Source organism: Neotamlana sedimentorum (genome assembly GCF_000943565.1).
Lineage (GTDB): Bacteria > Bacteroidota > Bacteroidia > Flavobacteriales > Flavobacteriaceae > Neotamlana > Neotamlana sedimentorum.
In genome coordinates this window covers 1-57,671 of sequence record NZ_JTDW01000018.1, presented here as the reverse complement: position 1 = coordinate 57,671, position 57,671 = coordinate 1, and the positions used below count along the sequence as shown (strand labels likewise).

The 57,671-nt window shown below is 33.4% G+C and carries 51 protein-coding genes (1 of these 51 running past the window's edge); 28 read left to right on the top strand and 23 right to left on the bottom strand.

What is annotated here, in order from left to right:
- The 3 genes in view from gatB/aspS to PW52_RS15690 are tightly spaced (at most 2 nt apart) and all read right to left on the bottom strand, a layout consistent with a single transcriptional unit that may run on beyond the window.
- Positions 1-668, bottom strand: the 5' portion of a protein-coding gene (gatB/aspS, locus tag PW52_RS15700) for a bifunctional amidotransferase subunit GatB/aspartate--tRNA ligase AspS (protein WP_044633934.1). The gene continues 2,671 nt to the left of window position 1, outside the view; only the first 668 of its 3,339 coding nucleotides appear in the window; the start codon lies at positions 666-668; its stop codon lies beyond the left edge, outside the window.
- Positions 668-2,068, bottom strand: a complete 1,401-nt coding sequence (locus PW52_RS15695) for an amidase family protein (protein WP_044633933.1) — start codon at positions 2,066-2,068, stop codon at positions 668-670. The genes gatB/aspS and PW52_RS15695 overlap by 1 nt, the downstream gene beginning before the upstream one ends.
- A gap of 2 nt (positions 2,069-2,070) precedes the next feature.
- On the bottom strand, positions 2,071-2,337 hold the full coding sequence (locus PW52_RS15690) for a hypothetical protein (protein WP_044633932.1): 267 nt from the start codon (positions 2,335-2,337) through the stop codon (positions 2,071-2,073).
- 605 nt (positions 2,338-2,942) lie between these two features.
- Here PW52_RS15690 and gyrB point away from each other — a divergent pair.
- Entirely contained in the window at positions 2,943-4,895 is a 1,953-nt protein-coding gene (gene gyrB, locus PW52_RS15685; RefSeq protein WP_044633931.1) for a DNA topoisomerase (ATP-hydrolyzing) subunit B, read from the top strand.
- A 124-nt stretch (positions 4,896-5,019) separates the two neighbouring features.
- Here the strand turns inward: gyrB and PW52_RS15680 are convergent, their stop codons facing one another.
- The 4 genes from PW52_RS15680 to PW52_RS15665 form a co-directional block, all read right to left on the bottom strand.
- Entirely contained in the window at positions 5,020-5,484 is a 465-nt protein-coding gene (locus tag PW52_RS15680; RefSeq protein WP_044633930.1) for a hypothetical protein, read from the bottom strand.
- Positions 5,485-5,580: 96 nt separating this feature from the next.
- Complete coding sequence (locus tag PW52_RS15675; protein WP_044633929.1) at positions 5,581-6,171, bottom strand: porin family protein; 591 nt, start codon at positions 6,169-6,171, stop codon at positions 5,581-5,583.
- 33 nt (positions 6,172-6,204) lie between these two features.
- The gene (locus PW52_RS15670; protein WP_044633928.1) at positions 6,205-6,990 is read right to left on the bottom strand and encodes a zinc metalloprotease; all 786 of its coding nucleotides are present in this window, start codon (positions 6,988-6,990) and stop codon (positions 6,205-6,207) included.
- Positions 6,991-7,056: 66 nt separating this feature from the next.
- Entirely contained in the window at positions 7,057-8,115 is a 1,059-nt protein-coding gene (locus PW52_RS15665; protein WP_044633927.1) for a hypothetical protein, read from the bottom strand.
- Between the two features lie 201 nt (positions 8,116-8,316).
- On the opposite strand from PW52_RS15665, the gene PW52_RS15660 reads away from it, so the two are divergent.
- The 10 genes from PW52_RS15660 (at position 8,317) to PW52_RS15615 (ending at position 21,258) form a co-directional block, all read left to right on the top strand.
- Positions 8,317-8,838 carry an RNA polymerase sigma factor gene (locus tag PW52_RS15660; RefSeq protein ID WP_044633926.1) on the top strand — a complete coding sequence of 174 codons (522 nt, stop codon included), beginning with the start codon at positions 8,317-8,319 and terminating at the stop codon, positions 8,836-8,838.
- A 67-nt stretch (positions 8,839-8,905) separates the two neighbouring features.
- Positions 8,906-9,820 carry a FecR family protein gene (locus PW52_RS15655; protein WP_044633925.1) on the top strand — a complete coding sequence of 305 codons (915 nt, stop codon included), beginning with the start codon at positions 8,906-8,908 and terminating at the stop codon, positions 9,818-9,820.
- Positions 9,807-12,356 (top strand): TonB-dependent receptor, encoded by a 2,550-nt coding sequence (locus tag PW52_RS15650; RefSeq protein ID WP_052823531.1) that lies wholly within the window; start codon positions 9,807-9,809, stop codon positions 12,354-12,356. The genes PW52_RS15655 and PW52_RS15650 overlap by 14 nt, the downstream gene beginning before the upstream one ends.
- Positions 12,357-12,470: 114 nt before the next feature.
- Positions 12,471-13,502 carry a DUF6588 family protein gene (locus PW52_RS15645; RefSeq protein ID WP_044633924.1) on the top strand — a complete coding sequence of 344 codons (1,032 nt, stop codon included), beginning with the start codon at positions 12,471-12,473 and terminating at the stop codon, positions 13,500-13,502.
- Positions 13,503-13,681: 179 nt separating this feature from the next.
- Positions 13,682-14,608 (top strand): malate dehydrogenase, encoded by a 927-nt coding sequence (locus tag PW52_RS15640; protein ID WP_044633923.1) that lies wholly within the window; start codon positions 13,682-13,684, stop codon positions 14,606-14,608.
- 75 nt (positions 14,609-14,683) lie between these two features.
- A complete protein-coding gene (locus PW52_RS15635) occupies positions 14,684-15,298 on the top strand; it encodes a hypothetical protein (protein ID WP_044633922.1) in 615 nt (204 codons plus the stop codon).
- Between the two features lie 111 nt (positions 15,299-15,409).
- Positions 15,410-18,406: a protein translocase subunit SecDF gene (gene secDF, locus PW52_RS15630; RefSeq protein WP_044633921.1), complete on the top strand. Its 2,997-nt coding sequence runs from the start codon at positions 15,410-15,412 to the stop codon at positions 18,404-18,406.
- Between the two features lie 351 nt (positions 18,407-18,757).
- The gene (locus PW52_RS15625; RefSeq protein WP_240475199.1) at positions 18,758-19,336 is read left to right on the top strand and encodes an RNA polymerase sigma factor; all 579 of its coding nucleotides are present in this window, start codon (positions 18,758-18,760) and stop codon (positions 19,334-19,336) included.
- Positions 19,323-20,066 (top strand): hypothetical protein, encoded by a 744-nt coding sequence (locus PW52_RS15620; protein WP_044633920.1) that lies wholly within the window; start codon positions 19,323-19,325, stop codon positions 20,064-20,066. Before PW52_RS15625 ends, PW52_RS15620 begins: the two co-directional genes overlap by 14 nt.
- Before the next feature lie 106 nt (positions 20,067-20,172).
- The gene (locus PW52_RS15615; protein ID WP_044633919.1) at positions 20,173-21,258 is read left to right on the top strand and encodes a hypothetical protein; all 1,086 of its coding nucleotides are present in this window, start codon (positions 20,173-20,175) and stop codon (positions 21,256-21,258) included.
- Between the two features lie 71 nt (positions 21,259-21,329).
- On the opposite strand, the gene PW52_RS15610 is transcribed toward PW52_RS15615, so the two are convergent.
- Together PW52_RS15610 and PW52_RS15605 are read right to left on the bottom strand one after the other, a co-directional pair.
- The gene (locus PW52_RS15610; protein WP_044633918.1) at positions 21,330-23,789 is read right to left on the bottom strand and encodes an outer membrane beta-barrel family protein; all 2,460 of its coding nucleotides are present in this window, start codon (positions 23,787-23,789) and stop codon (positions 21,330-21,332) included.
- Positions 23,790-23,865: 76 nt separating this feature from the next.
- A complete protein-coding gene (locus PW52_RS15605) occupies positions 23,866-24,684 on the bottom strand; it encodes an AraC family transcriptional regulator (RefSeq protein ID WP_044633917.1) in 819 nt (272 codons plus the stop codon).
- 162 nt (positions 24,685-24,846) lie between these two features.
- Between PW52_RS15605 and PW52_RS17740 the strand changes: the two genes are divergently transcribed.
- From PW52_RS17740 to PW52_RS15585, 5 genes are all read left to right on the top strand, one after another.
- On the top strand, positions 24,847-25,119 hold the full coding sequence (locus PW52_RS17740) for a hypothetical protein (protein ID WP_240475198.1): 273 nt from the start codon (positions 24,847-24,849) through the stop codon (positions 25,117-25,119).
- Positions 25,076-25,987 carry an MFS transporter gene (locus PW52_RS15600; protein WP_240475197.1) on the top strand — a complete coding sequence of 304 codons (912 nt, stop codon included), beginning with the start codon at positions 25,076-25,078 and terminating at the stop codon, positions 25,985-25,987. The genes PW52_RS17740 and PW52_RS15600 overlap by 44 nt, the downstream gene beginning before the upstream one ends.
- Before the next feature lie 49 nt (positions 25,988-26,036).
- Entirely contained in the window at positions 26,037-26,798 is a 762-nt protein-coding gene (locus PW52_RS15595; RefSeq protein WP_044633916.1) for a helix-turn-helix domain-containing protein, read from the top strand.
- Positions 26,799-27,008: 210 nt separating this feature from the next.
- Positions 27,009-28,316: a ribosome biogenesis GTPase Der gene (gene der, locus PW52_RS15590; RefSeq protein ID WP_044633915.1), complete on the top strand. Its 1,308-nt coding sequence runs from the start codon at positions 27,009-27,011 to the stop codon at positions 28,314-28,316.
- A gap of 88 nt (positions 28,317-28,404) precedes the next feature.
- Positions 28,405-31,185: an outer membrane beta-barrel protein gene (locus PW52_RS15585; protein WP_044633914.1), complete on the top strand. Its 2,781-nt coding sequence runs from the start codon at positions 28,405-28,407 to the stop codon at positions 31,183-31,185.
- 7 nt (positions 31,186-31,192) lie between these two features.
- On the opposite strand, the gene PW52_RS15580 is transcribed toward PW52_RS15585, so the two are convergent.
- The 6 genes from PW52_RS15580 to PW52_RS15555 all read right to left on the bottom strand — a co-directional run bounded on the left by PW52_RS15580 (position 31,193) and on the right by PW52_RS15555 (position 35,424).
- Complete coding sequence (locus tag PW52_RS15580) at positions 31,193-32,104, bottom strand: hypothetical protein (RefSeq protein WP_052823530.1); 912 nt, start codon at positions 32,102-32,104, stop codon at positions 31,193-31,195.
- 48 nt (positions 32,105-32,152) lie between these two features.
- On the bottom strand, positions 32,153-33,019 hold the full coding sequence (locus PW52_RS15575; protein ID WP_044633913.1) for a TPM domain-containing protein: 867 nt from the start codon (positions 33,017-33,019) through the stop codon (positions 32,153-32,155).
- Positions 33,020-33,026: 7 nt separating this feature from the next.
- Positions 33,027-33,464, bottom strand: a complete 438-nt coding sequence (locus PW52_RS15570; RefSeq protein WP_044633912.1) for a TPM domain-containing protein — start codon at positions 33,462-33,464, stop codon at positions 33,027-33,029.
- Positions 33,464-34,051 carry a LemA family protein gene (locus PW52_RS15565; protein WP_044633911.1) on the bottom strand — a complete coding sequence of 196 codons (588 nt, stop codon included), beginning with the start codon at positions 34,049-34,051 and terminating at the stop codon, positions 33,464-33,466. The genes PW52_RS15570 and PW52_RS15565 overlap by 1 nt, the downstream gene beginning before the upstream one ends.
- Before the next feature lie 72 nt (positions 34,052-34,123).
- On the bottom strand, positions 34,124-34,453 hold the full coding sequence (locus PW52_RS15560; RefSeq protein ID WP_044633910.1) for a MerR family transcriptional regulator: 330 nt from the start codon (positions 34,451-34,453) through the stop codon (positions 34,124-34,126).
- Positions 34,453-35,424 (bottom strand): M23 family metallopeptidase, encoded by a 972-nt coding sequence (locus tag PW52_RS15555; protein ID WP_044633909.1) that lies wholly within the window; start codon positions 35,422-35,424, stop codon positions 34,453-34,455. The genes PW52_RS15560 and PW52_RS15555 overlap by 1 nt, the downstream gene beginning before the upstream one ends.
- 154 nt (positions 35,425-35,578) lie before the next feature.
- Between PW52_RS15555 and alaS the strand changes: the two genes are divergently transcribed.
- From alaS to PW52_RS15535, 4 genes are all read left to right on the top strand, one after another.
- Positions 35,579-38,203, top strand: coding sequence for an alanine--tRNA ligase (gene alaS / locus PW52_RS15550; RefSeq protein ID WP_044633908.1), 2,625 nt, complete (start codon positions 35,579-35,581; stop codon positions 38,201-38,203).
- Between the two features lie 80 nt (positions 38,204-38,283).
- Positions 38,284-39,255: a GSCFA domain-containing protein gene (locus PW52_RS15545; RefSeq protein WP_044633907.1), complete on the top strand. Its 972-nt coding sequence runs from the start codon at positions 38,284-38,286 to the stop codon at positions 39,253-39,255.
- Between the two features lie 385 nt (positions 39,256-39,640).
- Positions 39,641-40,255 (top strand): DUF4230 domain-containing protein, encoded by a 615-nt coding sequence (locus PW52_RS15540; protein ID WP_044633906.1) that lies wholly within the window; start codon positions 39,641-39,643, stop codon positions 40,253-40,255.
- Positions 40,256-40,285: 30 nt separating this feature from the next.
- Positions 40,286-41,035: an enoyl-CoA hydratase/isomerase family protein gene (locus PW52_RS15535; protein ID WP_044633905.1), complete on the top strand. Its 750-nt coding sequence runs from the start codon at positions 40,286-40,288 to the stop codon at positions 41,033-41,035.
- Positions 41,036-41,050: 15 nt separating this feature from the next.
- Here the strand turns inward: PW52_RS15535 and PW52_RS15530 are convergent, their stop codons facing one another.
- The 3 genes from PW52_RS15530 to PW52_RS17575 all read right to left on the bottom strand — a co-directional run bounded on the left by PW52_RS15530 (position 41,051) and on the right by PW52_RS17575 (position 43,833).
- Positions 41,051-42,817 (bottom strand): aromatic amino acid hydroxylase, encoded by a 1,767-nt coding sequence (locus PW52_RS15530; RefSeq protein ID WP_044633904.1) that lies wholly within the window; start codon positions 42,815-42,817, stop codon positions 41,051-41,053.
- A gap of 202 nt (positions 42,818-43,019) precedes the next feature.
- Positions 43,020-43,586 carry a DUF4136 domain-containing protein gene (locus PW52_RS15525; protein WP_044633903.1) on the bottom strand — a complete coding sequence of 189 codons (567 nt, stop codon included), beginning with the start codon at positions 43,584-43,586 and terminating at the stop codon, positions 43,020-43,022.
- 88 nt (positions 43,587-43,674) lie between these two features.
- Positions 43,675-43,833 (bottom strand): DUF5522 domain-containing protein, encoded by a 159-nt coding sequence (locus tag PW52_RS17575; protein ID WP_165586785.1) that lies wholly within the window; start codon positions 43,831-43,833, stop codon positions 43,675-43,677.
- Between the two features lie 50 nt (positions 43,834-43,883).
- Between PW52_RS17575 and PW52_RS15520 the strand changes: the two genes are divergently transcribed.
- Genes PW52_RS15520 through hemL form a run of 4 tightly spaced genes read left to right on the top strand, consistent with a single transcriptional unit; the run spans position 43,884 to position 47,229 of the window.
- Positions 43,884-44,222, top strand: coding sequence for a hypothetical protein (locus PW52_RS15520; RefSeq protein WP_044633902.1), 339 nt, complete (start codon positions 43,884-43,886; stop codon positions 44,220-44,222).
- Positions 44,212-45,123 (top strand): 1-aminocyclopropane-1-carboxylate deaminase/D-cysteine desulfhydrase, encoded by a 912-nt coding sequence (locus PW52_RS15515; protein ID WP_044633901.1) that lies wholly within the window; start codon positions 44,212-44,214, stop codon positions 45,121-45,123. Before PW52_RS15520 ends, PW52_RS15515 begins: the two co-directional genes overlap by 11 nt.
- An 8-nt stretch (positions 45,124-45,131) precedes the next feature.
- Positions 45,132-45,920, top strand: coding sequence for a glucosaminidase domain-containing protein (locus PW52_RS15510; protein ID WP_044633900.1), 789 nt, complete (start codon positions 45,132-45,134; stop codon positions 45,918-45,920).
- A gap of 22 nt (positions 45,921-45,942) precedes the next feature.
- Complete coding sequence (gene hemL, locus PW52_RS15505) at positions 45,943-47,229, top strand: glutamate-1-semialdehyde 2,1-aminomutase (RefSeq protein ID WP_044633899.1); 1,287 nt, start codon at positions 45,943-45,945, stop codon at positions 47,227-47,229.
- Positions 47,230-47,301: 72 nt separating this feature from the next.
- Here the strand turns inward: hemL and PW52_RS15500 are convergent, their stop codons facing one another.
- From PW52_RS15500 to lysS, 4 genes are all read right to left on the bottom strand, one after another.
- Positions 47,302-47,769 carry a hypothetical protein gene (locus tag PW52_RS15500; RefSeq protein ID WP_044633898.1) on the bottom strand — a complete coding sequence of 156 codons (468 nt, stop codon included), beginning with the start codon at positions 47,767-47,769 and terminating at the stop codon, positions 47,302-47,304.
- A gap of 119 nt (positions 47,770-47,888) precedes the next feature.
- Positions 47,889-49,100, bottom strand: coding sequence for a hypothetical protein (locus PW52_RS15495; protein WP_044633897.1), 1,212 nt, complete (start codon positions 49,098-49,100; stop codon positions 47,889-47,891).
- A 31-nt stretch (positions 49,101-49,131) separates the two neighbouring features.
- Positions 49,132-51,153, bottom strand: a complete 2,022-nt coding sequence (locus PW52_RS15490; protein WP_165586784.1) for an ATP-binding protein — start codon at positions 51,151-51,153, stop codon at positions 49,132-49,134.
- Between the two features lie 165 nt (positions 51,154-51,318).
- The gene (gene lysS / locus PW52_RS15485) at positions 51,319-53,013 is read right to left on the bottom strand and encodes a lysine--tRNA ligase (protein WP_044633895.1); all 1,695 of its coding nucleotides are present in this window, start codon (positions 53,011-53,013) and stop codon (positions 51,319-51,321) included.
- 240 nt (positions 53,014-53,253) lie between these two features.
- Between lysS and PW52_RS17415 the strand changes: the two genes are divergently transcribed.
- The 4 genes from PW52_RS17415 to PW52_RS15470 all read left to right on the top strand — a co-directional run bounded on the left by PW52_RS17415 (position 53,254) and on the right by PW52_RS15470 (position 57,236).
- Positions 53,254-53,412, top strand: coding sequence for a YqaE/Pmp3 family membrane protein (locus PW52_RS17415; RefSeq protein ID WP_082050933.1), 159 nt, complete (start codon positions 53,254-53,256; stop codon positions 53,410-53,412).
- Positions 53,413-53,522: 110 nt separating this feature from the next.
- Positions 53,523-54,227 carry a lipoyl(octanoyl) transferase LipB gene (gene lipB, locus PW52_RS15480; RefSeq protein ID WP_044633894.1) on the top strand — a complete coding sequence of 235 codons (705 nt, stop codon included), beginning with the start codon at positions 53,523-53,525 and terminating at the stop codon, positions 54,225-54,227.
- Entirely contained in the window at positions 54,224-54,727 is a 504-nt protein-coding gene (locus PW52_RS15475; RefSeq protein WP_044633893.1) for a hypothetical protein, read from the top strand. The genes lipB and PW52_RS15475 overlap by 4 nt, the downstream gene beginning before the upstream one ends.
- A gap of 136 nt (positions 54,728-54,863) precedes the next feature.
- Entirely contained in the window at positions 54,864-57,236 is a 2,373-nt protein-coding gene (locus PW52_RS15470) for an outer membrane beta-barrel family protein (RefSeq protein ID WP_044633892.1), read from the top strand.
- 135 nt (positions 57,237-57,371) lie between these two features.
- Here PW52_RS15470 and PW52_RS15465 read toward each other — a convergent pair.
- Positions 57,372-57,671, bottom strand: a 300-nt coding sequence (locus PW52_RS15465; RefSeq protein WP_044633891.1) for an integrase core domain-containing protein, incomplete at its 5' end; no start/stop codon positions are given.

Below are 57,671 nucleotides of genomic sequence, written 5' to 3'. Positions count from 1 at the left end.
GTACGTGGGTTTAAATCGTTGCTGTTTTTTTTACGAAGTGAAACAGAAACATCCGATTTAAATTCACCTTTTTCTAAGTTAGCTTCCGAAATTTTTAGATTTTGAACAATACGTTGAATGTATTGCGCGTAAGTTGAAGCGTCTTCGATATGGCGAATACATGGATCGGTAACAATTTCAATTAGCGGTACGCCGGCTTTATTAAAATCGACTAACGATACCTTTTTTTCGTGCATTAATTTTGCGGCATCTTCCTCGATATGTACTTGCGTTAAACTTACAGTAAATTGGCTGCCGTCGTTACGAAAACACGATACTTTTCCGTCTGGAATTACCGGGTTGTGATACTGCGTAATTTGTATGTTTTTTGGGTTGTCTGGGTATTCGTAATGTTTTCTGTCCCAAGAAATAACCTCGTTTTTAAACGACGATTCTACAGCTTTTCCAAAATAAATAGCCTTAGTAACAGCATCTTTGTTTATGGCTGGTAAAACACCCATTTGCCCTGTGCAAACCGAGCAAATATTTTGGTTTGGTGTTTCAATTTCTTGGTTCGGACAAGAACAAAATAACTTTGTTTTTGTGTTTAAACGTACGTGAGTTTCTAAACCTATAACAAGTTCTAGCTCGTGTTTATCTAAAAGTTGGTTTAATTGTTCTAGCTCCATTATATCGTGTCTTTTAAGAAGTTAGCAAACTTCAAAACAAGTTCGTCGTTTTGTTTGGCGGCTGTAATTTGTAAGCCGGTTTCTGTGCCTTGTGGCACGGTTAAAGTTGGTAATTGCCCAAGGCTAAACCCAACGGTGTAAGCATCGCTTAAATACATGGCGTGCGGATCTTTTAAGCTATCGCCAATTTTAGGCGGTGTATTTGGTGTAACTGGTGAAAGTATTATGTCTACTTTCTTAAAATCGTCTTCAAAGTTGTTCGCAATGGCATCGCGAAGTGCTAAGCCTTTTAAATAAATAGCATCCGAAAACCCTTGAGAAAGTACTTGGTTGCCACCAACAATTCTGCGTTTTGTTTCTTCAGAAAAATTTTCCGATCGTGTTACAGCGTAAGTTTCTTTTAAATTTTCGGCTTCAATACGGTTGCCGTAGTTGGTGCCATCTAAACGCGATAGGTTAGAGGCGGTTTCGGCCATGGCTAAGGTGTAATATGTCGAAACCAAAGTATTCGATTCGAAGAAATCTAAAGTTTTTACCTCGATGCCTTTGGCTTTTATTTTTTCGATAGCTGAAAGAAAATCGGCTTTAATTTCAGGTGAAATCGCATCACTTTCAATAAAGTTTTTAAAATATCCTACGGTTTTTATGCCTTCGGAAGTTTTTATAGTGTCTGCATCAATTTCCGCGGAAGCGTAAGTGGTTTGGTCTTTTAAATCCTTTCCGCTCATAACGTTAAGCACAATGCGGATATCTTCAACCGATTTTGCGATAGGTCCAACGCAATCTGTAGACGATGCGTAGGCCATAATGCCGTAGCGAGAAATGCGCCCATAAGTTGGTTTTAACCCATAAATATTGTTGTAGCCAGCGGGTTGACGAATTGAGCCACCGGTATCGCCACCAATAGAAAATACAGTGTAATCTTTAGCAACATTTACGGCAGAACCACCACTTGAACCACCGCCAACAAGCTCTGGGTTTACGGCATTTTTTACAGCACCAAAAATGGTGTTTTCGCTAGAAGAACCATGGCCAAAACTATCGCAGTTTTCTTTAACTAAAGGAATGGCGCCGGCATCTAACAGTTTTTGAATGGCTGTTGCCGTGTAAGCCGATTTGTAATTTTTTAGCAAATTAGAACTTGCCGTTGTGGTTGTGCCTTGCACCATGTAAACATCTTTAATGCCAAACGGGATGCCTTCTAAAAGGCCAATGTTTTCGCCTTTGGCAATTTTTTTGTCTACTTTTGCAGCCAATTTTAAGGCTTTATCGCTTAGCAAACTGTTTACAGTATTGTGAGTGTTTTGGCTTAAAAGCTCCAATTTTTCTTGAACCAAATCGGTGCAAGTTATTTCTTTGTTTACCAGTTGTTGGTGTATTTTTAGTATTTGTGAGCTCATTTTTATTCTTCTATAACTTTAGAAACTACTAAATAACCGTTTTTTTCTTTTGGGAAATTTTCAATGATGATTTGCTTTTCTAAAGCAGAACTTTCTATAACAATATCGTCGCGTAAATCTTGAAGCGAAACACTGTTTTTGTTTAAGTTGATGGATGCTTCGCTGTTTATGTCAGCATTTTTAATGTCATCAAACAATTTGTTTACAGCTTCACTTGGTTTTGCACCTTTAATGCTCGATAAAATATCAACCGTCATTAATTTGCTCATGGTAATTCTTTTAGTATTAAAAAAGCCTTCCGTAACCGGAAGGCTTTATATATTTTTTAAACAATAACCTTCCGAACCCTAAAACTTAGGATTATTGAAATTATTATTGTTATTATTGTTTTTCATAGGTTTTAAATCGCCTCAAAGATATGGAGAATTAAATGATTAAGCATCATATTTATAAATATACTAACAGATATTTTTGTTTTTCATAAAAATGGTTTTATTCTTTTAGTTTTTATTACTTATTATGCCTTTTAATAAATGACTCTTTATTATTAGGTGAAAAACTGAAACTTGAAGCTTTCTTGCAATAATAAGGTAAACAGGTGTTTTTTAAAACAACCGATTTAAGCAAATTTTGCAGTAGTTTGATTTTTGAAATTGAAGTGAAAATTAGCCGCGTTTTATTTAAAGTCGTTTTTAAGCGATTTAAGCGACTTTTCTTTTTAATTAACAATTGTTGATAATTTTATGCAAGAGTCGATAAAAAGCTTTTTAAAAGGCCTTTTATTTTGTATATTTGTTTGTCTTACAAGGATGCTCACAAAAGCATCTTTTTTTATGTAAGGTTTACCCAAATAAATAAGAAAATTTTAAATATAATGAGCGAAGAAGCAAAAGACGAGCAGAAAAAAGGACAATATTCTGCCGATAGTATTCAGGCGTTGGAAGGTATGGAGCATGTGCGCATGCGTCCGTCGATGTATATTGGAGATGTAGGTGTTCGTGGTTTACACCACTTGGTTTATGAAGTTGTAGATAACTCTATAGATGAAGCTTTAGCAGGACATTGTAACAATATTACCGTTATTATAAACGAAGATAATTCTATTACCACAGAAGATGATGGGCGTGGAATTCCTGTAGGAATGCATAAAAAAGAAGGCGTTTCTGCACTGCAGGTTGTAATGACAAAAATTGGTGCTGGTGGAAAATTCGATAAAGATTCTTATAAAGTTTCTGGTGGACTGCATGGTGTTGGTGTAAGTTGTGTGAATGCGTTATCCATGCATTTAAAAGCTACTGTACATCGTGAAGGTAAGGTGTGGGAACAAGAATACGAAAGAGGTAAAGCACTTTATCCGGTAAAAACGGTTGGTGAATCTGATAAAACAGGAACCATTGTTACGTTTAAACCAGATCCTCAAATTTTTCAGCAAACACTAGAATATAGTTACGATACTTTAGCAAGTCGTTTACGCGAGTTGGCTTATCTTAATAAAGGAATTACTATTCATTTAATAGATAAAAGATCTACTAAAGAAGATGGTGAGTTTGAAGGAGAAACATTTCATTCTGAAGAAGGCTTAAAGGAATTTATTAAGTTTTTAGATGGTAACCGAGAGCCTTTAATGAAAGATGTAATTGCTTTCGAAGGTGAAAAAAATGGTGTGCCTGTTGAGGTTGCTATGGTTTACAATACATCGTATGCCGAAAATTTACACTCGTACGTAAATAATATTAATACACATGAAGGAGGAACGCACTTATCTGGTTTCCGTCGTGGTTTAACTCATACTTTAAAAAAGTATGCCGATGAATCTGGCATGTTAGATAAGTTAAAGTTCGATATTGCAGGTGACGATTTTCGTGAAGGTTTAACCGCAATTGTATCGGTAAAAGTTGCCGAACCACAATTTGAGGGACAAACAAAAACAAAATTAGGTAACCGTGAAGTATCTGCTTCTGTAAGTCAAGCGGTTTCCGAAATGCTTACCGATTATTTAGAGGAGCATCCAGACGATGCTAAAACCATTGTACAAAAAGTAATTCTTGCCGCACAAGCGCGTCATGCAGCCCAAAAGGCTCGCGAAATGGTGCAGCGTAAAACGGTAATGAGTATTGGTGGTTTACCTGGTAAATTAAGTGACTGTTCAGAACAAGATCCTGCAAAATGTGAAGTATTCCTTGTAGAGGGAGATTCGGCGGGTGGAACAGCGAAGCAAGGTAGAGATAGAAACTTTCAGGCTATTTTACCATTAAGAGGTAAAATTCTTAATGTTGAAAAAGCAATGCAACATAAAGTGTTTGAAAATGAAGAAATAAAAAACATTTTTACAGCACTTGGTGTAACTATTGGAACCGAAGAAGATAGTAAAGCGCTTAACCTTTCAAAATTACGTTATCATAAAATTGTAATTATGTGTGATGCCGATATTGATGGTTCGCATATTGCTACTTTAATATTAACGTTCTTCTTCCGTTATATGAAAGAATTAATTGAAGCAGGACACGTTTACATTGCAACACCACCACTTTACTTAGTTAAAAAAGGAGCTAAAAAGCGTTATGCTTGGAATGATGAAGAACGTGATTCTATTTCTGAAGAATTTGGAGGTAGCGTTAATATACAACGATACAAAGGTCTTGGTGAAATGAATGCGGGACAATTATGGGATACTACAATGGATCCTGAGTTTAGAACGCTTCGCCAAGTGAATATAGATAACGGCACAGAAGCCGACAGAATATTCTCTATGCTTATGGGCGACGAGGTTCCACCTCGTAGAGAATTTATTGAGAAAAATGCTGTTTACGCAAATATTGACGCGTAAATATCATTTTCTTAAGTTTATTTGAGTGTTTTTAAATTAAAAAGAGACTATCTTATTATAAGGTAGTCTCTTTTGCTATTAACCAGTATTAAAAATGAAAATTTGGGACAAAATGTTTAATATTTTAAAATAAACCAACACTTATTCGTGGCGTAGAAACTCTTGTGCTAATGCCAATGGTGCTTCTACGTGGTTGGTTATAATAATAACTATCGTATCTGTAGTAATAAAATGATGCGTGATGGTAATAATGTTCGCTATGGTGGCAATGGTTATTGCAATTTTCGTAGTGTTCTGCATAAGCCGCTTTTTTACCTTTCATGTAAGCGCGATAGGCTTTTTTATCTCTCTTTTTTAAGTCTTTTTCGTAAGCTTCTTGTTCTTCCCAAAATGTTTTTTCTTCATCGTGACTTGATGCTTTAAATTCTTGTTCGAATTTGGCGTCTTGGGCAGCGCGCTGTGCGTAATAATCTTGTTTAGAAATTGTAGTTTCGCTTGCCACTTCTGTTGTAGCTTCTGTTTCTTGTGCAGTTAAACTTGTAGTTATAACAAGGGTTAAAATGCTTACTAATGATTTTATAACTTTCATAATTTGTGATTTTAAAGTTTAAAAATTGCCGTTTTTAGCGGCCTTCATTAGTAAGACACCTTAAAGTTTTTTTACCCTACGCTTTTTTTTAAAATTTTATAAATCGAAAGCTAATGTAAATTGCCAACCTCTATTTTTGGGGTTGTTTTCTTCGTAAATACTTCCCATACCTAAATGGTAACGAACGCCTAAGCTTATACCACTGTTGGTTTTAAAACCACCGCCAAAATTAAAGCCCCAATCGAAGCTTTCTGGTTCAAATTCTTGTGATGTATCAAAAACATTAAAACTGCTATCAAATTCTTCTTTGTGAGAAACAGCATAACCTGCTTGTGGACCTACCTCTAAGAAAAAGTTGTTGTCTGGATAAATTTTAAGCATTAGCGGTACGTTTATATAGTCCAGTTTTTGAGTAAACGTGCCACTACTATCTTCGATTTCGTAACCTTGTTGCGAATATTGAATTTCTATTTGTAAAGCAGCACCTTGAGCAATAAAAGATTCGGCATAAAACCCAGCATTAAAGCCATGACGTTGTCCGGTTTCGGAATCGCTATCAAAACTTACGGCAGCAAGATTGTAACCACCTTTTAAGCCAAAATTACTTTCAGGTATATTGTTATCTTGAGCGTTAACATGAAATATAAGAGAAACTGTTAGTAAAATACTTAATAGAATTGTTTTCATTTTTTATATAAATTTAGGGTTGATATTATAAAATTATTTACCGCCATTAGCTTGTAAATCGGCAATACATTGCGAATCTAACTCTGGTACAGAATTCATATTTGTCATGCTTGAAACTCTAACTGATGATTCTGTAGACCAGTACATTAAACAGCTTTCTACATCGCAATGGTTTGGATGGTCTTGATCTTCATGGTCGCTTTGTAAAGGTGAACCCAAATCGGTTAACCCAAAAATATGTCCGAATTCATGATTAATTACAGTAGCTTCTAAAAACCAAGTGTTTGGTTGAAAAGGGCCGCCGCTTAAATCTTGTACTGTTTCTTCAAAAATAACAAAGGAAGTATTCCAATAGGCAGAACCAAGTACAACGGTATTGTCTTCATCGGAATCGGCATCAGAGCTTCCATCAGAAAAATAGGCCCATACGGCTATTTCATCGTCTGTGTTATAATATTTACGATTTTCGCGTTCTATGTCGGCAATATCATCAATGCTATAAACATCTTGTCCTGGAGAGGATATCGATCGTTTTTCTACAGTTATACCATCGGGTTTATTACTTCTGTTTTCTAAAAACGAAACAAAGTTGTTAATGCCATCATCGGTTGGTTCGAAACCATCAACATATACAATTTCTACAATTAAGCTTTTAAATGTATTATCTGATAGTAAGTCGTTTGCCGAACTTCCTGTGGCTTGCCTGTTTGTTGCAACATTAACGACTGTTTCTTCGGTTTCAGTATTTGTGGAATCATCATTTTGGCAAGAAAACAATACAGCTAACACGGCTAATGCAAAAATTATGTTATGTTTCATTTTTATTTTATTTAAAATGCAGCTACTTAATTAAAGTAGCTGCATGAATTATATTTAGTTGAAGTTTTAAATTTTTTCTAAAACTAAGGTTATAGCAGCATTAGTTGTGCTTTGTAAAGTAATTGAACTTTCTGAAAAACTTGTTACTTCCCAAGTATGGTTTAATAACTCGAAAGAAGCATTTGCCGAAAAAGTTAAGTTTAAATATACTTCTGTGCTTGATGTAACTTCATAAGTTCCTTCAATATCAGCGATTAATGTGTTAACTGTGTTTTCTGCAGTACAAGATAAATCGTTACTAAAATCTATTGTGTATTCAATATAATCGTTTGCTTTATCGATACCTGTTTCTATAAACGATTCAATTTTAAATGTAGTATCTACTAAAATATTTTCTAAAGCTTCAGCATTATCTTCGGCTTCATCTTCAATGTCTTCATTTTCTAAACAATCTGAAATACTAGATTGTAAATCGGCATCGCTTGAAATTTCAATAACGGTATCGCTATCGCCGTTTAAAGTTGCGGTAATTGGGTAGTTTACAGCAAAGAATTCATCTTCATTAATGTTACTCATGTAAGTATAAAGTTCTTGTTCAGATTCTAGAACGACACTTCCGGTTTGTTCAATGTTTATATTGTAAGTTAAAAGCGTAACAGGAAAATCGATGTTTATACAGGAAATGGCATCTTCTGCGTTTTCTTCGGCTGTTTCGCAAGCGTCAATTATAGCATCATATTCCGTTTGGTTTGTTACAACAACCTCGGTATAATTACTTAATTTTACTGATAATGGAAATTGAAGCTCGATGCTGTCGTCGTCTGCAATAAATTCACCTAAAATATTTAATACTAAACTGTAATCGGACTCGCTAACTAAAGTAACTTGAGTGTCATTTACAGTTGCGGTGAATGGGAATAATATTGAAGAACATGATACGCCATCAATAAAATCATCAAAACTACCATCGTACATCGAGGAGCGTTCTAGGTTACTAGCAGTTGGAGATGTTGACGAGTTGGTGTTTGGGTTATCTCCGTTTTCAACGTCAATTTCATCTTGACATGATGTAAGGGTAAAAATTGAGGTTAAAATAATTAAAGTTAAAAATTTTAAATTTTTCATGATTGTCTTTTTTTGGGTTTTTAAAATTATCTTTTTCATAGCAATTTTGCTGTTTCTGTATTTAAGACAATTACATTTAAAATTACCCTACGGTTTTTTTGAAAAAAAAGTAAAAATTTTGGTTTATTGTTGATTTTTAGGTTTTTAGATAATAAAGTTTTTTATCATATTTTTGCGAGGTCGTTAATTTATTAAAAATTTATGAGCAACCCTAAGTCTAATTTATGCGAGGAGGCGCAATTTAATACCTTTTATATAGAACACATACAATCGGTTAATAATTTTGCCTTTTATAAATGTGGCGATAAAGCAGCTGCGTTAGATTATGTACAAGATGCATTTTCTAAAATATGGGAAAACTGTTCTAAAATTGAATTTACTAAAGCCAAAACATACCTGTTTACAACCGTTAATAATTTGTTTTTAAACACCATTAGGCATCAAAAAGTGGTGTTTAATTACGCGAAAGCGGCGCCATACCAGGATATCACAAATCAAAATCCGGAGTATTTATTGGAGGAAGAAGAGTTTAAAACAAAACTAGAGCGGGTTATTTCTAATTTAACGCCCGAACAGCGCGAAGTTTTTTTACTTAATAGAATTGAAGAAAAAAAGTACCGAGAAATAGCAGAATTATTAAATATTTCCCAAAAAACGGTTGAAAAACGAATGTCTGCTGCATTAAAAGTGTTAAGGCAGAATTTGGATGGTGCTTCTTTTTAAAATTAATTATAAAAAAGGGTAGGGTAAACAATTATTAGAGTGTCTAAAAGATGAAAGCCTTAAAAAGATGAATAAAGAACAAGACATATTAAAATGGTTTGAAGGCGAAATTTCTACAGCCGATATAAAAAAACGATATCCAAATGAAGATTTTTCGGTTTTAGAAAAAGCAGGGTTTTATGCTAAACAAATTGAAGCACCAAAAGTTGATGCCCGAGCAGCTTTAGCCGATTTTAAAACGAGAAGTTTTAAAAAGGATGCCCCTAAAGTAATACCATTACAAATAAAACAATTTTTAAGAGTTGCTGCTATTTTAGTTGTGCTTTTAACATCGTCTTATTTCTTGTTTTTTAACAATACCAAAAGTATTAACACCGAAATTGCCGAAACAAAAACATTTAGTTTACCTGATGAAAGCGAGGTGGTTTTAAATGCAAAATCAACACTCGATTACAATAAAAAAACTTGGAAAACCGAACGTAATTTAAATTTAAGTGGAGAGGCCTATTTTAAAGTAACTAAAGGACAAAAATTTACGGTAAAAACTGCGGCAGGAAATGTACAGGTTTTAGGTACGCAATTTAATGTAAAACAACGTGCTAATTATTTTGAGGTAACCTGTTACGAAGGTTCTGTAAGTGTAACTTCAAGTCAAAATAAAGTAGTTTTAAAACCTGGAGAAACGTTTAGAATTGTTGATAACAAAGTAGTTGCTGTGGCAAATGCAAATGAAAATGCGCCGTCGTGGTTGCAGCAAGAATCTAGTTTTAAAAATGTACCGCTTTGGCAAGTAGTTAACGAGCTAGAGAACCAATATAATATTAATGTTTCTTCAAATAACATAAACGTAAACGTTCTGTTTTCTGGAAGTTTTACACACAACAACTTAAATATTGCATTGCAATCGGTAACTATTCCATTAAAGCTTAGTTATAAAATAAACGATAATAACGTGGAGTTTTATAATTATGAAGCTAAATAAAGAGTGTTTTAATATTGTTCTTATTATTAGTTTGCTTTCTTTTAATGCTTTTGCACAAGAAAGGCTGCCACTTATAAGGGTGTTAAATCAACTTGAAGAAAATTTTGATGTTAAGTTTTCGTATTCTGAAAACGATATTGATGCTGTTTTTATTGAAAAACCAAATTCTGAAGCTTCATTGCAAAGTATTATTGATGGTTTAAATGATGAAACACTGCTCAATTTTAAAATTCTTGATGAACGCTACATTACAATTTCTTCAATAAATAAAACCATAAATATTTGTGGTATTGTACTTTCTGAAACAGATAGTTTTCCATTAATAGGAGCAACAGTTCAGGTTGTAAATACTCAAAAAGGAGTGATAACAAATTCTAATGGAGATTTTAAGTTAAAAGATGTTCCTGTAAATTCAATAATTGAAATTTCATATTTAGGTTTTGAAGCTGTTCAAATAAAGGCTATCGATTTACGTAAAACAAATCAATCAGTTTGCTCCAATATTGTATTAGCTGAAAAAGCAGAAGCGCTTAACAAAATATTAATCTCGAAATTTTTAACCACTGGTTTACAAAAACGAGTAGATGGTAGCACGGTGTTAAATACTGAAAAATTTGGTACGCTTCCAGGTTTAACAGAGCCAGATGTTTTACAGTCTATACAAGCGCTTCCAGGAGTTGAAAGTGTTAACGAAAGTATTGCTAATATAAATGTTCGTGGCGGAACCAACGGTCAAAACCTTATGATTTGGGATGGTATTAAAATGTACCATTCAGGACACTTTTTTGGATTAATTTCGGCTTACAATCCTTATTTAACCGAGAAAGTTGAGGTTACTAAAAATGGAACGTCTAGCGAGTTTAGCGATGGTGTGTCGAGCACCATAAATATGTTTACCAAAAATAATATAGATGAAACTGTTTCTGGAGGTTTTGGTGTAAATTTATTGCATGCCGATGGGTATTTGCAAATTCCGTTAAGCAAAAAATTAGCTGTTCATGTATCTGGTCGACGTGCGTTTACCGATGCTTTTAGTTCGCCAACTTATAATCAGTATTTCGAAAAAAGTTTTCAAGATAGCGAGTTAACTACCAATAGTGAAAATATAAGTGATGCTCAGCAATCTTCAGATTTTTTCTTTTATGATTATTCAGGAAAAATAGTATTTGATGTTAATGAAAAACATAAGCTTAGAGCAAATGTTATTGGTATTTATAATAATCTGGACTACACCGAAAGTTTCGAAAATTCAGACGGAGAAACCGAATCGAAAACAAGTAATTTAAAACAAGAAAATTCAGGTTTTGGTGGTAGCTGGAATGCTGATTGGACAAATCGTTTTTCAACCGAAATTTCAGGGTTTTATTCAAAATACAATGTCGATGCTTTAAATTATCGTGTTGAAACCGACCAAAGTTTAACTCAAGCCAACGAAGTTTTAGAAACTGGAATTAAATTAAAAAATACGATTAAACTAAATAAAACGATAAACGTTTTAGCGGGTTATGCTTTTAATGAGATTGGTGTGCTGTATAAAACTACTGTTAGTGCACCATCTTATGATAGAATTACCAAAGATGTATTGTTAAATCATGGGGCCTTTACCGAAATAGAGTATAATAAAAACAATACGTACCTACGATTAGGTGTTCGTGGTAATTATTTCCAGAAATTTAATAGTTTTCTTGTGGAGCCAAGATTAAATCTAAGGCAAAAATTATCAAACCAGTTTGCATTAAAGCTCCAGGGCGAATTTAAAAATCAAACTACAAAGCAAAAAATAGATTTTCAAGATGATTTTTTAGGTGTTGAAAACAGACGGTGGACGCTTGCTAATGAACAGCTCATAAAAATATCTAAAAGCAAACAGGTTTCCTTTGGTTTCGAGTTCAATAAAAATAACTGGCTGTTCGATGTTGAAAGCTTTTACAAAATAGTGGATGGTATTACAGCATCTAACCAAGGATTTTACAATAATTTTCAATACGAAAACGCAAACGGAAATTATAAAGCTAGAGGTTTGGAATTTTTGGTTAACAAAACAGCAACAAAATATAGCACCTGGCTTAGTTATACATTTAGTAAGAATGATTATGAGTTTGAAACGATAACACCATCGGTATTTCCTAATAATTTAGATATTAGGCATTCTGTGTCTTTGGCCTTCAATTATAATATTTTAAAAAACTTAGAAGCATCTGTTGGAGGCATCTGGCGTTCTGGTCAACCTTACACACAACCTGTTGAAGGTAATGAAACAATTCAAGATGGAAATGCAACAGTAGTTAATTACGACACACCAAATCATGAAAATGTTGAAGACTTTATGCGAGTTGATGCTTCCTTAAATTCAAAATTTACACTTTCAAATAAGGTGCAAGGACAATTTAGGTTGGGCGTTTTAAATCTTTTAAATAGGAATAATACTACAAATCGTTATTTTGAATTAAATTCTGAAAACAGCAATGAAACCTTACGTGTTGATAATCAATCTCTAGGAATTACGCCTAATGCTAGCCTAAGAATTACTTTTTAGAAATCAAAGTTCAATATTAAATAATCGTTAAAAAGCATTTTTTTTCGATAAAATGTTGTTTAGTGTTTTTTTTTGATTTATGTTTGTACCACCAATCTATCAGATCTATAATAAATGAAAAATTTAAGGTTATTAATTTTATTTAGTTTAATATCGTTTTACACGCAAGCTCAAGATGTCGATGCTTTATTTGCGGCAGGTGTCGAAAATGCAGAACAATTTACTAACGATTATTTAATGCCTGGAACTAATGGTTTAATGCACAGTATGAATGCGAATTGGTTTAATACTGGAGAGACAAAACCTTTAGGCGGATTTGAAATTTCGATTGTTACTAATGCGGTTGTAATTAATGACGAGCATAAATCATTTACATTAAATATTGCCGATTATAATAGCGATGATTATGATTTTACTGTGGCTTTTGCTGATGATGAAACGCTAGCGTCTAAAGATGTAGCAACCGCATTAGGTGAGAACGATCCAGATGTAGAATTAATAGTGCGATCAAAACAGTTTCCTAATATAAATCCTGAAACTATTACATTGCCTTCAGGTATTGGCGAATCAACAAAAGACTTATTGCCAACAGCTTTTTTACAAGCGGCTCTTGGCTTGAGTAAAGGCATAGAAGTAAAAGCTAGGTTTGTACCAAAAATTAAAACCGACGAACTAGAACTAAGTTTATACGGCGCCGGTTTACAAATGGAATTTACCAAATGGTTACCGGGTAATAAAATATTACCAGTGGCTTTATCTGGTTTGGTTGCTTATACACACATGAATGGTTCTTACGACATTACAGCATCGTCTGGAATAGATGGTGAAAACCAAAAAATAGAAAATAGTACTAGTAGCTGGTTATTTCAATTAATCGGTTCAACTAAATTACCAGTAATAAATTTTTATGGAGGTTTAGGATATATAAAAGGAAGCTCGCAGTCTGATGTTTTAGGAACATATGAAGTAGATAACGGAATACTGAGTTATTCAGAACCCGACCCATTCTCAGTATCGAGCGATGTTGCATCGGTACGCGGAACACTTGGTTTTAAATTGAAATTAGGATTTTTTAGATTAAACGGTGAGTATCACCTGTCAGAATATAATGCTTTTGCCTTAGGTATTAACTTTGGCTTTAGATAAGATATAGTTTTTTTCATTGTGAAATGATTATTTATTTTTAGTTAGTTTTATTTAGTTTTCCAAGAAGTGCGAGATTTTATCTCGCACTTTTTTTATTAACAGGGTTTTAATTCGTAAATTCGCCAAACTTGATTTAAAGTAAATAAACTAATTAATTATAAATTTAAACAAACTAAAAAATGAAAGTAACAGTTGTTGGCGCTGGTGCGGTAGGTGCAAGTTGTGCAGAGTACATTGCCATTAAAAATTTTGCTTCAGAAGTTGTATTATTAGATATTAAAGAAGGTTTTGCCGAAGGTAAAGCAATGGACTTAATGCAAACGGCTTCGTTAAATGGTTTCGATACCAAAATTACAGGAGTAACTAACGATTATAGTAAAACTGCAAATAGTGATATTTGTGTAATTACTTCTGGTATTCCTCGTAAACCTGGAATGACTCGTGAAGAGTTAATTGGTATTAATGCAGGTATTGTAAAAGCGGTTTCGACAAGCTTATTAGAGCATTCTCCAAATATGATTCTTATTGTGGTAAGTAACCCAATGGATACAATGACATATTTAGCTCATAAATCTTTAGACATGCCAAAACATAAAATTATTGGTATGGGTGGTGCTTTAGATTCTGCACGTTTTAAATACAGATTAGCTGAAGCTATGGAAGCTCCAATTAGCGATATCGACGGTATGGTAATTGGTGGACACAGCGATAAAGGTATGGTGCCATTAACAAGTCATGCTACAAGAAATAGTATTAAAGTTTCTGAGTTCTTAAGCGAAGAGCGTTTAGAGCAAGTTGCTGCCGATACTAAAGTAGGTGGTGCAACTTTAACCGGTTTATTAGGAACTTCGGCTTGGTATGCTCCAGGTGCCGCAGTAAGCGGTTTAGTTCAAGCTATTGCTTGCGACCAAAAGAAAATGTTCCCATGTTCTACTTATTTAGAAGGTGAATACGGATTAAGCGATATTTGTATTGGTGTGCCAGTAATTTTAGGTAAAAACGGAATTGAAAAAATAGTTGACGTTCCTTTAAGTGATGCCGAAAAAGCACATATGATAGAAAGTGCCGAAGGTGTTAAGAAAACCAATGGTTTATTAGATGTGTAACATATAATTTAACACATTTTTATATATTTAATAAAGACTGTAGAAATACAGTCTTTATTTTTTTATATTTGCCCGATGTTAAAAAAACACTACATAAGTATTTTAATTGTTATCCTATCTGTTTTGGGTATGGTTTCGCAAAAGCAAAACCTACAGCCAAACCAAGAAATATTGGTGCAATTTTCTAACCATACTTTAGAAAGTGTTGCGGTCGATCAGGTTGTTTCGGCTATTAAACAACAGTTAAGTACTTTAGGAGTTCAAGAGGTTGAAGTCAAAAAAGAAGCTTCAGGGGCTTTACGTATTTCTTATTTTAGTAAAGCTGGCGTTTCTCAAATAAAGGCAAGTTTAGATACCGATGGAGATTTAGAAATAAATTTTAATCGTACTTCAAAATCAAATCCTAATAAAGGTCCTTTAAATACTGATGATTTAGCGTATGATTTTGATGTTTACGAAATTCAAAAATCAAATCAATCGGGTTGGGATTTTAACGCCGTAACAAGTTCAGCTTTCGATTCTAAAAGTAATATTTATACTAATACCAATGGTTTTGCCATTGTTTTTACTCTAAAAAATGAAAACGCGATTACTCAAAAACGCGTAAAGGCAAGTAAATATATAGCGTTTGCTGTACAATATATTCCACATAAAATACCTGAGGTTAGGGCAGGACCTAAAATGGCCTAATCTGCGTAAGAAAAACAAAGCTTTCATCAATTAAAAAGCTGAAAAATCTAAATTAAATTATTACAATTAAATCCACTACCGTGGATAATTAACACCCAAAAAAATATAAAAATGCAAAATAAAGGACTAGTAAGGTTGTTTGCTATTTTATTTGGTTTGGTAAGTATTTACCAGTTGTCTTTCACTTTTAAAGCCAACCAAATAGAAAGCGAAGCCGAAGAAATCGCTATAAATAAAATCTCGGAAACCGAAGAGGATTACCGTGCAAAACGTAGTCAAGAAGAAGCGAACTATTTACAAGAAATCGCCAACGATACTGTATTTAACTTAGGTGTAGCCAAGTTTACTTACAATGAAGTAAAATCGAAGGCCATGAATTTAGGTTTAGATTTAAAAGGTGGTATTAACGTTATTCTTCAAGTTAGCGTAAAAGACATTTTAAAAGGATTGTCTAATAACACGAACGATTCTGTTTTTAATAAAGCTTTAGACGATGCCACCGAGCTTCAAAAAAATAGTCAGAACACCTATTTAGAAGATTTCTTTATTGCTTTTGATGCTATTAAAGGCGATACAAAATTAGCATCTCCAGATATTTTTTACACCAAACAATTAGATGGTGAAATAGATGGTAGCATGAGTGACGATGAAGTAAAAAGCATCATCGAAACTAAAATAGATGAGTCTATTGTTTCTGCATTCGAAGTATTACGTAAGCGTATTGATGAGTTTGGGGTTACCTCTCCAAATATTCAACGTTTAGGTACTTCAGGAAGAATTCTTGTAGAATTACCTGGTGTAAAAGATGTAGAAAGAGCAACAGCTTTATTACAAAGTACAGCCCAATTAGAATTTTGGGATGCTTATAAAGGTGAAACGTTCTATCAATTTATAGATCAAGCAAATAATGTTTTAAAAGACCTTGTTGAAGATGAAACAGCTGTAGCTGAAATTGAGCCTCAAGACGAAGAAGATGCTACCGATGCTCAAATTGATGATTTATTAGGTGATGCCGAAACCGATTCTACGGCTGTGGCAACACAAAACAATCCTTTAGGAAATTTAATTAAAGGTTTAGGATACCCTGGTGGTCCAATTGTAGCGCAATTTTCTATTCAAGATAAAGATAAAGTACTTGAGTATTTAAACATGCCAGAAGTACGTGCCTTACTTCCTGCAGAACGTCGTTATACTAAGTTTGCCTTTGGGAAACCAGAAAAAGGAAGCGAAGTTGTAGGGCTTTACGCTTTAGCGGGTAACCGCGAAAATACGCCACAATTAAGTGGAGCTGTTGTGGTTGATGCTCGTAATGAGTTTGGACCAACAGGAAAACCAGAAGTATCTATGCAAATGAATGCTAAAGGTGCTAAAATCTGGGAAGAAATGACAGGTAATGCTTATTCTAATCAAAGTCAAATTGCCATTGTTTTAGATAACGTGGTGTATTCTGCACCTGGTGTTACTACAGGACCAATTGCTGGTGGAAATTCTTCTATTTCTGGTAGTTTTACACTAAACGAAGCTATCGATTTAGCAAACGTTTTACGTGCTGGTAAATTACCTGCTTCTGCCGATATTATTCAGAGTGAAGTTGTAGGGCCATCACTTGGTAAAGAAGCTATCGAGAGTGGAACAACTTCATTTATGATTGCACTTGTTTTAGTGTTAGTTTGGATGATTTTATACTACGGAAAAGCTGGTGGTTTTGCTGATATCGCTATGTTATTAAACATTTTATTAATCTTCGGGATTTTATCTGGTTTAGGCGCAGTATTAACACTTCCGGGTATTGCTGGTATCGTGTTAACTATTGGTATGTCGGTAGATGCGAACGTACTTATTTTCGAGCGTATTCGTGAAGAATTAACTAAAGGTAAAGGACAAAAAGAAGCTATCGAAGACGGATTTAGTAATGCCTTGTCTTCAATTTTAGATGCTAACATTACTACCGGTCTTACTGCATTAATTCTGTTTATTTTTGGTACAGGTCCTATTAAAGGTTTTGCAACAACCTTATTAATTGGTATTGGAACATCGTTATTTACTGCTATTTTTATTACAAGATTATCTATCGATTGGTACTCTAATAAAGGTGGTAAGTTATTGTTTGCAACAAGTGTTACTAAAAACCTTTTCAGAAACATTAATATTGAATTCTTAAAGAAGCGTAAAGTTGCTTACATTATTTCTGCTGCATTTATTTTAGTAAGTTTAATTTCTTTATTTACTAATAGTTTAGATCAAGGTGTTGACTTTGTTGGAGGTAGAACATACCAAGTGCGTTTTGCACAAGATATTAGCGCTTCAGAAATTACCGATTTATTATCGCAACCAGATGTGTTTAACAGTGCCGATGCCAAAACATTTGGTGAATCTAATCAGTTAAAAATTACAACTAAATTTAAGGTTAACGAAACTGGTGCCGAAGCAGACGAAGCTATTCGTCAAACACTTTATAACGCTTTACAGCCTTATTTAGAAGGCGTAACTTACGAAGACTTTATTAACGAAGCGAGTGAAAAAACTGTTGGTTTAATGAAGTATTACAAAGTAAGTCCTACCATTGCCGATGATATTAAACAAGCATCGTTCTGGGCTATTTTAGGGTCTTTAATTGTGGTGTTCTTATATATTTTAATTCGTTTTAAAAAGTGGCAATATTCGCTTGGTGCAGTGGTAGCAGTATTCCACGATGTATTAATTGTACTAGGTGTATTCTCGTTAACTTACAAGTTTATGCCATTTAGTATGGAAATCGATCAAGCCTTTATTGCGGCCATATTAACCGTAATTGGTTATTCGTTAAACGATACTGTGGTAGTTTTCGATAGAATTCGTGAATTCTTTAACGAACACACAAACTGGAAATTCGAAAAAGTTGTAAACACTTCTTTAAGCAGCACTTTAAGTAGAACCTTAAATACATCGCTTACTACTTTAGTGGTGTTATTGGCCATCTTTATTTTTGGAGGAGATTCTATTAGAGGATTTATGTTTGCATTAATAGTTGGTGTAATCGTTGGTACGTATTCTTCATTATTTATTGCAACTCCAGTTATGTACGATACCGTGCAAAAACTAGAAGATAAAAAGAAGAAAAAAGAATAATTTATTTTTCTATATTGAAAAAAGCCCATCATGAAAATGATGGGCTTTTTTTATTCAAGTATATTTTGGTTTTGAAGCTGTTGCGAGTTGTGTTTGGTGTTAATTGAGGAATACTTCTCGATACAAATTAGCTTCGTTATTCTACGTAAATCCACTCAAAATGACGTTAGTTTCAATTTAAGTTATGGCGTCAGTTTGAGTGATTCTGAGGTACGAGGAATTGTATCGAGAACCAATCAATCTTCAATCTCATATTTCTGCATTTAAAAAAAATAATGAGTAAATTCAAAAAAAAATAAATCCCAAGCAACCTTTTTAAAAAAAATAGCGTCTGTATAAATAGAAAGCGAAATGAAATCTTTTTTGAAAGTTATACAATTACATAAAAACGAAACTCAGCTTATTAGGCGAGCGATTAAAAATAATCGTGAAGCTCAGCATGTGTTGTTCGAATTGTATGCGCCAAAAATGTTAAGCGTTTGTCGTTATTATATAAAGGATGTACAGCATGCCGAAGGTGTTATGCTCGACGGGTTTTTTAAAGTGTTCACCAACTTATCAAATTTTAAAAACCAGGGTAGTTTTGAAGGTTGGATTCGTAAAATAATGATTAGGCAAGCCATTTCTTTTTTAAGGCAGCAAAAAAAGGTAGAATTTTCGGTTGATGATATGGGAATTCATGATGATTCTGAAAATAACATAAATACAAATATAGAAGTCAGTCAAATTCAAGAATTAATTGACGAATTACCAGAAGGTTACAAAATGGTTTTTGTAATGTATGCCATTGAAGGTTATAAGCATCAAGAAATAGCAGCGTTATTAAATATTTCGTTGGGCACTTCAAAATCGCAATTATTTAAAGCACGAAAAATGCTTCAAGACAAAATTTTAAAAATTAATAATACCACAAGTTATGGCGCCATATAAATATGAAGAGGATTTTAAGAGTAAGCTAGAAAAACGCAGCTTACAGCCATCGGCTAATGCTTGGGAAAAGCTTTCAAACCGCTTAGAGAAAGAAGAAAAACAAACCAATAAAAAACTGTATTGGTGGTTGGGTGTTGCTGCTAGTTTGGTAGGTATAGCTTTAATAGCAACTCAGTTTTTTAGTTCTGGGGTTAAAACCGATGTTGAAACAATAGAAATTGTAACACAGCACGAAGATTTACAATTAGAAAAGATAGAGAATGTAATTACCGAAGCTGCTGAAAACAAAATTGAAGAACCAGTAAATAAAGAATCTGCAATTAAAACGCCGAAAATTCACAAGATAAAACCAGCTATTTTAGTTGAATTACCAAAAACAGCTGTGGCGAAAGTGGATTCTATCGATGAAATAAAAACCATAACGCCAATAGAACCCAAGGAATTATTAAGTTTTGAAGAACAAAAAATACAAACTGTTGTTGCTCAAGTAAAAGTGTTAAATGAGACGCGAGAAGTTACAGAAGCCGATATTGATGCGCTTTTAAAACAGGCACAACAAGATATACAATTAAATAAATTAATTAATAGCGAAACCGGTGTTGTAGATGCTAACAGGTTGCTTCAAGACGTTGAAGCAGAGTTAGATCAATCGTTTAGAATGCGTGTTTACGAAGCTATAAAAGACAGTTACATTACTGTAAAAACTGCAGTTGCCCAACGTAACGAGTAAATTTCAGCGAAAGCGAAAATTATAATTATTACAAGTTAAATTCAATCAATTTAAATCAATAATTAGATACTGAAATGACTTCAGTATTTTCAAAAAACGAACAGTTATGCAAACTATTACAAAATGTTTAGCGCTTTTGGCGCTGTGGTTAAGTGCGCAGTTAATTTATGCGCAAGACAGTACTCAAGTGTCTCCAAATCACATTAAAATTGAGGCTTTAAAACTAGAGAAAAATCAAGTTCAAGAACAAGAACGTGCGCTTTTAAAAGCTAAAGTTGAAGCTATAAATACTAAACTAGAAAAAGGAGAAATTACCAACACAGAGGCCGAAACCTTAAAAAAAGAAGCCGCGAAAAAGCATGCTTTAAATATTGAAAGCAGAATAGCTATTCTTGATAATAAAATAGATTTATTGGCAAGAAACGACAACGATTATGGCGTTAAAATACATGACGATGAAATTAATATTCTTAGAATTGGCACCGATGAGAATACTAGCGACGATTTGGTTTATGTAGGAAAGCCAAGTAACGATAAACCCAAGGTTTACGATAAACGGACATCGAACGATTTAGTTGTGGCCTTTGGACTAAACAATGCTTTAATTGAAGGTGAAAGTTTAAACGATTCACCTTATAAAATTGCTGGGTCGCGTTTTTTCGAAATTGGTTGGGCGTGGAAAACTCGCGTGTTTAAAAATACTAATTTTTTAAGGTTAAAATATGGGCTTTCTGTGCAAATGAATGGCTTAAAACCTGAAAGAAATCAATATTTTGTAAATCAAAATGATAACATTGTGCTGGTGGAATTTCCGCATGAACTGGATAAATCTAAACTAACGGTTTATAATTTTGTTGCTCCAATACATTTTGAATTTGGACCTTCGAAAAAAATAGAAAAAGACGATTATTTTAGATATTCTACTACCAATAAATTAAAATTTGGAATTGGTGGTTATGGCGGATTTAATATCGGAGCTCGACAAAAACTTAAGTACGACCTTGATGGTGATAATAAAAAAGAGAAACAAAAAGGTAATTTTAATACAACAAAATTGGTTTACGGCTTAAGTGGTTATATAGGTTTAGATGATTTGTCGATTTACGTTAAATACGATTTGTCTCCAATATTTAACGATCAAGTTGTTAGCCAAAACAACATCTCATTAGGTGTTAGGTTTGATATTAATTAAAATAAAAAAAGCTGTATTGTAAGTGTTTAATCGGCACTTGCTAAGACAGCTTTTTTTAATGTCAATTGAATTTAAAACTCGCGTTTACCAAATTCACTATCTATAAATTTCGATTTGTTTTTACCATTTTTAAAGGTGTACGAGAGGTTTAGTAAAACCATATCTACTTCGTAAATGTAATTTGTGGTGGTGTAAAATTCGCCTGTTCTGTAGGTGGTTATACGTTGTTCGTTTGTGTCGAGCAAGCCCATATCTATATTTTGCCATTGTAAAGTGGCGGTTAATCTATCGTTTAAAAACGATTTTTGAAATGTTAAGTTAGGTGAGTAATAACGCGAATCTTCACCTTGAGCTGTTATTCTTTCAGATAAATAATTAAAAGTAAATTGCAACGAAGCATTCTCCCAGAATTTGTAAGTTGTGTTTAAGTTTACAGAATACATGGTGGCATCACTATCTACTGGCATGGCATCAAACTCACCATCAATGTTGTAATTATAAACGTTTGCGCCTATAAAAGCGTTAAAGTTTTTTGTGGGTTTTAGTTCTGTACCAATTTCAAGGCCTACGGCTTTTGCATTACCAACGTTGGAGTAAATTCTATTTAAAATGGTGTCGTTATAAACCGTATTTACACGATTTACCAAGTTTTTAACCGAGCGATAATAACCTGTAGCGAAAATAGAATGGCCACCTATTATTTTTTTAGTAATGCCAAGTTCTACTAAATCTATAAATTCAGGTTTAAGCTCTGGATCGCCTTGTTCTAAAGTTTCAGAGTGTTCGCGTTCAGGGAACGGATTCATTTTAAAGGTTGTTGTACGTTCTACACGCTTGCTGTAAGCCGCTTTTATATTGGTTTTATCGTTAATTTCGTATTGCAATGATGCCGAAGGATATAGTTTTGTAAAATCGTAGTTATAGGTTTCATCAATGGTTCCTGCTTTGTCTTTTAGTTCCAAAGTTCTGTCCATAACTTCAACACGAGCACCTGCGCTATAACTCCATTTGTTTTGCTGCCCAGTAAATTGAGAATAAACCGAATGTATAGAACGTTGTAAATTTACTTCGCTCGAAAACTCTGGAACCAATGCAAAATCGTCATTAAAATCGGTTCTTCTTTCGTAAACAAAATCGCCAGTATGGTCTAAATTTCGGTATTGATAACCTGTTTCTAAAATGCCTAATTTAAAAGGTTTAAAGCTGTAATCCAGTTGAAAACGAATACCATTAAGCGGGTTGTCGTTGGTGTTGTATTCATCTTGATATAGAATTGAGTTATCTGGAAACCCTAAATTCTGATTTACAGTTGGTCCGCCCAAAAGGGTGTATTCATATAAAAATGAAGTAGATAATTGGGCACTGTTTTTGAATTTATGTGTGTAATCGAAACTTCCTAAAGCAAAATCGCTGTTACGTTCTCGAAGGTTGTGATTAAAGTATTGGAAGGTGTAAAGTCGGTTAGTTTCATCATCTAAATCAATAGCATGATTATCAAAATATACAATATCTGCCAAACGTGCTTTGTTGCGTTTACCAGCGAAAAAGCCTAATGAAAATACGTTTGTGCTGTCTGGAGTAAAATCGACAGTAAAACGTCCGCTATAATTTTCTTCATCAAAACTACGTTCGCCAGTCGATGGAAATTGTGTTTTAATATTATCAATGATGGTAAAAACATCACCTTCGCGTCTTCCGCCAAGGTCGTTACGTTGGTAACTAGCGCCTAAGGAAATATTCCATTTTTCATTTTGAATATTATAAGTAGCGTCTAGCCCGTAACGTTGGTGGTATTTGTCGTTATCGTAGGTTTCAATAGAAGGAAAACCACCTTTAAGGTTTATTTGTCCATAAGCGCCATTTGTAGCGCCTTTTTTAGTAATTATATTTAAAATACCTGCTTTACCCTCAGGATCGTATTTTGCCGATGGTGCTGTAATCACTTCAACACGTTCTATGGCATTTGCAGGTAATTGAGCAATTAACGAACTGGCATTCCCTTGAACGGGTTTACCGTTTAGTAAAACCACAAACCCAGAGCTTCCGCGTACGCTAATATCACCTTGTCCATCTATGCTAACCGATGGTAAGTTTTTAATAATATCGATTCCACTTCCGCCTTGAGCGTTTTTAAACTTTTGGGCATCAAAAACTTGTCGGTCTATTTTATTAACAACTACGGCACGTTCGGCTTCCACTACAACTTCGTTTAGGTTGTTTCCTAAGCTTAGTTTTATAGTACCTAAGTTTTTTATTGCATTTGAAATTTCAATAGTTTTTACTTGGTAACCAATAAATGAAGCTTCCAGGTAATAGCTGCCTTTTTTTATGTTTTCAATTTTAAAAACACCATTTAAATCGGTAATAACACCAGTTATTAATTCTTGGTTGTTTTGATTGTAAAGGGCAACAGTGGCGTATTCTAGTGGTGCTTCGGTTTCATCTACAATTTTGCCTGTAATTTGGGAAAAAGAAACGGTACAGGTTAAAAGGGTTAGAAGTAAGAGTAAGATGTTTTGTTTGGTTTTCATATGTTTTAGTTTGAGGGCGCAATTTACAGGACTTCTTTCTCTTTTTTTGGTGTATTTGAAAAATAAATGGTAAAAATTAAAATGACTCTTTTTTAAACTGTAATGGTGTTAAATTGGTATGCCTTTTAAAAAATTTTGTAAAGTTAGAGGTGTCGTTAAAACCTAAATCGAAAGCAATGTCGCTTACATTTTTCGATGTATATACTAACTGACGTTTAATTTCTTTTGTTATAAATTCTGCAATAATATCGGAAGCCGATTTTTCGAAGGCTTTTTTACAAACGGCATTTAAATTTTGGGGCGATGTATTAAGCTTTTTGGCATAATAGTTTACACTATTTTTTAAGGTTGCTGTTAGTAGCTGCAAAAATTGTTGTTCAAGCCCTTGATTATTTGTGAAAGTTTTATGGTTTGCATAATAAATTAATTTGGCAAGAATGGCTTTTAGGGTGCTTTCAATAACTTCGGTATTAGCTTTATTTTGTTTCATTTCTAAACATAAAGCCTTAAATAGCAAGGGTAAAACATTGTCGTTATTCGAAATGTCTATTTTTTCTAAATCTTTTAATTTATTAAGATCAACTTGAATCGAGGTGTCTAAAATATGCTCTAAAAACGATTGTTTTATAATAATCACATAACCTTCTGGAATGGTGTTAATATTCCAATGGTGAACTTGGTCTTTATGTATTAAAAATGTAACAGGTGGTTTAATTTCAAAAGCCTTTAAATCCAGATAGTGTTGCCCGCTTCCTTGGGTAAAAAATACCAGTTCTAAATATTTATTGTGTTTATGTGGTTTGGTATAGCGTTTAGAAACATCGAAGGGTTCAACTTTTAAAAATTCGTGCGATGAAATTTTATTTTTTATTACAATGTTTTCTGGTGCAGACATAATTAACAGGCATTGAATTTAAAATCGAAATGGTAAATATAGCGATGCGGTTTTAAATTAATTCTTAATTTTTTATTAATGTAAAACGTGCATTTCCATTTTAGTCAAGCATTTTAGAAAATTTGAAAAGTGCTTCTGTATTTAATACTGCAATTTTGCAGTATGAAAAAGATAACAAACTTCGGCATATTTACAATACTATTAGTAAGTAGTTTAACCATAATGGTAGGCACAGTAATTGCGCCAGCATTATCGGGCATTGTAGAAAATAGAAATTTAGGGTTTTCACCCAGTTGGTTAATTACATTGCCATCGTTAGGTGTGGTTTTATTTGCGCCTTTAATTGGTATTATTACCCAAATTAGGCAGCTTAAAATTATTAAGTCTAGGTTTGGAGCCTTACGCTATTTTAGGTGTAATAGGTGCGTTTATTAGCAACGATTATATTTTAATTTTAGATAGAATATTGTTAGGTGGAGCAACCGTAGCAGTTCAGGTTTCGATAACGGGTTATATAGCCGATTGTTTTACAGGAGAAACCAGAATGAAAATGATTGCATGGCAAGGTATGGCCATAGAATTAGGCGGCGTGGTTTTTCTAGCCATTGGCGGAATTTTAGGAGAAATAAACTGGCAATTTCCATTCTATATTTACTTAATTGCGCTATTGTGTATGGTGTTTGTAATGAAGACTTTACCGCAGCCAGAAATAACTAGTAGTACAGAAAAAGTCTCTACTGAAACACCAAAAAATAATAAATACAGAGTTAAACTAATTTTTATAGCATCGCTTTTAGCCATGATGTTGTTTTTTGTTGGTTTTGTAACCTTGCCACTATATTTACCACAAACCTTTGAGTTTACAGAGTCTGTAACAGGTTATTTTATGGCTTCAATTTCGTTAATTGCAATTATAACAGCAAGCCAAATGCCACAAATGGTTAAACTTCTAGGCGATGGTAAAACAGTAGTTTTAGGATTTTCGTTTTTTATGTTAGGCTATTTGGTGTTAGCAACCACAGCTAGTATTCCATTTTTAGTTTTAACCGTTATTTTTATAGGTGTTGGCTTCGGTTTTACCATTCCATTGTTAAACCACATGATGGTTGAGGCAAGCACAGCGAAAACACAAGGCAAAAATTTAGGTTTATTTTCAATGGGTGTTTTTGGTGGGCAATTTTTATCTACGTTTATAGAATATGTATCGCACGATTATAAAGCCATTTATGCAGTTGCCGTTGGTTTAGCTTTAATAATAGCAAGTGTCATGTTTATTATGTTTAGAAATGTTGCTAAAAAATAAACTTGATTAAATTCTTTTTACTTTTGAGGTTTTAAAGCCTTAAAAGTAAATGCCATTACCTAGTTGGGAAAATAAAATTCTGTTAACAGAAAATTTTGAAAGTAATAACGATTTACTTTCAGGAAACTCTATGGGTATTTATTTTGATTTTGAAGACCGCCAATTGATTATTCATTTTAAACCATTAAATGAAGTTTTTAAAGCCGAAGTATTTCAAGCTAACAAAGGTTTTTTGTTAAATTTTGAGCGTGATTTAATTGATGAAGACGATATTGAATATGCTTTAGATGTGATGTCGCTTTTTAATAAATATCCAGAATTTATTATAAATGAAGCTGATAAAATTGAACAAATAAATAAAGTTGTTTTTCTTTTGAAGCAGGAGTTTTATAGCGACACAGCATCATACATTATGCTAAAAACTTTGTTGAAGGTGTTGCTTTTACATTTAATACGTTACCAAAACAACAATTTTTTAGAACAAGATTTAAATCAGAATCGGGTATTTGATTTTCTTGAACTTATGGAAACGCATTTTTTACAAGAAACCAATGCCGAGTTTTATGCTAACCAAATAGGAGTAAGTGTAAAACGTTTAAATCAAATTTTAAAAGAAAAATTAAATCTTACCGCTGTACAAATTATAAAACAACGAAAGGTTACCGAAGCCAAACGCATGTTGGTAAAAAGCAATATCACAACAAAAGAGTTGGCCTTTAAACTAGGTTTCGATTCTTTAAGTAGCTTCTCTCGTTTTTTTAAACAAAATGTGGGTGTAAGTCCTTCAAGTTTTAAAAGTAGTTCTCAATAATTTGTCAATTACACTTTAAAATACACTTATTCGGTTTTATATTTTCCAAATGAAGTGGATTATAGCGTATAATTAGTCATCTGTAAATATAATTGTCTTCATTAATTAATAAAATAAGCGATGCGTCGTTAACTTTTTCTATTTTTGCAAAATATTTCGGATAAAGAAATGTAACTTAATCAGTATTAAGCAGTTTTATATAACAAAGATATGAGTAACATAGTAGCCATTGTAGGAAGACCAAATGTAGGGAAGTCAACCTTTTTTAACCGTTTAATTCAGCGTCGTGAAGCTATTGTTGATGCTGTTAGTGGTGTTACGCGTGACAGACATTACGGGAAAAGTGATTGGAATGGAAAAGAGTTTTCGTTAATCGATACAGGTGGTTATGTTGTTGGAAGTGACGATATTTTTGAAGCTGAAATTGATAAGCAAGTAGAATTGGCCATCGATGAAGCCGATGCGATTATTTTTATGGTCGATGTTGAAGATGGTGTTACCGGAATGGACGAAGATGTAGCAAACTTACTTCGAAAGGTAAAAAAGCCTGTGTTTTTAGTTGTAAATAAGGTAGATAACGGAAAACGTGCCGAAGACGCTGTAGAGTTTTATGCTTTAGGTTTAGGCGATTACTATACCATTGCCAGTATAAATGGAAGTGGAACAGGCGATTTATTAGATGCTTTAGTTGAAGCTTTACCTGAAAAAGAAGATGAAGTTATCGAAAACGAACTCCCACGATTTGCCGTGGTTGGTCGCCCAAATGCTGGAAAATCATCATTTATAAACGCTTTAATTGGTGAAGATCGATATATTGTTACAGATATTGCTGGAACTACTAGAGACTCCATTGATACGAAATACAACCGTTTCGGATTTGAATTTAATTTAGTAGATACAGCCGGAATTCGCCGTAAAGCTAAAGTTAAAGAAGATTTAGAGTTTTACTCTGTAATGCGCAGTGTTCGCGCTATTGAACATGCCGATGTATGTTTGGTAGTTTTAGATGCCAACAGAGGTTTCGACGGACAAGTGCAAAACATTTTTTGGTTATCCGAGCGTAACCGAAAAGGTATTGTTATTCTGGTTAATAAATGGGATTTAGTAGAAAAAGATCATAAGTCGGTTAAAGATTACGAAAAAGCCATTCGTAAACAAATTGAACCCTTTACCGATGTGCCAATCATTTTTATATCGGCACTTACTAAACAACGTATTTTTAAAGCGATAGAAACGGCTGTTGAGGTTTATAAAAACCGAAGCAAAAAAATTAAAACGAGTAAATTAAACGAAATTTTACTGCCAATAATTGAGCATTATCCGCCACCAGCATTTAAAGGTAAATTTGTTAAAATCAAGTATATTATGCAGTTGCCAACACCACAGCCGCAATTTGTATTTTTCTGTAATTTACCGCAATATGTAAAAGATCCATACAGACGATTTTTAGAAAATAAGTTACGCGAACACTTCGATTTTAATGGCGTGCCTATTTCGGTTTATATGCGTAAAAAGTAATATTCTTATTTTTTAACAGTTTGGCAACATTTTAGATTGCTTGTTTTGAGTATCTTACTACTCTAAATCAATCAATCAAAAAACAATTATGCACAAATTATTATTTGTAGTAGCATTTTGTTGTTGCTTTTTATCTTTTAGTCAATCTAAACATTTTCAAATTTCAGGAAAAATAATTTCAGAGGAAGAAAAAATACCTCTTGAAGCAGCAACAGTTCATTTAGAAACTGTTAAAGACAGCAGTTTGGTAACCTATACCATTTCCAATAATAGTGGCCACTTTATTTTAAAAGACGAAACCTATCAAAAATCGTTAAACTTGTTTGTGTCTTATGTCGGTTATCAAACTTATAAAAAAGAAATCCTTATTAATAAGTCTGAAATAGATTTAGGTACAATTAATTTAGCTGTTAGCTCGAATGCTTTAGATGAGGTGCTTATAAAAACATCGGCGCCCGTTACTATAAAAAAAGACACGTTGGAGTTTAATGTAAGTTCCTTTAAAACAAAAAAAGATGCTACCGTTGAAGATTTATTAAAGCAATTGCCTGGTGTAGAAATAGATGACGAAGGAAAAATAAAAGTGAATGGCAAAGAAGTTAATGAAATTCTTGTTAATGGTAAGCCCTTTTTTGGTAGCGATCCTTCCATTACCACTAAAAATTTAACTAAAGATATCATTGAAAAAATTCAAGTTGTAGATACAAAAACAAAAAGTGAAGCTTTTACAGGAGAGGAAGGCGATTCCGAGAATAAAACCATTAATTTAACCATAAAAGAAGAAAATAATAAAGGCGTTTTCGGTCGAGTTTCGGCAGGCGGTGGTACCGATAAACGCTATGAGTTTGCTGGCATGTTTAACCATTTTGATAACGACCAACGATTAAGTGTTTTAGTTGGTGGCAATAATATAAACTCTCCGGGATTTAGTTTTGGCGAAATCGAAAAAATGTTTGGCGGTGGCAATTCATGGTTTAATAGCAACGGAAGTTTTAGTATAAACGGCAGGCAGTTTGGCGGCGGCGAAGGCTTAACAACCTCAAGGTTAGGTGGTGCAAATTATGCCGATTCCTTTGGGAAAAACACCGAGTTGTCGTCCGATTATTTTTATTCAGGAAGTAGCTCAGAAAACGATAGAAAAACAGAACGTGAAGTTATTTTAGCCGATTCGCGCTATTATGTTAATTCCAATTCTAGTTCGTTAAACGAAACCGATAGCCATTCCTTTAACACCGATTTGGAGGTTAAAATTGATAGCACTTTTATGATTAATATAAAACCGTCTTTTGCATTTACAAAAACTAAAACCGAATATACAAGTAATGATAAAACGTTAGACGAAAATTTAAATCTAACAAACCAATCTAATGTGGGGTCTTTTGTAGAAAACAATCTTAATAGCTTCTCTAATGCCATAAGTGCAACCAAAAAGTTTGGAAGTAAAGGAGCCTTTTTACGATTTAATTTCAATAATAAAATATCTAAAACTGAAGGAGACGATTATATTAATTCCTTATCTGAAGTAATTGGAAGTAATCCAGAAACTATTGAAAGAAAACAATTGGCAAACAATAATAATAAGTCTAACGATTTTTCGAGTAAAGTACGTTACCGTTGGCCTATAATAGCCAAAAAGCTATTTGTAAATTTCGATTACGAATACCAATATAATAAGGATGAAAACCTAAAAAGCACTTTCGATTTTGATGATGAAACCAACGGTTATACAAGCTTTAACGAAGACCAAAGTACCAATTTTAAATATACCGATATAAAAAGTGCACCAGGTGCGGAATTAAGTTATAGAGCCGATAAATTATCTACCCGAATGGGTGTGAATTATGTTTTTAGAACACTGAAAAATTTCGACGAATTAAGACCGCAATTTAATGTTGAACGCGAGTTTAAAGCCTTAGAGTTAAATACAAGTTTTAATTATAAATTTAGCGAAAAAGCTTCAGTTTACTCCAGTTATCGTTTAACTAATAGGCCGCCCGCGATACGTTTTTTACAGGCGTTTACCGATATTTCGAATCCGTTAAATATCATAATGGGTAACCCAAATTTAAAACCTACTAACGAAAATAGATTTTACATAAATTTCAATGCTTATAATTGGCAAGAACGTACGGGGTTTTATTTGTATGCTAGTGTAACTTCATTTAACAATGCTGTGGTCTCTAAATCTACTATAGATTCTGAAACACTTACCAGAACCACGACTTACGAAAACGTTAATGGTAACAACAACGGGTATTTTGGTTTAGATTATAGCAAAAGCGTAAAGCTAGACTCCATACGTTCTGTTCGATTTAAATTAGGAGCATGGTCTAACTTAAGAAAAAATATAAATTTTAATAACGACGTAAAATATGCAAGTAACAGTTTAACGTTAACACCAAATTTGGGAATCGATTTTGTTATTAAAGATGTATTTGAGTTTAAACCACGATATAGAATTGGTATAACAAATACGAAATACGACCTAGATGATTTTGAAGATGTTAAATTTACATCCCATAATTTATTGCTACGAACTGGTTTTTTTCTTCCAAAAGGCCTTGAATGGCGTAATGATGTTACTTATACGTACAACCCTAATGTGTCCGATGAATTTCAAAAAAGTGCTTGGTTTTTTAATTCTACAGTGAGTTATTCTATATTAAAAGATAAAGGTTTAATAAGTTTAAAAGTGTACGATTTGCTTAATCAAAATACCAATGCTGTCCGAACGGCAACACAAGATTATATTGAAGATGCCCAAAGTACCGTATTGAGGCAATATTTTATGCTTAGTTTTAGTTGGAAGTTTAATAGCCTTGGCTCAAAAGGGGAAACGGGTGGTAACGGACCCTATTTTATAGATTAACAAGGGCTTAATCAATTTTTAAAGTTGTATTGTCAATAGTAATTACTCTTAATTTTGAAGGGAAAGTAAAAATATTGTAAGCCAGTTTTTCATTGGACAAGTAAAGTGTGTCGCTGTTTCCGTTGCTTTCTACAAAACAGATGCCTTCAACTTGATTCCCAAACGGAATAAAATTTTCAATTTTTGAAACCGTACTATTTTTAAAAACATCGAGGTTAGTAGGTGCTGAAATATTTAGATTAGTTATTTCTAATAAAAAAGGAACAATTTGGTCTTTGTTATAACCCGATAAATATAGTTTATTCGAGTTTACTAAATCGGCGCCTGTTACGAGCCCTTGCGCTTTAAAATGACTTACTTTTTGTGCCTGGTGAGTGCCTATAGTTTTAGGTAGCACATAAACGTCTACCTCATTATTTTCCCAGTTTTTTGTAAAAATTAATAAGTAGTCATTATAAACTACAAAAGCTTCTGCATCCCAGTTATTGTTGTTTAATTTTGAAGTGAAATCGGTTTGGTTCGCGTAAGAGTAATTTATAATTTCGGCGTTAACACTTGTTTTTGTATTAAAATCGGTTTTGAGTATTCGGTAAAATTTTAAGTTTCTTCTGTTGCCAAAATTGTTGCCAATATCGCCAATGTAAATATATTTCTCGTCTTGCGCTAAATCTTCCCAGTCCTTATTTAGAGCATTATTAATTACTACAGTTCTGGCAATGCTACCATTGGAGGTGTCAATTTCATATAACGCAGAATCATTACCACTATCGTTATGGGTTATAACTTTATTGTTGTAAAAAAGTAAACCAGACGTTTCTTCAATAGCTTGGGATAAAGCGCATTTATCTGAAGTAGTTACCGTTTGTGCATTTATTTGATAAATAACAAAACACAAAATTAATGATAGGTTACGATTCATGGTTTGGGTTTAATTATCCGAAAGATAGTAAAATACATTTGGATTAAATTACCAACCACCAGAGGCGCCGCCACCGCCGCCCATGCCGCCACCGAAGCCGCCGCCAAAACCACCTCCGCCAAAGCCGCCGCCACCAAAACCTCCGCCTGAGCCACCCCAGCCAGAAGAACCACGGCGGTAATTGCCACGTCCCATATTGCTTAAAATTATGGCTTCAAGCAAATCTGTTCCTGCGCTTCGGTTGCCACGGTTATTACCACCGCCTCCGCGTTTATTTTTGGAAATAGAAATGATGATGATGATAAAGATGAAAAAGAGAATGAAAATTACACCAATGGGTATGCCTTCCGAAGACGTATTTTCTCGAGTACCCTGGTATTCGCCGTTTAATACTTCAAAAATAGCATCGGCACCACGGTTTAATCCACCATAAAAATCGTTTTGTTTAAAATAGGGGATAATGTCTCTATCAATAATACGCTTACTCATAGCATCGGTAAGTAAATGCTCTACGCCGTAACCCGTGTTTATAGCGATGCGTCTATCGGCATTTGCTAAAATTATTAAAACACCATTGTCTTTTCCTTTTTGTCCAATACCCCATTTTGTTAACCAATTAGCTCCAAGAAAATTGATGTTTTCGCCGTTAGTTGAGTTTATAATAGCAACTACAATTTGTGTAGAAGTCGTGTCGGAATATTTTATAAGCTTTTGTTCTAAACTATTTTTTTGAGATGCTGACAGCAGGTTTTCGTAATCGTAAACGCTGGTTTGAAAACTTGGTTTTTCAGGAATGTCAAACTGAGCAAAGCTGAAATTTAAGCTTGCTAAAAATAGAATTATAGTTAAAACCGATTTAGAAAACCATGTGACCTTCGTAGACTGCGACTGTTTATTGCTTATAGGATACTGCATACTAAACCTATCCTTTAGAGATTTCGTTAGTAAGTTCGTTAATATCATCATCAGAATAAGGAAAGTGTTTTTTTAGTTGTTCGCCAGATTTTAATATACCATCTACCAGACCTTGTTTAAAATTTCCGTTTTTAAAATGCGACTGGATTACATTTTTTGTGCTATCCCAAAAGTTAGTTTCAACCACATCGTTAATGCCTTTGTCACCATAAATAACAAAGTTTTTATCGTTTACGGCAACATAAATTAATACGGCATTTTGCAGTTTCGTGTTATCCATTTTTAAATCATGGAAAACAGTTAAAGCACGATCGGTAGCATCGCCGTTTGCGGTTTTTTCAATGTGTACTCGAATTTCACCCGAAGTGTTTAATTCGGCAGTTCGAATGGCATCAACAATTTCCAATTCTTCTTCAGCAGAAAGAAAAGCTTCAATTTTCGACATTAAAATTCAACTTTTGGTGCGTTTTCGCTGCCAGCAGCACTTTTAAATCGTGCCATTTCTTCAAACCCAAATAATCCGGCAAGTAACTTTCCAGGGAATTTTGTAGTGAATTTATCGTATTCGTTTACAGCAGCATTGTAACGGTTACGCTCAACATTTATACGGTTTTCGGTGCCTTCTAATTGCGATTGTAACTCTAAAAAGCTTTTATCGGCTTTTAACTCTGGGTAGCGCTCTACGGTTAGTAATAATTTTGATAATGCGCCCGTTAAACCTTGTTGTGCTTGCTGAAATTGAGCTACCGCTTCTGGTGTTAAATTACTAGCATCAATAGTAGTTTTGGTAGCTTCGCTTCTTGCTTTTATTACACCTTCTAACGTTTCTTTTTCGTGTGCAGCATAACCTTTTACGGTCGATACTAGGTTAGGAATTAAATCGGCACGACGCTGGTAAGCACTCTCAACATTCGACCAAGCAGTTTTGGCATCAGCTTCATATTCTACAGCTGTGTTGTTAAAACCTTTTGCCCAAGAGTAAATTCCAAATACTACAATGGCGATTATAATTAATGGTAAAAATTTTTTCATAATGATTTTAGTTGAATTTTTATGTGTGTTTAATAGTTAGATACATAAATTTTAAAAAAGTTACATGTTAGCCTATAGATTTTCTTTTAATTTTAATAATTGACTTTTTATACTTTCTAATTTGCTAACAATTTCGAAGGTGTTTAAGGCTTGCTTTTTTTCTTCTTTTAAATGGGTTTTGGCGCCTTCAAGCGTAAAGCCACGTTCTTTAACTAAATGATAAATAAACTTGAGATTTTTAATGTCTTCAGGTGTGAATTTACGGTTGCCTTTGGCATTTTTTTTAGGTTTTAAAACCTCAAATTCCTTTTCCCAAAACCTAATTAAGGAGGTGTTTACTCCAAAAGCCTTGGCAACTTCGCCAATACTGTAATAGCGTTTTTCGGGTAAATTAATTTGCATTAGTCTAACGATTGGTTTTCTAAAGAGGCGTGTTCTAGCATTTTATTAAATTCCTCGGCTGTTAAACTTCCATAGTAAAAGTTTATTGGGTTTATACGTTGGCCATCTTTAAATACTTCATAATGTAAATGCGGTGCTTCCGAGCGTCCTGTACTACCAACAAAACCAATTAAATCGCCACGTTTTACCTTTTGGTTTTTTCGAACGTTGTATTTATACAAATGAGCGTAAAGACTAATGTAGCCATAACCATGATCTATTCTTATATGGTTGCCATAACCCGATGAATTACTATCGGCACGAACCACAATACCATCACCTGAAGCGTAAATTGGTGTGCCACGAGGTGCGGTAAAATCCATTCCCCAATGCATTTTTCTAACTTTCGTAAAAGGATCAGATCGCATGCCGTAACCGGATGCCATTCTAGTTAAGTCTTCATTGCTAACTGGTTGTATTGCAGGAATTGCTGCCAAAAGTTTTTCTTTTTCTTCGGCTAATTTGGCAATCTCATCTAAAGAACGCGATTGTACAACAATTTGTTTTTGTAAAACATCTAAGCGTTTATTGCTTTCAATAATTAGTTTGGAGTTATCGAAGCCTTCTAAGTTTTTATACCTATTAATACCTCCAAAACCAGCTTTACGCTGTTCGTCAGGAATCGGGTTGGCTTCAAAATAAACGCGATAAATATTGTTATCTCTATCGGCAATATTGTTTAAAACAGCCTCGGCTTGTTGCATTTTTTTGTTAAGCAATCCGTACTGCAATTGCATATTTTGAAGCTCACGTTTTAAAGCACGTTCTTTAGGTGATTCTACGTATTGACTAGAAATAAATACTATAATAAATGCAAAAAAAGCTGATGCAAGTAAAAATATAAAGGTGTATTTAAATGCGGTTGCCTTTTTTCGTTCAATTTTTTTGTACGAAAGTGATTCGGAATCGTAATAATATTTTACCTTACTCATGTCACAATTTATGCTATTTTTGCACTTTATTTGTTAGAAATCTTAACGCCTTTAATAAAAGTTGTTCCTTAGTTTTAGTGTTAAACTAACGAGTAAAGATAAAAATTGTTTTCTAATAAATATAATTTAATAATATTGTAACTATTTTAAGTTGATGAAATCTCAAGACGTTCGCGCCAAATTTTTAAGTTTTTTTAAAGATAAAAAACATGCCATTGTTCCGTCGGCACCTATGGTTGTAAAAAACGATCCAACCTTAATGTTTGTAAATGCTGGTATGGTACCGTTTAAAGAATTTTTTTTAGGTAACACCAAAATTAAAAACAATAGAGTCACCGATTCGCAAAAATGTTTACGTGTATCTGGAAAACACAACGATTTAGAAGAAGTTGGTTACGATACTTACCACCATACTTTATTTGAAATGCTAGGTAACTGGAGTTTTGGAGATTATTTTAAGGAAGAAGCCATAGCTTGGGCATGGGAATTACTTACCGAAGTTTATAAAATAGATAAAGACATTTTATATGTTACGGTTTTTGAAGGTGATGATGCAGATGGAACAGAAATGGATACCGAGGCGTATAATATTTGGAAAAAATACATAGCTGAAGATCGTATTTTAAAAGGAAATAAAAAAGATAATTTCTGGGAAATGGGCGATCAAGGACCTTGTGGGCCGTGTAGCGAAATACATGTTGATATTCGTTCTGCTGACGAAAAAGCTAAAGTCTCAGGTAAAGAATTGGTAAACGAAGATCATCCGCAAGTGGTTGAAATTTGGAACTTAGTTTTTATGCAATACAACCGAAAAGCTAACGGAGACCTTGTTGAATTACCAAATAAACATATCGATACCGGTATGGGCTTCGAACGTTTGTGTATGGTGTTACAAGGCGTACAATCTAACTACGATACCGATGTTTTCATACCTTTAATTAGAGAGATTGAAACCATAACAAATACAAAATATGGCGCTACAAAAATTGAGAATAATGAGGTTGATGTTGCTATTCGTGTAATTTCAGATCACGTTCGTGCTGTTGCATTTTCTATAGCCGATGGGCAATTGCCAAGTAACACTGGTGCGGGTTACGTAATTCGTAGAATTTTACGTCGCGCTGTGCGTTATGGTTTTACATTTTTAAATAAGCAAGAACCTTTTATTTACAAATTAGTAAATGTTTTAAGTGAAAAAATGGGAGATGCTTTCCCGGAAATGGTAGCTCAAAAACAATTAGTTGAAAACGTAATTAAAGAAGAAGAACAATCGTTTTTACGAACTTTAGATCAAGGTTTAGTGCTTTTAAACAAAATAGTTGAAGACACTAAAAGCGATACAGTTTCGGGTGAAAAAGCATTCGAGTTATACGATACTTACGGGTTTCCAATCGATTTAACTGCTTTAATTTTATCTGAAAAAGGTTTAAAATTAGATGAAAAAGGTTTTGAAGCCGAATTACAAAAACAAAAAGATAGATCGCGAGCAGCTAGCGAAACTAGTGCAGACGATTGGACAATTTTAATTGATGATACCACTGAAGAATTCATTGGCTACGATGCACTCGAAGCTAATGTTAAAATAACTAAATACCGTAAAACGACATCTAAAAAAGATGGCGACATGTATCAATTGGTGTTTAATTTAACGCCGTTTTACGCAGAAGGTGGTGGACAAGTAGGCGATAAAGGGTATTTAGAAGATGCACATGGCGATGTGGTTTATATTTTAAATACTAAAAAAGAAAACAACGTTATTGTTCATTTCACAAAGAATTTACCAAAGCATTTAAACGAAAGTTTTAAGGCTGTAGTTAACGAGAGCGAACGTTATAAAACCGAATGTAACCATACCGCAACGCACTTATTACATCAAGCTTTACGTGAAATTTTAGGAACGCATGTCGAGCAAAAAGGGAGTGCTGTAAATGCTAAACAATTACGATTCGATTTTTCTCATTTTTCAAAATTAACCGAAGAAGAATTAACCGATGTTGAAGCCTTTGTAAATGCAAGAGTTTCGGAGAAATTAAGTTTAGTTGAAAAACGAAATGTACCAAAAGAAGAAGCTATTGCCGATGGCGCTATGAGTTTGTTTGGAGAAAAATATGGAGACACCGTTCGTTCTATTCGTTTTGGGCAATCTATTGAGCTTTGTGGCGGAACTCACGTAAAAAATACGAGTGATATTTGGCATTTTAAAATCGTATCGGAAGGTGCGGTTGCATCTGGTATTCGTCGTATAGAAGCCATTACTAATGAAGCTGCGCAAACTTATTTTATTGAAAATAGCAAGGTGTATTCAGAAATGAAAGCTTTGTTGAATAACACCAAAGAACCTGTAAAAGCTCTTGAAACATTGCAAGAAGAAAATGCAAGTTTAAAAAAGCAAATAGAAAGTTTATTAAAAGATAAAGCTAAAAACATAAAAAGCGAATTAAAAAGCGAAATTATCCAAGTTAATGGAGTAAACTTTTTAGCCAAAAAATTAGATTTAGATACAGCAGGTTTAAAAGACGTAGCTTTCGAGTTGGGTGGAGAAACCAATAATTTATTTTTATTATTTGGTAGCGAAAAAGAAGGAAAAGCATTTTTAACTTGTTATATTTCAAAAGAGCTTGTTGCTGAAAAAGATTTAAATGCAGGGCAAGTAGTTCGTGAATTAGGTAAATTAATTCAAGGCGGTGGTGGCGGTCAACCGTTTTTTGCAACAGCAGGAGGAAGAAAACCAGATGGTATTGCCGAGGCTCTTGAAAAGGCGAAGGAGTATATAAGCTAAAACCAATTTTTTTAGAATAGCTGATTTCTAAAATAAGAATTAATGTCATCCCGAACTCGTTTCGGGGTCTCATTTTAAATATGAACTTACAAACCAAAATACCATTAAAAAAACAGTCTAATAACCTCATAGACTATAATTCTAATATTTTGTTGCTAGGATCTTGTTTTTCAGAAAATATTGGTGATAAGTTAGAATATTTCAAATTTAAAAATCTACAAAACCCATTTGGTATATTATTTCATCCTAAAGCGATTGAAGTCTTAATTACTGATGCTTTAAACAATAAAATATATACCGATAATGATGTGTTTTTCTATAATGAGCAATGGCATTGTTTTAACGCACATTCTAAGTTAAGTAATACTTCAAAAGAAGAGTTGCTTAATAAATTAGATCTTCAGCTTCAAAATACTAAAATACAATTGCAAACCGCATCTCATATTGTAATTACGTTGGGGACAGCTTGGGTTTATCGTTTTATAGAAAACAATTCAATAGTTGCTAATTGCCATAAAATTCCGCAGAAAAATTTTAAAAAGGAACTCTTATCTGTTCAAAATGTTTCAGAATCACTTCAAAATATAATCAATCAAATTCGTAAGGTAAATAAAGATTCTTCAATTATATTTACGGTATCTCCGGTGCGTCATTTAAAAGATGGATTTATTGAAAATACCCAAAGCAAGTCGCATTTAATTTCGGCGATTCATCAAGTTGTTAATGGGCAATCTGTAACTAAAATAGGTTCAATTAACTATTTTCCATCTTATGAAATTATGATGGACGAACTTCGTGATTACCGATTTTACAACGAAGATATGATACACCCTAGCGACTTAGCTGTAAAGTATATCTGGGAAAGTTTTAAGCAGGTTTGGGTAGATGAAAACATGTATTCCGTTATGGATAAGGTTGATAAGATTCAAAAATCTTTTAAACATAAACCGTATAATGTAAACTCAGAATCTCATAAGGATTTTCTTAAAAATTTGAAGTTGAAAATACACATACTTCAATCTCAATACCCACATTTATTGTTCAATATTTAACTTTTATGCTCTTTTTGTAACACTTAATCGAAAAATTAACTTTTGTCGATATAATTATTTTACATTTAGAGTGCTATTAATCAGTTCATATTTAAAGCACCAATTACCAAATTCAATTTAGTTGATGCGTAATTGGTGTTTTTAATTTGATTAAGTTTTATTTAAAAAATACTTAACCATGCCATAACACTAATCGGGTTAATCTGTTTTATATTTGTAGTGTTAGAAAGTAACAACCTTACATTAGTTAGACTTCTTATGTCGAAGGAAACTAATGTTTTTTTCTGCCCAATAATTAGAAGGACGACGATCTTTTATTATTAATATTCCTAGTCTTCCAATATAAAAAATCACAAATCACAAAAATATTTCTTTAACTTAGCGTATGCGAAAAATCCTTTTTGGAGTTGTTATTACATTGGTTGTACTATTCTCCTTTAAATATTGTGGTGATAAACGTGAAGATAAAATGGTGCTACAAGAAAGTTCGGCACTTATACAAGAACAAATAAATAATGTAGGAAAGCTTGTTGTTACCGAAGGTCACTTTAGCGAGGTCTTTAATTACAAGAACTCTAAGGACATTTTTGGTGATTTAATTTCGGTTGAAAAAAAAGCATTAGTAGTTGTAAATGCAGATGTTACGGTGGCTTACGATTTAAGTAAAATTGAATTTGAGGTAAACGAAACGACTAAAACATTAACAATTTTAAATATTCCTGAAGAAGAAATTAAAATTAGTCCCGATTTCGAGTATTACGATATTCAAGCCGATTTTTTAAACCCGTTTGAAGCTAACGATTATAATGAAATTAAGAAGATTGTAAAAAAATCGCTGAGTAAAAAAATAGAAGCATCCGATTTAAAAAAGAATGCCAAAAACCGATTAATTAGTGAATTATCTAAGTTTTACATTTTAACGAATTCATTGGGTTGGACATTGCATTACAACGAAACCCCAATTCTTAAAAATGAAGAGTTGCAGCATTTAAAATTGTAATTTTAAGATTAAAAAACACGCTACTACATAATGACAGATCCGTACGTTTCATTTAATATTAAAAATAAGGTTGGTTATATTGAGTTTTTTCATCCTAACCATAATGCTATGCCAAGTGAGGTGTTGCAAAAATTACAGCATACTATTGTAGATGCAGAAACAAGCGATGCTAAAGTGTTGGTTTTAAAAAGTGGTGGAGACCGAACGTTTTGTGCAGGAGCCAGTTTTAACGAGTTAATAGCTATTAACAATGAAGCTACCGGAAAGACCTTTTTCTCTGGTTTTGCCAATGTTATTAATGCCATGCGAAAATCGAGCAAACTTATTATTGGTCGTGTGCAAGGAAAAGCTGTTGGTGGCGGTGTTGGTTTAGCTGCGGCTACCGATTATTGTTTAGCAACTAAATACGCATCAATTAAGTTAAGCGAATTAAGTATAGGCATTGGTCCGTTTGTAATCGAGCCTGCCGTAACACGTAAAATAGGTGTTTCTAAAATGTCACAAATGACGCTTAATGCGGAAGCATTTTATACTGCCGAATGGGCTAAAACTAATGGGCTATTTGCTGAGATCTGCGAAACCACCGAAGCTTTAGATGAAACCGTTACACTTTTAGCTGAAAAATTAGCAGACTATAATCCAGAAGCTTTACAAGAAATGAAAAAAGTAATCTGGAAAAACACAGATGATTGGGACAATTTACTCACCGAACGTGCCAAAATTAGCGGGAAACTGGTTTTGAGCGATTTTACTAAGGAAACTTTAAAACGGTTTAAATAAGTGTTGTTTCTGTTTTTAAAAACTGTTAGTAACCGGGGCGCTGTTTACAATTCCTATGCCATCATCAATTAATTTTCCAAGTTGTGGTTGGTTTTGTTTAATAGATTCAAGGTGTTGTAAAATGCGTTTACACAAAGGTTTTTCGTTGGCTTTAAAGGCCAGTTCGTAAAGTTCTATAGCCAATAGCCAGTCGTTTGGATGTTCGGTAATTAAAGTTTCTAGCACTTTATTGCGCGAAATTGTCTTGTTTTTACCATTACGAAAATCGCTTACCTGTTGGTATAAACTTTCCAGTTGTATTTGAGATTTCGATTTTTCAATTTTTATAGTTTGAGAACTGGTTTTATGAGTTATTAAATCGAAGCTATTTAAATCTGCTGGTCCAGAAAATGCCGATACAATAGATTTTCCTACCGCCATATTGTAAATGCCATTTTCTGGCTTAAACAATATAGTTTTACCGTAGGATACAGTACAGTTTTTAAAACTAATTAAAATTATTTTTCCTTGTAAATTTCGCTTTCCGGTAATAATTTCTCCAGATACACTTATGCCTCCTTCAAAATGAAGTGTTACTGTTTCTTCTTCAAAAATATTGTAAGCTCGTAAATCTCTTGGGCTCATATCTTCAATAGCAATATTAATACCTTTTAGTTTTCCAATAGGAGAGCCAAAGCCATATTGGTGTGTTTTGGTGCCGTGTCCAACCAATTCTTTTTCACGATAAGCGAGCGCTGTTTTTCCTTTAGTTTGAAAGTATATTGGTTTGCCTTCATTCGCTATAACCTTGTTAAAAATGCCAGATATTTGTATGCCTGTACTTAATTCTATACTGCCTAAAGCTTCCGAATTAATAAGTTTTTTAATGCCTTTTAGCCCGCCTTTGCGTAACGCCATGGTGTTAGCAAATTCTTCTAAAACCAAACCTAAATGTGCAAAATTTGGTGTGACAAAAAGCTGAGGTTGAGGTTTTGTTATGTCGAAATCTTGATAGGTTGCTTGTATGGTATACGGTAGTTTTTTTACATGATTTGTCATGCACCAAGCACTTTCTCCAATGGATGATAATAACCCAGCGCCATAAATTTTGGGTTGTTCTGGTGTTCCAATAAGTCCGTATTCTACAGTCCACCAATGTAAATTTCTTATGAGTGCCATTTCGCTTGGTTCACCCATGTTTTTTTGAAGGTGATTTACGGTTTCTTCCGCGGAAGCGATATCGGCTTCACTGGTATTTGGCGCTTCTTTTATAATTGATAAATGCCTTACAGCTTCGTAAAGTTCGTAATCTTTAGCAGATGAAATAGCTTTGCAACCAATTTCACCAAAGCGGCGTAAATATTCGGCATATTCTGGGTTTGCTATTATTGGTGCGTGTCCTGCGCCTTCATGAATAATATCTGGAGCTGGAGTGTATTCTATATGCTCTAATTGCCTAATGTCGCTGGCAATAACTAAAACATTATAGGCTTGAAATTCCATAAAGGCATTGGGCGGTATAAACCCATCGACAGCTACAGCAGCCCAACCAATTTGTTTTAAAATACGGTTCATACCGTACAGGTTAGGGATGTTGTTTAATGATATTCCAGTTTGTTTTAAACCTTCGAGGTACGATGAATGGGCCACATGTTTTAAAAAATCGACGTTTTTACGCATTACGTAGCGCCAAACGGCTTGATCTATTGCAGAATAGTCGCTGTAATTTTGTGGTTTTATAAACTGTTTTAAATGTTTGGGTAAGCGTTTTAAAACATCGTTTTCTTCAATATTCGTATTCATGGTTAAATAATAATGTGGTTAGCTTAAAAATACGAATTATTAATAAAATGCGAGAGGAAAACAATAGAGCTGTTTAGTAGGTGTTTGATTTTGTCATTCTGAACTTGTTTCAGAATCTTTAACCTATGAGAACCTGAAACAAGTTCAGGTTGACAATTCTAATCAACACTTTCTAAACAGCTCTACGCTAATTTACGTGATATTATTGTAACGCTTCCGGCGGGTATTTTTTCATTATTTCTGTAACAAACTCCTGAATACGTTCTTCTTTTTTCTCAACATTTCGGCTTAAATAACCGGTTCCCATTCCTTGCCAAATAAGTTCTTTTTTTTCAGCATCGATTAAATCTATAAATAAAGTGCCTTCTGTACTAACTGAGGTGGTTGGTTGATTCCAGCCCCAGCCCCAACCGGGACCAAATCCGCCCCAAGGACCCCAACCGCCCCAGCCCCAAGCACCGTAGCCCCAGGCATTATTGTATACATCAACACGTTGGTTCGATTTTGTAAACAGGCTAATTAGTAAATCTGGATTTTCAGATTTTGTGAAGCCTTTAGCTAGTAGTTCGGCTTCAATGGCGCGAAGGATGCGACGTTTGTCTAAATCACTTATTTCGGCCTTATCGATACCTGTTTTAAAAAAAGCAAAGGTTTTGTAATTATTAAAATTGGCTTTTTTATCATAATCGGCAGCAACTTTAACAGAGGTGCAAGACGATAAAACCACAAAAAAAGCTAAAAGCGGTACTGTTTTTAAAAACGTATTCATAGCGATATTTTTTAGTTAATTCTTAAGAAAAATCTATTTAATTTAAGCATCAATAATTATACCAAGCTAATTAATTATAAAATTTTAACTAATAGCTGTTGGTTTTTTTGTTATAGCCGTAAGGACAATGTCTGCAGCCACTTTCGCAACAATACCCGCGTTTTAAATGGTATTGCTCTGTAAAACAGCGATAGCCTTCGGGCGTTAAATAATAATCGCCTTCTTCAACTGGAATTATTTTTTTCATCTTAATCAAAGATAATGTAATTTGGATTGATTTTTGAAAAGCTTTTGTTAATGATTTTAGTTTCAAAATATTTAGTGCCCAAAGGTTATTTAGGTTTAACCTTTTTTCCATTTGTGTTTTTAAAAAAGAAGACTTTAAAACAGGATGCTGTTTTTATTAATCATGAGCGTATTCATTTAAAACAACAATTAGAGTTATTGGTTATACCGTTTTATTTTTGGTATGTTCTTGAGTTTGTATTTCGGTTAATTCAATACAAAAAATGGCATTTAGCTTACCGAAATATATCCTTTGAGCTGGAAGCTTATCGGCAAGAAAAAAACTTAGAATATCTTAAAAATAGACCGTTTTGGGCTTTTTTAAAGTATCTTCGCAGGCATGATTTTTAAGCTAGAACATAGCATAAACGAACGTGTAAAATTACCAGAAAAATATGGTGTTGAACTTTACATTAAACGAGAAGATAGAATTCATTCCTTTATTTCTGGAAATAAATACCGTAAATTAAAATACAATCTTCAAGAAGCACAGCATTTAGGTTTTAAAACTTTATTGACTTTTGGTGGGGCTTATTCCAATCATATTGCTGCTGTTGCGGCTGCAGGTAAGGCTTTTAATTTTAAAACTATTGGTGTAATAAGAGGTGAAGAGCTTCAAAATAAAATCAATCAAAATCCTACTTTAAGTTTCGCTAAAAATGAGGGAATGCAGTTTGAATTTGTTACTCGAGAAGCTTATAGAAATAAAACAAGTGAATCATTTTTAAATCATTTAGAAAACAAATTTGGAAGTTTTTTTGTTATTCCTGAAGGTGGCACTAATGACCTAGCTGTAAAAGGCTGTGAAGAAATTTTAAATAAAACAGACAAAGATTTTAATTTTATCTGTACTGCAGTTGGTACAGGCGGCACTATGTCTGGTTTAATAAATGCATCGAACCAAAATCAGCAAATTTTAGGCTTTCCGGCACTTAAAGGTGACTTTTTAAAAGAAGATATTAGTAAATTTGTATCGAAGAGCAATTGGAAATTAATTATAGATTATCATTTTGGCGGTTATGCTAAAATAAATGAAGATTTAATTGGTTTTATAAATAGATTTAAAGCGGATAGTAATGTGCCGCTCGATCCGGTTTATACTGGAAAAATGATGTTCGGAATTTTTAATTTAATTGAAAACGGCTATTTTCCGAAAGGCTCAAAAATATTAGCAATTCATACAGGTGGTTTGCAAGGAATTTCCGGGATGAATACATTATTAAAAAAGAAAAATTTACCCTTAATAAAGTAACTTTTTAAATGAAAAAAATATTATTGATTTGTTGTTTAAGTTTAGTTGTATTTAGTTGTAAAACAAAAAAGACAGCTACAACAAAACGACCAACTCGAACTACACAAACAACCCCTAAAATTACACGACCAGAAACAAAACCTACAACTACAACAAAAGCACCGAAAGGTTACGCTAGTAAAACAGAAGAGTACATCGATTTATATAAAGAAGTGGCTCAACAAGAAATGCAATTATACGGCATTCCTGCAAGTATAACTTTAGCGCAAGGTATTTTAGAATCGGCTTCGGGTTATGGTAGATTGTCGGTTGAGGCTAATAATCACTTCGGAATTAAATGCCATGAATGGACAGGAGCCCGAATTTATCACGATGACGATGAGTTACAAGAATGCTTCCGAAAATATAAAGATGCAAAATATTCCTTTCGAGATCATTCTTTATTTTTAAAAGAAAGAAAACGTTATGCAGGGCTTTTCGATTTAAAACAAGAAGATTATAAAGGATGGGCAAAAGGCTTGCGAGCCGCAGGTTATGCTACCGATAGAAAATATCCAGATAAATTAATTAGTTTAATAGAGCGCTATAATTTAGATGAGTTTGATAAGCAAGTACTCGGTAAAAGGTATACGCAATATCAAGCACCAACTTATAACCAAACCTATACTGTATCGAAAGGCGATACGCTATATTCTATATCTAGAAAGTATAATTTAACAGTTGCAGAATTGCAAAAACTAAATGGTTTACGTAGTACAAACTTAAGCATAGGGCAAGTTTTAATTGTGAAACCTTAATTAAAAAACATAATTAATATAAATGATTTATAAAAGAAGTAGTGCTTTATTTGCTGAAGCCGAAAAAGTAATTCCTGGAGGTGTTAACTCTCCAGTTAGAGCGTTTAAAGGTGTTGGCGGAACACCTATTTTTGTAAAAGAAGCAAAAGGAGCTTATTTGTTTGATGAAGATGGAAACCGGTTAATAGACTACATTAATTCTTGGGGACCAATGATTTTGGGTCATGCATTCAAACCTGTAGTTGATGCTGTAGTAGAAAAAGCCCAAAAAGGAACATCGTTTGGAATGCCAACCGAAATTGAAACTAAAATAGCAGAATTAGCAGTTTCAATGGTGCCAAATATTGATAAAATCCGTTTTGTAAATTCTGGAACCGAAGCTTGTATGAGTGCCGTAAGGTTAGCACGTGGTTTTACAGGAAAGGATAAAATTATAAAATTTGCTGGTTGCTATCATGGGCATTCCGATTCGTTTTTAATTCAAGCGGGTAGTGGAGCCAGTACTTTTGGAACACCCAACTCTCCAGGTGTTACTAAAGGAACAGCAAAAGATACCTTGTTGGCCAATTATAATGATATTGAAAATGTAAAAGCTATAATTGAAGCTAATAAAAACGAAATTGCTTGTATTATTATCGAGCCTGTTGCGGGTAATATGGGATGTGTCCCACCAAAAGAAAGTTTTTTACAAGGGTTAAGAAGCGTTTGCGACCAAAACAATATTTTGTTGATTTTTGATGAGGTTATGACGGGCTTTCGTTTGGCTAAAGGAGGTGCACAAGAACTATTCGGAATAAAAGCAGATATAGTTTGTTTTGGTAAAGTTATTGGTGGTGGATTACCTGTTGGGGCATTTGCTGCTAGTCATGAAATTATGGATTATTTAGCTCCAGTTGGTCCTGTTTATCAAGCAGGAACTTTAAGTGGAAACCCATTAGCTATGGCAGCAGGTTTAGCGATGTTAACCGAGTTGAATAACAACGTAAGTATTTTTGATAGCATAAACGAAAAAACAGAATATTTACACAAAGGCATAACAAAAGTATTAAACGATAATAAAGTAGTGCATACTATAAATCGTGTAGGTTCAATGATATCTGTACATTTTGATAAAGGTGAGGTTTACGATTTTAATACAGCTGGTAAAGGTAATAATGATACCTTTAAAAAATTCTTTCATGGGTTGTTAAACGAAGGTATTTACATTGCACCAAGTGCTTTCGAAACTTGGTTTATTACGGAAGCTTTAACTTTTGAAGATTTAGATTTTACTATAAATGCTATAAATAAGGTCGCGAAAGCTTTATAATAAATGAAGAAAGCCGCGAATATTATTAAATAATTACGCGGCTTGTCTATTAACTAAATTAACTATCAATCATTAACTTTTTTGTTTGCGGTTTTTTTTCGAATCATCCTTGTTTTTTTTTCCTCTCATAGCCATACGTTGTTGGCTTTTTTCCCATTTAGTATATTGCTCTTCATTTAGGATGTCTTTCATTTTAGCTTTCATAGCAATTTTATGATCTAAACGAGCGTTTTCCATAGCTAAACGTTCTTCGTCTGTTGGTTTTGTGCGTTCTTCGCCACTTTCTTTTTTAGCTTTTCGCTCTTCCATCATCTCTTTGCGCTTTGTGGCATTTTCTAAATTTATGGCTTGAATTTTCTTTTGTTGAGATTCGGTTAAATCTAAATAAAGCGTCATACGTTTTGTTTGTAGTGTTGCAATTTCTTCGGCAGAAAGATTAGCCATTTTATCTCCTCTTTCTTTTTTACCTTCTCCACGGTGGTTTTGCGCTACGGCTTGTAATCCTACTAATGCGATAGCAATTAAAAGTATTTTTTTCATCTTATTATGTTTTTAAATTATTTGTACTTAGGACTTTTAAATTTTAAAAAAGTTTAATGGGGTATTTAATTTTAACTCGAAGTTAACAGGTTGATTTCGAGTTAAGAAATGTGATAGCCCTAGTTAAATAAAGGCTTTTTGAAAGAAATGCCGGTTTGAAGATCGGGTGCGTTATTTACCAAAAAATCTTGTTTAAGGTAAAACGAAAACAAGAATTTAGGACTGCCATATGAGTAGATAATTGACCAATTTGATAAGGAATTATAGAGTTCGGAAACACCATGATGCCACCCGCTGTCTGCCGCCTGCCATTCGCCTAAAAGGAAATAATAATCAGCTTCTTTTTTTTTGTTGTAACTGGTTTGTATTTGATAGTTTATACCAATTGAATTAAAATTGCCGTTTTTTGTGTATCGGGTAATTTGCGGATTTGCCTCGAAAGTAGCCAGGAATTTATTATTACCAAAGTCGATATTTTCTTTGTTGAAATCGATTAAATTCTTGCGTAAAACACTTCCATGGATTCCGAAATTAAAAGAATAATTATTTTTTAAGTTAAATTGTTTTACAAAATTTATTGAGCCTCCTACATCGGTTGAGGTGTTATATTTAGACGTGTTAATGCCTAAATGTGTGCCTAAATTAACGAATAATTGTTTGGTTTTATTTAAAGAAATTTCAGGATAATAATAGTGATCGAAAGAAATGCCACCAATAAAAAAATCATTGTGTTTTAGTTGCAACGTTCTACCATTTCTATCTAAATAGTTAATATTGGTTTGGTTTAAACCATAATATTTTCTGCCAAAAGGGTCTTCGTCTCCAATAATATGACTATGAAACCATTCAATAGTTTCGTCGCTGGTAATGGGTGAAAACGGATATTTTCCTTTTGTAAATAAGTATGATCTTAAGTTTATGTTGAGTTCTCTATTTTTGTTTATTGGAATATTTACTCCAAGGCTTATATGTTTTATTACAGCATCAACAACAATATTCATATAATCGGCTGGAGTGGTTTCTTCATCTAAATAATTAAACCGCCTGTTGTACCAAATAGTTTCGCTAAACTGTTGTCTAACTTCTGGGTTTTTGGGAAAATAACCTTCTACATAAGGGTGGAAATTATTACCACTATTTATATTTAGGTTTATAGAAGTGTTTGTTGTTGCATGGTGTTTTAAGTTAGAAGATATTCTAGAACTAAAAATGCCAAAGTGGTGCGTTGTTAAAATATTAGGATTTTCTATACCATTTTGCGAAAATTGAATATTGGCGTTTTGGCTGTTTAAATTATTAAAAACCAATAGAATAAATAATACGCGTAACATTTTAATCGTAATTAGTTAAAAATAATGATTTTTAATGACTGAAGTGAAACTGCAAAAGTTTAGCTATATGTTCTTTTTTGAAGGGTTTCGATAAGTAGTTGTTCATACCATTTTCAAGTGCCATATCAATAGCTTCGGTGGTAACATTAGCCGATAGTCCAAAAATAATAACGTCTTCATCAAGTTTTCGTATTTCTTTTGAGGCTTCCCAACCATCCATTATAGGCATATGAATATCCATAAAAATTAAATCATAGTTTTGGTTTTGTTTAAATGTTTCAACACCGATTAATCCGTTATTTGCGGTGTCTGCTGTTACTCCAAAGCTTTCTAGAAATTTTTTTAAGACAATTATATTGAGGTTGTTATCATCAACAATTAGTACGTTTAAGTCGGCGAGGTTGGCAGTTGTTTTTAGTTTCTGGTCTTGCGGTTTTTCATCTTGATTGTCTATAATAGGAAAAAATACATCGAATTTAAAAGTGGTTCCGATATTAGGAATACTTTTCACACGAATATCGCCACCCATCATATTAACTAATATTTTACTAATAGCTAAACCAAGCCCACTACCTTCGTATTGCTTTTTTACACTGTTTTCAATTTGTTTAAAGCGTTCAAAAATGGATTCTAATTGATTAGGTGGAATACCAATGCCGGTATCTTTTATCGCAATTTTTATATGTAGCTTGTTTGATTTGGTGATTTTTTCACTGTAAACAAGAGTAACACCTCCATTATCGGTAAATTTTAGTCCATTTTTAACGATATTATTCACGATCTGTATAAACTTACTTTCGTCTCCTAAAACGGTTAAATTGTTTGTTTTTTTGTATTTGGCTTTTAAATACAAGTCTTTTCGTAAAAAAATAAATTGGTTTACCTCAATGAGTTCTTTTATCTTTTGAACGGGATTGAACTTTACTTCAGACAGTTCAATTTTACCTGATTCAATTTTATCTATATCTAAAATGTCGTTTACTATGTTTAGTAAATTGCTCGACGATTTCTCCATTAAATCTAAATATTCTTTATCCGCTTTATTTAATTTACTGTCCTTTAAAAGTTCAATAAACCCTAAAATAGCATGAAGCGGCGTGCGGATTTCATGACTCATATTAGATAAGAACTCTGTTTTTGCCGAGGAAGCTTTTTCAGCTTTTTTACGCTCCTTAAACAGTTTTTTATTCGCTACTAATAGCTTGTTATTGCTTTGAATGGCTAATCTACGTTCGTTACGAATTCTTAAGTAAAAGTAAACTAGTAAAGAAATTAATAAACTAAATAACAGGCCTATTATTAGTGTAATACTGGTTAGTTCTCGTCGGTTAGTCAATTTAAACTTATTGGTAGGGAAGAGTTTTAATGTCCATGCTTGGTTATCCAGAGAGTCGACAAGTATTTTAATATTATAGTTTATAGGATTGTTTAATTTTTTATTTGTGTTTAGTTTAAAAAACAAAGTATTTGTATGGTCGTATAATTCAATAGCATAAAAATCATTTAAGCTAGAGCTAAATTTTGCGAAATTGGTTTTAAAATCCATTCCAGCAGAAATGGTGCCTTGAAAATGATTATTAAAGTAAACAGGAACATCTACTAAAAAAGCATGACCACCTTGTGTTAGTTCACTCCAAGGCGTAATGTTGGTTTGGTTTATTTTAGAATGCTTTATCCATTCTTCTCGTCGGTATTTAACCGTTGAAATATCAAGATTTAGAGCATTTTCATTTCCAGCCAATGGTGATATTTTTTTTATTACCATTGTGCTGTCAATCCATTCTAAAAATTTAAAACTTTGAGTTTGCTCTATAAGCAATTCGGCATCTTTTTCCCAATAATTAAGAAACATACCATTGGTAAACTCAATTCTATTTTTTAAATTTTCTAGCTTACCAATGTCACTATTTAAGATATTTGCAAATTCTTTTGACGTAAGTTGTCCGACCTGCTCAATATTATTTTCTAGAGAATTATTCAACGTATTTAACCCACTGTAATAAACCGTAATAACTATTGTAATACTTAAAACAAAAGTTAAGAGAGGAAGCAAAACTATTTTGTTTTTTAATTTAGTTGTTATTTTTTGGGGTTTAATCATTAACGATATACAAACTGAAATTTCTGTATCAAATAAATTTAAGTAAAAAATACACTTAAACTAGAAAAACCTTACGTTTTTTAAAAAAGTAAGGTTTTTTTATAATTAATATTTTGTTTAAGCAACTGTTACAAATAAGCCCTCGTCTGTTTTTTCAACTTTGGCTAAATTATTTTTAGTTAGTTCTTTAATGGTTTTGTCCCATTTTTTATTTGATAATCCAGAAGCTGTTTTTAATTCTGTTAATTTTATTTTTTCAGCTTTGGTTAAAACTTCAAAAACAGCCTTAGCATCCTCGCTTATTTCTAAAGGTTTCTTTTCTGGTCGCATTTGCGGGAAAAATAAAACCTCTTGTATAGATTGGTTATTGGTTAAGTACATAATTAACCTGTCCATACCAATGCCCATTCCAGAAGTAGGCGGCATACCATATTCTAAAGCACGTAAAAAGTCGTAATCAATAATGCCATTAGCTTCGTCGTCACCCTTTTTAGCCAATTCCATTTGGTGCTCAAAACGCTCACGTTGGTCTATTGGGTCGTTAAGTTCAGAATAGGCGTTAGCAATTTCTTTACCACAAACCATAAGCTCGAAACGCTCAGTTAATTCAGGGTTCTCACGGTGTTCTTTACACAATGGGCTCATTTCCTTTGGGTAATCTGTAATAAAGGTTGGCTGTATGTAGTTACCTTCACATTTTTCACCAAAAATTTCATCAATAAGTTTACCTTTTCCCATAGTGTCATCAACCTCAATACCCATGCCTTTGGCTGCTTCGCGAATTTCGGCTTCTGTTTTACCAGTAATATCAAAACCAGTAAAATGTTTTATAGAATCGGCCATAGTAACACGAGCATAAGGCGCTTTAAAATCTATTTCATTCTCGCCAAAAGTAACTTTAGTCGTTCCGTTTACAGCAGTAGAACAGTATTCTAACAGTTTTTCACAGAAATCCATCATCCAGTTATAATCCTTGTATGCCACATAAATTTCCATAGCAGTAAACTCAGGATTGTGTGTTCTGTCCATGCCTTCATTACGGAAGTTTTTACTAAACTCGTAAACCCCATCAAAACCACCAACAATTAGGCGCTTTAGGTAAAGCTCGTTAGCAATACGCATGTATAAAGGCACATCTAAAGCGTTGTGATGTGTAATAAATGGACGTGCAGCAGCACCACCAGGAATAGGTTGTAAAACCGGAGTTTCAACCTCAAAATATCCAGCATCGTTAAAAAACTTACGCATGGCGTTAAACAGTTTTGTACGTTTTACAAAAACCTCTTTAACATTTGGGTTAACTACTAAGTCGGCATAACGTTGGCGATAACGTAATTCCGGATCGTCAAATTTATCATGAATATTTCCATCGGCATCAACTTTAGGTAATGGTAATGGTTTTAAAGCCTTGCTTAATAGCGAGAAATCTTTAACCATAACCGTTTTTTCACCAACCTTAGTTGTAAAAAGTTCACCTTCAACACCAATAAAATCACCAATATCAAGTAATTTTTTGTAAACCGTATTGTATTTTGTTTTATCGTCTCCAGTACAAATTTCATCTCTATTAAAATACACTTGTACGCGTCCTTCGGCATCTTGTAATTCGGCAAAACTAGCATTACCTTGTATACGTCTAGACATTAAACGTCCAGCGATAATAACCTTTTTACCAGCTTCAAAATTGGTTTTAATCGTTTTCGAGCTATCATTTACCGGATAAAGATCGGCCGGATATGGATTAATACCTAACTCTCGTAATTTTCCTAATTTGTCTCTTCTTACAATTTCTTGCTCTGATAATTGCGCCATAGCTTTACTTACTTGATAAAATTTTAATGGCGCAAAGATACACATTTGCCATTGTTTTTAAACATCATATTTTTACTATTTTTTAGGGCGTTACCCCGAAACTTCGGGGGTCGGGCTTTCGCTACTCGCTGCCTTCTGCGGCGGCGAGCTCATACACACCACTCAATCCCTAACGCAGCTTGTAACAAACCAAAAACTTTTTCGTCAAATAAATATCAATCAATAAAAAATCAAAAAAAAATGAGTTTCTGGAGAGTTTTACTATCAATTATTTGTCCGCCGTTAGCAGTTCTAGATAAAGGCTGTGGTTCAATTATCATTGTCTTTTTATTATGGCTTTGTGGTTGGGTTCCAGGTGTAATTGCGGCGTTGGTAATACTTAATAATCCTAAGCACTAGCATTATGTTTATTAGCAGTGTTTTATTGGTAAATAAAAATTAATTAGGCGTAAATGTGAGTTGCCTCTAGTAACATGAATTTATTATAAAAAGCCTTAAATTTGTAGTCTATGAATAAAGCAATTGAACTTCAAGATTTAGGCCACAAAGACTATAAACAAACCTGGGATTACCAAGAAGATTTATTTAAAGGCATTGTAGGAGACAAAATAAAAAATAGGCGAGAAGAAGCCGGTTTACAAACCAAGAATTATTTTTTGTTTGTAGAGCATCCACATGTGTATACTTTGGGTAAAAGTGGCGATTTGTCTAATTTACTTCTAGACGAAAATCAGCTTGCTAAAAAAGGAGCCACGTTTTATAAAATTAACAGAGGCGGAGACATTACCTATCATGGTCCAGGACAAATTGTAGGCTATCCTATTTTAGATTTAGAAAACTTTTTTACCGATATACACAAGTATTTGCGTTTGCTAGAAGAAATGATAATTTTAACCCTAGCAGAATATGGCTTAAAGGCCGAACGTAGCCCAGGAGAAACAGGAGTTTGGTTAGATGTAGGAACACCATTTGCGCGTAAAATTTGTGCTATGGGAGTGCGCGCAAGTCGCTGGGTAACCATGCACGGTTTTGCTTTAAATGTAAATGCCGATTTAGGGTATTTCGATAATATAATTCCGTGTGGTATTCGCGGTAAAGCGGTTACTTCTTTAAACGTAGAGTTGGGCAAAAAAACAGTAGACGAAGCCGAAGTTAAAACCAAACTTTTAAACCATTTTACAACCTTATTTGGCGCACATTTTATTACTGAATGAAATTAAAACGCATATTTAAAATAACCTTATTAATATTCTGCATACTAATAGCAGGACTGTTTAATTTTGCGTTGTTTTATTTTGTTTTTGTTGAAGGTTTTAGTTTTAAGAATAGGCAGTATTTATTGGTAGCAGTGGCTTTTACAGGTGTTTCAAGTGTAATCTACCATATAAAAACGTTACCCATGTATAAACCTAAAGCAAAAAAAATAACAGAAATAAACTATGTGCTGTGGATTTTAAACGGGCTATTTGCTTTAACTTTAATATATATAGCGTTACGTTTTTGGTATGAAATGTTTTACAAGGTAAATTGGAAAAGTACAAACGACGATTATCTTGCTATGCTTTTGTTTTTTATACCTATGTTATTAACTGGAATTTTTCTTTTTATTGAAGAGCGTGTACTTTATAACATGATTATAGCATCTCAAAAGCATTCTCACTTCGATGAAATTAATCAAATTGGTACGAAACAACATCAAGAGAATTCTAATTAAACGCAGTAAGTTTAATAAGCTAAATTTTTGTTAAAACCGTATTGTAAACTTCTAATTAACAATTTCTACGGTTAAATTTTTGCATTTTTGCTTTTAAGAATTAGCCTATCTAAATTTAAAAGACTATCCTAAATATATGAACTTTCAATTCATTAAACTTATTACATTTTCTTTCCTTTTATTATTTGTGAGCTATTCGCATGCACAAACTATTGAAATTAAAGGAAAAGTTATAGACGAAACTAGCAAAGAGCCTTTAGCATACGCAACAGTTTTAGTTGCTAATTCTGAAACTAAACAACCAATTTCGGGAACTACAACTGCCGAAGATGGTTTGTTTTACCTAAACACAGATGCTAAAAAATTTTACATAGAAGTAAGTTACATTGGTTTTATTTCAAAAAACTTTAATCAATTCAATGTTAAAAATAATACGATTGATTTAGGCACGTTTACATTAGCCGAAGATGCCGCCCAATTAGATGCTGTTTTGGTGCAAGCCGAAGTATCTCGAACTCAATTTAAACTCGATAAACGCGTGTTTAATGTTGGGAAAGATATTGCAAGTACTGGCGCTAGTGCGCTAGATGTGCTTAACAATGTACCCAGTGTTAATGTAGATATTGAAGGTGCCATTAGCTTACGCGGAAATTCTGGAGTACAAGTTTTAATAAACGGAAAACCTTCTATTTTAACCGATGATGGTGGTGCTTTAGGAAGTATTACTGCCGATATGATTGAAAGTATCGAGGTAATTACAAATCCATCTGCAAAATATGATGCCGAAGGAACTTCAGGAATTATAAACATAATCATTAAAAAAGAAGAGCGCAAAGGCGTAAATGGTTCGGTAAGTTTAAATACAGGAATTCCAGATAACCATAGTATTGGCGTGAGTTTAAATAGGCGTTCAGAAAAATTTAATTTGTTTACACAGTTTGGTTTAGGGCGCAGAAGTTATCCAAGAGATAGCGAAGGTATTAACACCGATTTAGATAATAACACAACCTTGATTAATACCGGAACCGAATACAGAAACGAGAAGTTTTACAATATTACTTTAGGAACAGATTATTACATAACACCAAACGATGTGCTTACGCTGTCGGGTAATTTTGCTTATGAAATTGAAGATCAGCCTTCAAACTACAACTTTCAACTTTTTGATGAAAATGATGCTTTAGAATCGGAATGGGACCGAAACGAAACCACCGAAGCTACAAATCCTAAATGGCAATACGAACTAGTTTATAAAAAAGATTTTAAAGACCATGACGATCACGATTTATTGTTTAGCATTACAGGAAATTCGTTTGCAAAAGATCAAAACTCATTGTTTAACGATGTTACCGTTGCTGGTGAAGATTATGATGCTGCACAAAAAATTAGAACCGATTTTGCCGAAGATAATTTTACGTTTAAGTTAGATTATACCAAGCCATTTAACCAACAATGGAGTATGGAAACCGGTGGACAATACGTTATAAACGATGTTAGTAACGATTACCAGGTCGAGGATTTAGAGGATGATGTTTTTGTAACCGATACCGGATTAACCAATATTTTTAACTTTAACCAAAACGTTTTGAGTGTTTATGCTTCTGGAGCTTATCAAGGTGAAAAATGGGGATTAAAAGGTGGTATTCGTGTAGAGCATACCGATTTAAAAACGTTACTCGAAACTACCAACGAATCTAATAATCAAAACTATTCAAATTGGTTTCCTAGTTTGCATTCATCTTATAAGTTTTCAGATGTAGTTTCACTGCAAGCAGGATATTCAAAACGTATTTACAGACCAAGGTTAAGAGATTTAAATCCGTTTTTTAACATAAGAAACAGTTATAGCATCCGCCAAGGAAATCCAGAACTACAACCCGAATTTACCGATTCGTATGAGGTTACAACTATTTTTGATATTGGTAAAACTTCGTTGAATTTTGGTGTGTATCATCGTTTTACAACCGATGTTATTGAAAGTATTACCACAGCAGAAGATAATGTGAGTACTTCGAGACCAGAAAATATTGGAACGAACAGTACTGCTGGTTTCGAATTCAATACCAAATATTCACCTATAAATTGGTTAACATTTAATGTCGATTTTAATTTCAATTATTTTAATAGAGTCGGGACTTTCGAAGATCAGGTTTTCGATTTTAATGGTGATCAATGGACGTCTAAATTAATGACGAAGTTTAAATTGCCAACAGATATCGATTTTGAAGCTACAGGAAACTATCAATCCGATTACGAAACCGTTCAAGGTAACACCGAAGCTATTGCCTTTTTAGATCTAGGACTTCGAAAAAAAATACTTAAAGGTAAAGGTGTTTTTAGTTTAGGTGTTCGCGATGCTTTTGCTTCTCGATATTTCGAGACTTTTACCAACCAAGATACGTTTACAAATTACTCTAAAACCACACGTGGCCGATTTTTTACTTTAGGTTTTAGTTACGGCTTTGGTAAAGGAGAAGCTATGGAATATAGTGGCGGAAAAAGGCGATAAATTTTGTTAAAGTTTAGCTTAGTTTTTAAATAAGACTTCCGGTTGTAATAATCGTGCAAATAGTTAATGCCAAAACTGTTTTATACTGATATAGGTTGACTCTTTTTTTGTTATTATTTTTAACTCGTTCAATCCTTAAAATGTAAGTTCAGGTAAATTTACATTATTTTTTCTATAGGATTTGTATTTGATATTTGGATTTAAATGTACTTCAGAAGGTTTTCTTAAGTTCAGACTAAAATGGGTTCTTAAATTGTTATAAATATATATCGCTTGCTTAGCCATTTTTTGCGCTAAATCTGTGTTTTTAATGGTTTTTTTTAAACCGTATTCATATTTGAGTGTTCTGTTAATGTGTTTTGCAACAGCGTTTTCATAAGGGCCGTATTGTGTTTTAATATAAGTGATATCGCTTACCCAAAGTTGTTCTGGTCG

Coding starts and splice junctions, on each gene's coding strand:
- PW52_RS15695 (WP_044633933.1), bottom strand. CDS start 2,068: ATGAGCTCACAAATACTAAAAATACACCAACAACTGGTAAACAAAGAA.
- PW52_RS15690 (WP_044633932.1), bottom strand. CDS start 2,337: ATGAGCAAATTAATGACGGTTGATATTTTATCGAGCATTAAAGGTGCA.
- gyrB (WP_044633931.1), top strand. CDS start 2,943: ATGAGCGAAGAAGCAAAAGACGAGCAGAAAAAAGGACAATATTCTGCC.
- PW52_RS15680 (WP_044633930.1), bottom strand. CDS start 5,484: ATGAAAGTTATAAAATCATTAGTAAGCATTTTAACCCTTGTTATAACT.
- PW52_RS15675 (WP_044633929.1), bottom strand. CDS start 6,171: ATGAAAACAATTCTATTAAGTATTTTACTAACAGTTTCTCTTATATTT.
- PW52_RS15670 (WP_044633928.1), bottom strand. CDS start 6,990: ATGAAACATAACATAATTTTTGCATTAGCCGTGTTAGCTGTATTGTTT.
- PW52_RS15665 (WP_044633927.1), bottom strand. CDS start 8,115: ATGAAAAATTTAAAATTTTTAACTTTAATTATTTTAACCTCAATTTTT.
- PW52_RS15660 (WP_044633926.1), top strand. CDS start 8,317: ATGAGCAACCCTAAGTCTAATTTATGCGAGGAGGCGCAATTTAATACC.
- PW52_RS15655 (WP_044633925.1), top strand. CDS start 8,906: ATGAATAAAGAACAAGACATATTAAAATGGTTTGAAGGCGAAATTTCT.
- PW52_RS15650 (WP_052823531.1), top strand. CDS start 9,807: ATGAAGCTAAATAAAGAGTGTTTTAATATTGTTCTTATTATTAGTTTG.
- PW52_RS15645 (WP_044633924.1), top strand. CDS start 12,471: ATGAAAAATTTAAGGTTATTAATTTTATTTAGTTTAATATCGTTTTAC.
- PW52_RS15640 (WP_044633923.1), top strand. CDS start 13,682: ATGAAAGTAACAGTTGTTGGCGCTGGTGCGGTAGGTGCAAGTTGTGCA.
- PW52_RS15635 (WP_044633922.1), top strand. CDS start 14,684: ATGTTAAAAAAACACTACATAAGTATTTTAATTGTTATCCTATCTGTT.
- secDF (WP_044633921.1), top strand. CDS start 15,410: ATGCAAAATAAAGGACTAGTAAGGTTGTTTGCTATTTTATTTGGTTTG.
- PW52_RS15625 (WP_240475199.1), top strand. CDS start 18,758: ATGAAATCTTTTTTGAAAGTTATACAATTACATAAAAACGAAACTCAG.
- PW52_RS15620 (WP_044633920.1), top strand. CDS start 19,323: ATGGCGCCATATAAATATGAAGAGGATTTTAAGAGTAAGCTAGAAAAA.
- PW52_RS15615 (WP_044633919.1), top strand. CDS start 20,173: ATGCAAACTATTACAAAATGTTTAGCGCTTTTGGCGCTGTGGTTAAGT.
- PW52_RS15610 (WP_044633918.1), bottom strand. CDS start 23,789: ATGAAAACCAAACAAAACATCTTACTCTTACTTCTAACCCTTTTAACC.
- PW52_RS15605 (WP_044633917.1), bottom strand. CDS start 24,684: ATGTCTGCACCAGAAAACATTGTAATAAAAAATAAAATTTCATCGCAC.
- PW52_RS17740 (WP_240475198.1), top strand. CDS start 24,847: ATGAAAAAGATAACAAACTTCGGCATATTTACAATACTATTAGTAAGT.
- PW52_RS15595 (WP_044633916.1), top strand. CDS start 26,037: ATGCCATTACCTAGTTGGGAAAATAAAATTCTGTTAACAGAAAATTTT.
- der (WP_044633915.1), top strand. CDS start 27,009: ATGAGTAACATAGTAGCCATTGTAGGAAGACCAAATGTAGGGAAGTCA.
- PW52_RS15585 (WP_044633914.1), top strand. CDS start 28,405: ATGCACAAATTATTATTTGTAGTAGCATTTTGTTGTTGCTTTTTATCT.
- PW52_RS15580 (WP_052823530.1), bottom strand. CDS start 32,104: ATGAATCGTAACCTATCATTAATTTTGTGTTTTGTTATTTATCAAATA.
- PW52_RS15575 (WP_044633913.1), bottom strand. CDS start 33,019: ATGCAGTATCCTATAAGCAATAAACAGTCGCAGTCTACGAAGGTCACA.
- PW52_RS15570 (WP_044633912.1), bottom strand. CDS start 33,464: ATGTCGAAAATTGAAGCTTTTCTTTCTGCTGAAGAAGAATTGGAAATT.
- PW52_RS15565 (WP_044633911.1), bottom strand. CDS start 34,051: ATGAAAAAATTTTTACCATTAATTATAATCGCCATTGTAGTATTTGGA.
- PW52_RS15560 (WP_044633910.1), bottom strand. CDS start 34,453: ATGCAAATTAATTTACCCGAAAAACGCTATTACAGTATTGGCGAAGTT.
- PW52_RS15555 (WP_044633909.1), bottom strand. CDS start 35,424: ATGAGTAAGGTAAAATATTATTACGATTCCGAATCACTTTCGTACAAA.
- alaS (WP_044633908.1), top strand. CDS start 35,579: ATGAAATCTCAAGACGTTCGCGCCAAATTTTTAAGTTTTTTTAAAGAT.
- PW52_RS15545 (WP_044633907.1), top strand. CDS start 38,284: ATGAACTTACAAACCAAAATACCATTAAAAAAACAGTCTAATAACCTC.
- PW52_RS15540 (WP_044633906.1), top strand. CDS start 39,641: ATGCGAAAAATCCTTTTTGGAGTTGTTATTACATTGGTTGTACTATTC.
- PW52_RS15535 (WP_044633905.1), top strand. CDS start 40,286: ATGACAGATCCGTACGTTTCATTTAATATTAAAAATAAGGTTGGTTAT.
- PW52_RS15530 (WP_044633904.1), bottom strand. CDS start 42,817: ATGAATACGAATATTGAAGAAAACGATGTTTTAAAACGCTTACCCAAA.
- PW52_RS15525 (WP_044633903.1), bottom strand. CDS start 43,586: ATGAATACGTTTTTAAAAACAGTACCGCTTTTAGCTTTTTTTGTGGTT.
- PW52_RS17575 (WP_165586785.1), bottom strand. CDS start 43,833: ATGAAAAAAATAATTCCAGTTGAAGAAGGCGATTATTATTTAACGCCC.
- PW52_RS15520 (WP_044633902.1), top strand. CDS start 43,884: ATGATTTTAGTTTCAAAATATTTAGTGCCCAAAGGTTATTTAGGTTTA.
- PW52_RS15515 (WP_044633901.1), top strand. CDS start 44,212: ATGATTTTTAAGCTAGAACATAGCATAAACGAACGTGTAAAATTACCA.
- PW52_RS15510 (WP_044633900.1), top strand. CDS start 45,132: ATGAAAAAAATATTATTGATTTGTTGTTTAAGTTTAGTTGTATTTAGT.
- hemL (WP_044633899.1), top strand. CDS start 45,943: ATGATTTATAAAAGAAGTAGTGCTTTATTTGCTGAAGCCGAAAAAGTA.
- PW52_RS15500 (WP_044633898.1), bottom strand. CDS start 47,769: ATGAAAAAAATACTTTTAATTGCTATCGCATTAGTAGGATTACAAGCC.
- PW52_RS15495 (WP_044633897.1), bottom strand. CDS start 49,100: ATGTTACGCGTATTATTTATTCTATTGGTTTTTAATAATTTAAACAGC.
- lysS (WP_044633895.1), bottom strand. CDS start 53,013: ATGGCGCAATTATCAGAGCAAGAAATTGTAAGAAGAGACAAATTAGGA.
- PW52_RS17415 (WP_082050933.1), top strand. CDS start 53,254: ATGAGTTTCTGGAGAGTTTTACTATCAATTATTTGTCCGCCGTTAGCA.
- lipB (WP_044633894.1), top strand. CDS start 53,523: ATGAATAAAGCAATTGAACTTCAAGATTTAGGCCACAAAGACTATAAA.
- PW52_RS15475 (WP_044633893.1), top strand. CDS start 54,224: ATGAAATTAAAACGCATATTTAAAATAACCTTATTAATATTCTGCATA.
- PW52_RS15470 (WP_044633892.1), top strand. CDS start 54,864: ATGAACTTTCAATTCATTAAACTTATTACATTTTCTTTCCTTTTATTA.